Annotated in this window: 45 protein-coding genes and 3 pseudogenes (1 of these 48 running past the window's edge); 25 read left to right on the plus strand and 23 right to left on the minus strand. The window is 63.4% G+C overall.

Annotated elements, in window-relative coordinates; translation table 11 throughout:
* The 3 genes from HW466_RS25235 to uvrA form a co-directional block, all read left to right on the plus strand.
* Positions 1–446, plus strand: a 446-nt coding sequence (locus HW466_RS25235) for a YadA-like family protein (RefSeq protein WP_176316108.1), incomplete at its 5' end; no start/stop codon positions are given.
* A gap of 109 nt (positions 447–555) precedes the next feature.
* Entirely contained in the window at positions 556–1,218 is a 663-nt protein-coding gene (locus HW466_RS25240; RefSeq protein WP_059848993.1) for an OmpA family protein, read from the plus strand.
* A 419-nt stretch (positions 1,219–1,637) separates the two neighbouring features.
* Positions 1,638–7,532 carry an excinuclease ABC subunit UvrA gene (gene uvrA / locus HW466_RS25245; RefSeq protein ID WP_174905595.1) on the plus strand — a complete coding sequence of 1,965 codons (5,895 nt, stop codon included), beginning with the start codon at positions 1,638–1,640 and terminating at the stop codon, positions 7,530–7,532.
* 86 nt (positions 7,533–7,618) lie between these two features.
* Here the strand turns inward: uvrA and HW466_RS25250 are convergent, their stop codons facing one another.
* From HW466_RS25250 to HW466_RS25265, 4 genes are all read right to left on the minus strand, one after another.
* Complete coding sequence (locus tag HW466_RS25250; RefSeq protein WP_151003401.1) at positions 7,619–8,560, minus strand: amino acid ABC transporter substrate-binding protein; 942 nt, start codon at positions 8,558–8,560, stop codon at positions 7,619–7,621.
* A gap of 13 nt (positions 8,561–8,573) precedes the next feature.
* On the minus strand, positions 8,574–9,881 hold the full coding sequence (locus HW466_RS25255) for a dicarboxylate/amino acid:cation symporter (protein ID WP_059502498.1): 1,308 nt from the start codon (positions 9,879–9,881) through the stop codon (positions 8,574–8,576).
* Between the two features lie 96 nt (positions 9,882–9,977).
* Positions 9,978–10,148, minus strand: coding sequence for a hypothetical protein (locus HW466_RS25260; RefSeq protein WP_170296617.1), 171 nt, complete (start codon positions 10,146–10,148; stop codon positions 9,978–9,980).
* A 70-nt stretch (positions 10,149–10,218) separates the two neighbouring features.
* Positions 10,219–11,124 (minus strand): LysR family transcriptional regulator, encoded by a 906-nt coding sequence (locus HW466_RS25265; RefSeq protein ID WP_151003403.1) that lies wholly within the window; start codon positions 11,122–11,124, stop codon positions 10,219–10,221.
* 117 nt (positions 11,125–11,241) lie between these two features.
* Here HW466_RS25265 and HW466_RS25270 point away from each other — a divergent pair, with 117 nt between their 5' ends.
* From HW466_RS25270 to HW466_RS25280, 3 genes are all read left to right on the plus strand, one after another.
* The gene (locus HW466_RS25270) at positions 11,242–11,835 is read left to right on the plus strand and encodes a flavodoxin family protein (protein ID WP_151003405.1); all 594 of its coding nucleotides are present in this window, start codon (positions 11,242–11,244) and stop codon (positions 11,833–11,835) included.
* Between the two features lie 71 nt (positions 11,836–11,906).
* Entirely contained in the window at positions 11,907–12,962 is a 1,056-nt protein-coding gene (locus HW466_RS25275; RefSeq protein ID WP_151003407.1) for an aldo/keto reductase, read from the plus strand.
* Positions 12,963–13,091: 129 nt separating this feature from the next.
* On the plus strand, positions 13,092–14,531 hold the full coding sequence (locus tag HW466_RS25280; RefSeq protein ID WP_060118955.1) for a DEAD/DEAH box helicase: 1,440 nt from the start codon (positions 13,092–13,094) through the stop codon (positions 14,529–14,531).
* A 234-nt stretch (positions 14,532–14,765) separates the two neighbouring features.
* Here HW466_RS25280 and HW466_RS25285 read toward each other — a convergent pair whose 3' ends face one another.
* The 4 genes and pseudogenes from HW466_RS25285 to HW466_RS25305 all read right to left on the minus strand — a co-directional run bounded on the left by HW466_RS25285 (position 14,766) and on the right by HW466_RS25305 (position 17,011).
* Positions 14,766–14,936: a hypothetical protein gene (locus tag HW466_RS25285; RefSeq protein ID WP_174905596.1), complete on the minus strand. Its 171-nt coding sequence runs from the start codon at positions 14,934–14,936 to the stop codon at positions 14,766–14,768.
* A gap of 50 nt (positions 14,937–14,986) precedes the next feature.
* On the minus strand, positions 14,987–15,907 hold the full coding sequence (locus HW466_RS25290) for a LysR family transcriptional regulator (RefSeq protein WP_060346848.1): 921 nt from the start codon (positions 15,905–15,907) through the stop codon (positions 14,987–14,989).
* Between the two features lie 347 nt (positions 15,908–16,254).
* Positions 16,255–16,644, minus strand: a pseudogene (locus tag HW466_RS25300) (MFS transporter); the annotation flags it as partial.
* A 49-nt stretch (positions 16,645–16,693) separates the two neighbouring features.
* Positions 16,694–17,011 carry a TetR family transcriptional regulator C-terminal domain-containing protein gene (locus HW466_RS25305; protein ID WP_437340613.1) on the minus strand — a complete coding sequence of 106 codons (318 nt, stop codon included), beginning with the start codon at positions 17,009–17,011 and terminating at the stop codon, positions 16,694–16,696.
* Between HW466_RS25305 and HW466_RS25310 the strand changes: the two are divergent.
* Both HW466_RS25310 and tcuB read left to right on the plus strand, forming a co-directional pair.
* Positions 17,008–17,342: pseudogene (locus tag HW466_RS25310) on the plus strand (FAD-binding protein); the annotation flags it as partial. The gene HW466_RS25305 and the pseudogene HW466_RS25310 sit on opposite strands and share 4 nt — an antisense overlap.
* Positions 17,329–17,589, plus strand: a pseudogene (gene tcuB / locus HW466_RS25315) (tricarballylate utilization protein TcuB); the annotation flags it as partial. The pseudogenes HW466_RS25310 and tcuB, both read left to right, overlap by 14 nt.
* Positions 17,590–18,016: 427 nt before the next feature.
* Here the strand turns inward: tcuB and HW466_RS25325 are convergent.
* The 9 genes from HW466_RS25325 to HW466_RS25365 form a co-directional block, all read right to left on the minus strand.
* Positions 18,017–18,358 (minus strand): cytochrome C oxidase subunit IV family protein, encoded by a 342-nt coding sequence (locus HW466_RS25325; protein ID WP_151003409.1) that lies wholly within the window; start codon positions 18,356–18,358, stop codon positions 18,017–18,019.
* Between the two features lie 8 nt (positions 18,359–18,366).
* Positions 18,367–19,074, minus strand: a complete 708-nt coding sequence (locus tag HW466_RS25330; RefSeq protein WP_151003411.1) for a heme-copper oxidase subunit III family protein — start codon at positions 19,072–19,074, stop codon at positions 18,367–18,369.
* Positions 19,071–19,685: a cytochrome c oxidase subunit 3 gene (locus HW466_RS25335; protein WP_151003413.1), complete on the minus strand. Its 615-nt coding sequence runs from the start codon at positions 19,683–19,685 to the stop codon at positions 19,071–19,073. Before HW466_RS25335 ends, HW466_RS25330 begins: the two co-directional genes overlap by 4 nt.
* The gene (gene ctaD, locus HW466_RS25340) at positions 19,682–21,442 is read right to left on the minus strand and encodes a cytochrome c oxidase subunit I (RefSeq protein ID WP_151003415.1); all 1,761 of its coding nucleotides are present in this window, start codon (positions 21,440–21,442) and stop codon (positions 19,682–19,684) included. The genes HW466_RS25335 and ctaD overlap by 4 nt, the downstream gene beginning before the upstream one ends.
* 13 nt (positions 21,443–21,455) lie before the next feature.
* Complete coding sequence (locus HW466_RS25345; RefSeq protein ID WP_151003417.1) at positions 21,456–22,610, minus strand: c-type cytochrome; 1,155 nt, start codon at positions 22,608–22,610, stop codon at positions 21,456–21,458.
* Positions 22,611–22,922: 312 nt separating this feature from the next.
* On the minus strand, positions 22,923–23,435 hold the full coding sequence (locus tag HW466_RS25350) for a hypothetical protein (RefSeq protein WP_060346856.1): 513 nt from the start codon (positions 23,433–23,435) through the stop codon (positions 22,923–22,925).
* 56 nt (positions 23,436–23,491) lie between these two features.
* Entirely contained in the window at positions 23,492–24,001 is a 510-nt protein-coding gene (locus tag HW466_RS25355; RefSeq protein WP_060346857.1) for a hypothetical protein, read from the minus strand.
* A 203-nt stretch (positions 24,002–24,204) separates the two neighbouring features.
* Positions 24,205–25,410 carry a M20 aminoacylase family protein gene (locus HW466_RS25360; RefSeq protein WP_151003419.1) on the minus strand — a complete coding sequence of 402 codons (1,206 nt, stop codon included), beginning with the start codon at positions 25,408–25,410 and terminating at the stop codon, positions 24,205–24,207.
* A 24-nt stretch (positions 25,411–25,434) separates the two neighbouring features.
* Positions 25,435–26,865: a YfcC family protein gene (locus tag HW466_RS25365; protein WP_151003421.1), complete on the minus strand. Its 1,431-nt coding sequence runs from the start codon at positions 26,863–26,865 to the stop codon at positions 25,435–25,437.
* A gap of 170 nt (positions 26,866–27,035) precedes the next feature.
* Between HW466_RS25365 and HW466_RS25370 the strand changes: the two genes are divergently transcribed.
* Complete coding sequence (locus tag HW466_RS25370; protein WP_059945236.1) at positions 27,036–27,950, plus strand: LysR family transcriptional regulator; 915 nt, start codon at positions 27,036–27,038, stop codon at positions 27,948–27,950.
* 301 nt (positions 27,951–28,251) lie between these two features.
* Here the strand turns inward: HW466_RS25370 and tssE are convergent, their stop codons facing one another.
* The 6 genes from tssE to tssK all read right to left on the minus strand — a co-directional run bounded on the left by tssE (position 28,252) and on the right by tssK (position 35,969).
* A complete protein-coding gene (gene tssE / locus HW466_RS25375) occupies positions 28,252–28,683 on the minus strand; it encodes a type VI secretion system baseplate subunit TssE (RefSeq protein ID WP_059543287.1) in 432 nt (143 codons plus the stop codon).
* 16 nt (positions 28,684–28,699) lie between these two features.
* Positions 28,700–31,429, minus strand: a complete 2,730-nt coding sequence (gene tssH / locus HW466_RS25380; protein WP_151003425.1) for a type VI secretion system ATPase TssH — start codon at positions 31,427–31,429, stop codon at positions 28,700–28,702.
* Positions 31,430–31,567: 138 nt separating this feature from the next.
* A complete protein-coding gene (locus tag HW466_RS25385; protein WP_059543208.1) occupies positions 31,568–32,053 on the minus strand; it encodes an Hcp family type VI secretion system effector in 486 nt (161 codons plus the stop codon).
* Between the two features lie 99 nt (positions 32,054–32,152).
* Positions 32,153–33,892 (minus strand): OmpA family protein, encoded by a 1,740-nt coding sequence (locus HW466_RS25390; RefSeq protein ID WP_151003426.1) that lies wholly within the window; start codon positions 33,890–33,892, stop codon positions 32,153–32,155.
* Positions 33,889–34,620 (minus strand): DotU family type IV/VI secretion system protein, encoded by a 732-nt coding sequence (locus tag HW466_RS25395; RefSeq protein ID WP_151003428.1) that lies wholly within the window; start codon positions 34,618–34,620, stop codon positions 33,889–33,891. Before HW466_RS25395 ends, HW466_RS25390 begins: the two co-directional genes overlap by 4 nt.
* Entirely contained in the window at positions 34,617–35,969 is a 1,353-nt protein-coding gene (gene tssK, locus HW466_RS25400; RefSeq protein ID WP_151003430.1) for a type VI secretion system baseplate subunit TssK, read from the minus strand. Before tssK ends, HW466_RS25395 begins: the two co-directional genes overlap by 4 nt.
* 602 nt (positions 35,970–36,571) lie before the next feature.
* Between tssK and tssB the strand changes: the two genes are divergently transcribed.
* From tssB to HW466_RS25480, 16 genes are all read left to right on the plus strand, one after another.
* The gene (gene tssB, locus HW466_RS25405; RefSeq protein WP_059543218.1) at positions 36,572–37,084 is read left to right on the plus strand and encodes a type VI secretion system contractile sheath small subunit; all 513 of its coding nucleotides are present in this window, start codon (positions 36,572–36,574) and stop codon (positions 37,082–37,084) included.
* A gap of 73 nt (positions 37,085–37,157) precedes the next feature.
* Positions 37,158–38,690, plus strand: a complete 1,533-nt coding sequence (tssC, locus tag HW466_RS25410; RefSeq protein WP_151003432.1) for a type VI secretion system contractile sheath large subunit — start codon at positions 37,158–37,160, stop codon at positions 38,688–38,690.
* Between the two features lie 98 nt (positions 38,691–38,788).
* Complete coding sequence (locus tag HW466_RS25415) at positions 38,789–41,263, plus strand: type VI secretion system Vgr family protein (RefSeq protein ID WP_174905597.1); 2,475 nt, start codon at positions 38,789–38,791, stop codon at positions 41,261–41,263.
* The gene (locus HW466_RS25420) at positions 41,256–43,661 is read left to right on the plus strand and encodes a hypothetical protein (RefSeq protein WP_174905598.1); all 2,406 of its coding nucleotides are present in this window, start codon (positions 41,256–41,258) and stop codon (positions 43,659–43,661) included. Before HW466_RS25415 ends, HW466_RS25420 begins: the two co-directional genes overlap by 8 nt.
* A gap of 210 nt (positions 43,662–43,871) precedes the next feature.
* Positions 43,872–45,194, plus strand: coding sequence for a WD40/YVTN/BNR-like repeat-containing protein (locus tag HW466_RS25425; RefSeq protein ID WP_170296640.1), 1,323 nt, complete (start codon positions 43,872–43,874; stop codon positions 45,192–45,194).
* 47 nt (positions 45,195–45,241) lie between these two features.
* The gene (locus HW466_RS25430; RefSeq protein ID WP_081060452.1) at positions 45,242–45,505 is read left to right on the plus strand and encodes a PAAR domain-containing protein; all 264 of its coding nucleotides are present in this window, start codon (positions 45,242–45,244) and stop codon (positions 45,503–45,505) included.
* A 153-nt stretch (positions 45,506–45,658) separates the two neighbouring features.
* Entirely contained in the window at positions 45,659–46,693 is a 1,035-nt protein-coding gene (locus HW466_RS25435) for a hypothetical protein (RefSeq protein ID WP_151003901.1), read from the plus strand.
* Positions 46,690–50,220, plus strand: a complete 3,531-nt coding sequence (locus HW466_RS25440; protein WP_244138237.1) for an ImcF-related family protein — start codon at positions 46,690–46,692, stop codon at positions 50,218–50,220. The genes HW466_RS25435 and HW466_RS25440 overlap by 4 nt, the downstream gene beginning before the upstream one ends.
* Complete coding sequence (gene tssA / locus HW466_RS25445) at positions 50,217–51,812, plus strand: type VI secretion system protein TssA (protein WP_151003899.1); 1,596 nt, start codon at positions 50,217–50,219, stop codon at positions 51,810–51,812. The genes HW466_RS25440 and tssA overlap by 4 nt, the downstream gene beginning before the upstream one ends.
* Positions 51,809–53,623 (plus strand): type VI secretion system baseplate subunit TssF, encoded by a 1,815-nt coding sequence (gene tssF / locus HW466_RS25450; RefSeq protein WP_060346870.1) that lies wholly within the window; start codon positions 51,809–51,811, stop codon positions 53,621–53,623. The genes tssA and tssF overlap by 4 nt, the downstream gene beginning before the upstream one ends.
* The gene (gene tssG, locus HW466_RS25455; RefSeq protein WP_151003897.1) at positions 53,620–54,753 is read left to right on the plus strand and encodes a type VI secretion system baseplate subunit TssG; all 1,134 of its coding nucleotides are present in this window, start codon (positions 53,620–53,622) and stop codon (positions 54,751–54,753) included. The genes tssF and tssG overlap by 4 nt, the downstream gene beginning before the upstream one ends.
* A 13-nt stretch (positions 54,754–54,766) precedes the next feature.
* Positions 54,767–55,237: a lysozyme inhibitor LprI family protein gene (locus tag HW466_RS25460; RefSeq protein WP_170296639.1), complete on the plus strand. Its 471-nt coding sequence runs from the start codon at positions 54,767–54,769 to the stop codon at positions 55,235–55,237.
* A 422-nt stretch (positions 55,238–55,659) separates the two neighbouring features.
* Positions 55,660–56,367 carry a hypothetical protein gene (locus tag HW466_RS25465; protein ID WP_196489314.1) on the plus strand — a complete coding sequence of 236 codons (708 nt, stop codon included), beginning with the start codon at positions 55,660–55,662 and terminating at the stop codon, positions 56,365–56,367.
* 91 nt (positions 56,368–56,458) lie between these two features.
* Positions 56,459–56,989: a type VI secretion system lipoprotein TssJ gene (tssJ, locus tag HW466_RS25470; protein ID WP_151003905.1), complete on the plus strand. Its 531-nt coding sequence runs from the start codon at positions 56,459–56,461 to the stop codon at positions 56,987–56,989.
* Between the two features lie 164 nt (positions 56,990–57,153).
* Complete coding sequence (locus tag HW466_RS25475) at positions 57,154–57,447, plus strand: hypothetical protein (RefSeq protein WP_151003893.1); 294 nt, start codon at positions 57,154–57,156, stop codon at positions 57,445–57,447.
* On the plus strand, positions 57,431–57,671 hold the 5' portion of the coding sequence (locus tag HW466_RS25480; RefSeq protein ID WP_151003891.1) for a hypothetical protein. Its footprint extends 155 nt past the window's final position; 241 of the gene's 396 nt are visible here — the first part of the coding sequence; its start codon is at positions 57,431–57,433; its stop codon lies off the right edge, out of view. Before HW466_RS25475 ends, HW466_RS25480 begins: the two co-directional genes overlap by 17 nt.

Here is a 57,671-nt window from a genome sequence, read left to right on the forward strand (position 1 = left end):
TCGGCGCGGGCAGCAACGACGGCGGCCGCTCGAACGTGGTCGCGGTCGGCTCGGCGGAATCGGCGCGGCAGGTCGTGAACGTCGCGGCGGGCACGCAGGGCACCGACGCGGTGAACGTGAACCAGCTGAACGCGGTATCGAACCAGTTCACGCAGTCGCTGAACACGGTCAACAACCAGCTCACGCAGATGCAGCAGCAGATCCAGCAGACCGATTCGATGGCACGTGAAGGGATTGCCGCGACGGCCGCGATGGCGTCGATCCCGCACATGGACCGCGATTCGAACTTCGCGATGGGTGTCGGCACGGCGTCGTTCCAGGGCCAGAAGGCGATGGCGGTCGGCATGCAGGCGCGCATCACGGAGAACCTGAAGGCGACGCTGAACGGCGGTTTCGCCGGCAGCCAGCGCGTCGTCGGCGCGGGCGTGCTGTATCAGTGGAAGTAATCGTGCACGGCGGTCCGTTCCGGCACGCGCTGCCGGAGCGGGCCGCGTCGAACGCAACGCATGCGGCCGCGCCATCGCGCCGTGCTCAACGCATTTTCGGAGTCCTCAAGTGAAAAACATCCATCTTGTCCTGCTGGCGTCCGTGGTGTCCCTCGCTGCCTGTTCGAGCGCGTCGGGCCCGACGTACAACGCATACGAACTGCAGTCGCGAAACGGTATCCGGACGTTCCAGGTCGACTGCCACGGCATTCTGTCGACCGCGAAGACCTGCATGAAGGTCGCGACGCGCATGTGCGGCAACGAGCCCGTGCGCCTGGTCGATACCACCACGCCGTACCGCGACGGCGCCGATCCGCATTCGATCGTGTTCCAGTGCGGTGCGGCGCCGGGGCCGGCCGCCGCGGCCGTTGCGCCGGCGCCCGTGCCGGTCGAGAAAGTGAGCCTGACCGGCGACGCGTACTTTGCGACGGATTCCGCGGTGCTCTCGCCCGTCGCGCGTGCCGAGCTCGACAAGTTGCTGAACCGGCAAGGCGACCGGCATTTCTCGCGAGTCGAAGTGCATGGCTACACCGATGCGACCGGCTCGGAAGCGCACAACCAGGCGCTGTCGAAGCACCGCGCCGATGCGGTCGCGGCGTATTTGCAAGAACGCGGGCTGAAGGCGGACACGTTCGAAGCGACCGGGCACGGCGAAGCCGATCCGGCCGCCCCGAACGATACCGCCGAGGGGCGTGCGCGCAATCGCCGGGTCGAAATTTCGCTGCAGAGGTAACGCGCAGCGTGCCGGTTGCCGCCAGCGTGGCCGTCGACGCCTGGCGGCGCGGCGCGCTCGCGGCAGCGGCACCAGCTTTCGTCGGGCCTGCCCAATCGACAGTCTTGCCGCGCGCGCGACGATCCGATCGACTCGCGCGGCCTTGCCTTGCCCGTGTCGCCGTTGCCCGCTCGGGCCGCGCGTATGAGAAACGGGTGTCCTGAGCCGGGCGCCGCCGCATAATCCTCGTACGAGGAAACGGCGGCACTTTCCCGCGTTCGCGCGGTTCGTGGAAAACTGTATGAATATACAGTATAGTATCCGGCGAACCCGAGCGGCGCGGGCATGACCCGTGCGGCCCGTGCGCCGCGCCTGCGGGCATCCGCCGCAGCGTTCCGGCACCGTGAATTCCGGCTAACTCATTCAGACGGGCAGGCAAATTGTCATCCAGCAATCTGATCCGCATTCGCGGAGCACGTCAGCACAACCTCAAGAACCTCGATCTCGACCTGCGCACCGGCGAAATGACGGTCGTCACCGGCCCGTCGGGCTCCGGCAAGTCGAGCCTCGTGTTCGACACGCTGTACGCGGAAGGCCAGCGGCGCTACGTCGAAACCTTCAGCGCGTATGCGCGGCAGTTCCTCGACCGGATGGACCGCCCGCAGGTCGAGCGCGTCGACGGCGTGCCGCCCGCGATCGCGATCGACCAGACCAACCCGGTCCGCAGTTCGCGCTCGACCGTCGGCACGATGACCGAGCTCAACGATCACCTGAAGCTGCTGTACGCGCGCGCGGCCGAGCTGTTCGATCGCCGGACCGCGCGGCAGGTGCGGCACGACACGCCCGAGACGATCTACGCGGAACTCGTCGAGCGCACGCGCGCCGACGATCCGCGCGTCGTCGTCACGTTTCCGGTCGAGCTGCCGGAAAGCGCGTCCGAAGACGAAGTCGCGCAATGGCTGTCCGCGAGCGGCTACACGCGCGTGCAGGCGCAGCGCGAAGTCGCGTCGCCCACCGGCCCGCGCAAGCTGCTCGACGTGGTGGCCGACCGCTTCCGCGTGCAGCAGGCTGACAAGGTACGGGTGGTCGAGGCGATCGAGGCGTCGCTCAAGCGCGGCGGCGGCCGCGTGAACGTCTACGTGCTCGGCGCCGAAGCCGAGAACGCGCTCGCCGAGCCGCAGATCTGGCGTTTCTCCACCGGGCTGCACGACCCCGACAGCGACCTGCGCTACGCGGAGCCGCAGGCGGCGCTGTTCTCGTTCAACTCGGCGTACGGCGCATGCGAAACCTGTCGCGGCTTCGGCCGCGTGATCGGCGTCGATCTCGGCCTCGTGATTCCCGACGCGCGCAAGACGCTGCGCGGCGGCGCGATCAAGCCGATGCAGACGCCCGCGTGGAAGGAATGCCAGGACGACCTGATGCGCTACGCGGCGAAGGCGGACATCCGCCGCGACACGCCGTGGTCCGACCTGACGGACGCCGAGCGCGACTGGGTGATCAACGGCTCGCCGGACTGGAACGGCAAGTGGCAGAGCCAGTGGTACGGCGTCAAACGCTTCTTCGGCTATCTCGAGTCGAAGGCGTACAAGATGCACATCCGCGTGCTGCTGTCGAAGTACCGCAGCTACACGCCGTGCGAAGTGTGCGGCGGCGCGCGCCTGAAGACGGAATCGCTGCAGTGGCGGCTCGGCTCGAAGGCGAACGCCGATGCGGTGCTCGCGCCCGCGGATCGCTTCATGCCGCGCGGCGTCGAATGGACGCGCGCGCAGCTCGAGGCGCTGCCGGGCCTGACGGTACACGACCTGATGCTGCTGCCGATCGAGCGCATTCGCCGCTTCTTCGACGAAATCACGCTGCCGAGCGCGCTGCTCGACGATGCGCTGAAGCTGCTGCTCGCCGAGGTGCGCACGCGCCTGAAATACCTGTGCGACGTCGGGCTAGGCTATCTGACGCTCGATCGCCAGAGCCGCACGCTGTCGGGCGGCGAGGTGCAGCGGATCAACCTGACCACCGCGCTCGGCACGTCGCTGACCAAAACGCTGTTCGTGCTCGACGAGCCGAGCATCGGCCTGCATCCGCGCGACCTCACGCGGATCGTCGAGGCGATGCAGCGGCTGCGCGACGCGGGCAATACGCTGGTGGTCGTCGAGCACGATCCGTCGGTGATGCTGGCGGCCGACCGGCTGATCGACATGGGCCCGGGCCCCGGCGAGCGCGGCGGCACGATCGTCTACGACGGCACGCCGGGCGACATCCGCTCCGCGCATACGCTGACGGGCGAATATCTCGGCGGCCGCAAGCACGTCGCGCATGCGTCGAACTGGGCGCGCCGCCCGGTGGACGCGAACACGCCGCGCATCGTGCTCGAAGGCGCGACCGAGCACAACCTGCGCGACGTGACGGTCGAGATCCCGCTGCAGCGGCTCGTGTGCGTGACGGGCGTGTCGGGTTCCGGCAAGTCGACGCTGCTGCAGGACGTGCTCTATCCGGCGATGGCGCGGCACCACGGCAAGGCGACCGAGTCGCCGGGCGCGTATCGCAGCCTCACGGGCGCCGACCAGGTGGGCGACGTCGTGTTCGTCGACCAGTCGCCGATCGGCAAGACCACGCGGTCGAACCCGGCCAGCTACGTCGGCGCGTTCGACGAGATCCGCAAATTGTTCGCGAAGGCGCCGCTCGCGCTGCAGCGCGGCTACGGCGCCGGCACGTTCAGCTTCAACTCGGGCGACGGCCGCTGCCCGACCTGCGGCGGCTCCGGCTTCGAGCACATCGAGATGCAGTTCCTGAGCGACGTCTACCTGCGTTGCCCGGATTGCGACGGCAGCCGCTACCGCGCCGAGATTCTCGAAGTGCGCATCGAGCGCGCGGGCCGCGCGCTGAACATCGCCGACGTGCTCGACCTGACCGTCAGCGAAGCGGCCGCGTTCTTCGCGACCGATGCCGAGGTGCTGCGCGTGCTGCAGCCGATCGTCGACGTCGGCCTCGAATACGTGAAGCTGGGCCAGCCTGTGCCGACGCTGTCGGGCGGCGAAGCGCAGCGGCTGAAGCTGGCCGGGTTCCTCGCCGAATCGGCCGCCGCCGCGGGCGGGCGCCGGATCGCGAGCGAGGAGGCGCGCATCGCGCGCGCGAAGCTGTTCATGTTCGACGAACCGACGACCGGGCTGCACTTCGACGACATCGCGAAGCTGATGCGCGCGTTCGGCAAGCTGCTCGCGGCCGGTCATTCGCTGATCGTGATCGAGCACAACCTCGACGTGATCCGCGCGGCCGACTGGCTGATCGATCTCGGCCCGGAGGGCGGCGACGGCGGCGGCCTCGTGCTGTGCGCGGGCACGCCCGACGACGTGAAGGCATGCGCGCAATCGCATACCGGCGTCGCGCTGCTGCAGTACGACCGTGCGATGGACGGCGAAACCGCGCTCGCCGATGAAGGCGTGCCGCTGCAGGCCGTGCTGAACGCCGCTCGCGAGCGGCGCGCGATCGAGGGCGAGGATGTCGTGCGCATCGTCAACGCGCGCGAGCACAACCTGAAGGCGCTCGACGTCGATATCCCGCATGGCAAGTTCAACGTGATCACCGGCGTGTCCGGTTCCGGCAAGTCGACGCTCGCGTTCGACATCCTGTTCCACGAAGGCCAGCGCCGCTATCTCGAATCGCTGAACGCATACGCGCGCTCGATCGTGCAGCCGGCCGGGCGGCCTGAAGTCGATGCGGTGTACGGCATTCCGCCGACGGTGGCGATCGAGCAGCGGCTGTCGCGCGGCGGCCGCAAGAGCACGGTGGCGACCACGTCCGAAGTCTGGCACTTCCTGCGGCTGCTGTACGTGAAGCTCGGCCTGCAGCATTGCATCCACGACGGCACGCCCGTCACGTCGCAAACCGTCGAATCGATCGCCGCGCAGCTGCTGCGCGACCATCGCGGCGAACACGTCGGGCTGCTCGCGCCGCTCGTCGTCAACCGCAAGGGCGTGTATACCGATCTCGCGAAGTGGGCGAAGGCGCGCGGCAGCACGCATCTGCGCGTCGATGGTGAGTTCGTGACGGTCGATCCGTGGCCGAAGCTCGACCGTTTCCGCGAGCACACGATCGAATTGCCGGTGGCCGACATCGTCGTGTCGCCGGACAACGAAGCCGAGTTGCGCCGCGTGCTCGACGAAACGCTCGAGCTCGGCAAGGGTGTGATGCATCTGCTCGCGCCGCTCGACGGGCTGCACCACGCGATGCAGAACGAGCGCTCGACCGCGCGCGTCGGCGAAATCAAGGTGCTGTCGGTCAAGCGCGCGTGCCCGGTGTGCGGCACGAGCTACCCGGAACTCGATCCGCGGATGTTCTCGTACAACAGCAAGCACGGCTGGTGCACCACCTGCGTCGGCACGGGCGTCACGCTCACGCGCGAACAGCGCGCCGCGTACGACGACACGATCCTCTCCGGCGACGAGCGCGGCCGCGAGCAGACCTTGCCGTCGGACGAGCAGGAGCCGGAAGGCGTCGGCAACGAGCCGTGCCCGGATTGCGGCGGCACGCGCCTGAACCCGGCCGCGCGCGCGGTCACGTTCGATGCGCATCCGATCGTCGAGGTCGCGCAGTGGACGGTGTCCGATACGCGCCGCTGGATCGATACGCTGAAACTGACGGGGCGCGACGCGCAGATCGCGCGCGACATCGTCAGCGAGATCGGCAGCCGCCTCGCGTTTCTCGAAGAGGTCGGGCTCGGCTATCTGAGCCTCGATCGTGCGGCGCCGAGCCTGTCGGGCGGCGAAGCGCAGCGGATCCGGCTTGCCGCGCAACTCGGCAGCAACCTGCAGGGCGTGTGCTACGTGCTCGACGAGCCGACCATCGGCCTGCATCCGCGCGACAACCAGATCCTGCTCGATGCGCTGCGCAAGCTCGGCGACAAGGGCAACACGCTCGTCGTCGTCGAGCATGACGAGGACACGATCCGCCGCGCGGATCACATCATCGATGTCGGCCCGGGCGCCGGCAAGCGCGGCGGCACGCTGGTGGCCGAGGGTGCGGTCGCCGATCTGGCCGCGCAGCCGGATTCGGTCACCGGGCGTTTGCTCGCGCACCCGATGACGCACCCGCTGCAACCGCGTCGCGCGGTGAGCCTGCCGGGCAAGAACGGTGCACCCGCGGTGCCGGAAGGCTGGCTCACCGTCCACGGCGCGACGCTGCATAACCTGCGCGACGTCACGGTCGGCATCCCGCTGGCACGCCTCGTTGCGGTGACGGGCGTCAGCGGCTCGGGCAAGTCGACGCTCGCGCGCGACGTGCTGATGACGAACCTGCTCGACGCGGTCGGTCGTTCGGTGCTGTCGTCGCCGGCCACGCGGCGCGCGCGCAAGGCCGCGCAGCAGGACACGCCGGCCACGAACCGGCGCTCGAGCGTGCTCGCGCGCAGCGCGCCGCGGCCGTCGCTGAACGTCACGCACGCGTGGCAAGGCTGTGAGTCGCTGAGCGGCTGGGAACGGATCGACCGCGTGCTCGAAGTCGACCAGACGCCGATCGGCAAGACGCCGCGCTCGTGCCCGGCCACCTACATCGGCGTGTGGGACACGATCCGCAAGCTGTTCGCCGATACGCTGGAAGCGCGTGCGCGCGGCTACACGGCATCGCGTTTCTCGTTCAATACCGGCGACGGGCGATGCCCGGCCTGCGAAGGACAAGGCGTGCGCACGATCGGGATGAGCTTCCTGCCCGACGTGAAGGTGCCGTGCGACGTGTGCCACGGTCAGCGCTTCAATCCGGAGACGCTCGCGGTCACGTGGCGCGGCCGGAACATCGGCGATGTGCTGACGATGGAAATCGACGAAGCGGTGGAATTCTTCGCGCCGATTTCGAACATCGCGCATCCGCTGCAGCTGATGAAGGACGTCGGCCTCGGCTATCTGACGCTCGGCCAGCCGTCGCCGACGCTGTCCGGCGGCGAGGCGCAGCGCATCAAGCTCGTCACCGAGCTCACGAAGGTGCGCGACGACGTCACGCGGCGCGGGCAGAAGGCGCCGCACACGCTGTACGTGCTCGACGAGCCGACGGTCGGCCTGCACATGGCGGACGTCGCGAAGCTGATTCGCGTGCTGCACCGGCTGGTCGACGGCGGGCACAGCGTGGTCGTGATCGAGCACGACCTCGACGTGATCGCCGAAGCCGACTGGATCATCGATCTCGGTCCGGAAGGCGGCGTGGGCGGTGGCACGATCGTCGCGGCCGCGCCGCCCGAAGGGCTTGCGCAGGTGAAGGCGAGCCATACCGGGCAGGCGCTCAAGCCCGTGCTGGCGCGAACGGCGGCGCAGGAGGGTGAAGCGGTGCGGCAGGGAGAAGCGCGGGTCGGTTGAGCGCGGTGCTTCATGCGAGCGGCCCCGGTGTGCGGTGAGGCACCGGGGCCGCTTTTGCATTCGTCCATGCGATCAGCCGCGCAAACTCATTCGCCCTTGACGCCGATCGTCTCGATGATGGTCTCGAGTTGCGGGCTCATCGGCAGGTTGAGACTCATGCCGGACGGAAGCGGGCGCAGGAACCAGCGCTTGTACTGACGCGTGATCTCGCCATCGGCGGCCAGCTCCTCGAACGTGCTCTTCACGACGCGCGCGAGTTGCGGATCGTCCTTGCGGAACATGATGCCGTACGGGTCGTATGACAGGAAATCGCCAACCACGTCGTACTGGCCGCCCTTGCCCGCATTCTCGGCAATCAGGCCGTACAGCAGCACGTCGTCCGTCGCGAACGCATCGGCCTGCCCGTTCGCGACGAGCGCGAAGCCCTGCGCATGGTCGGGCACCACCTGCAGCTGGATCCCGAGCCTGAACCGCGCGTCCAGGTCGCGCAGCGCCTTCTCGTTGGTCGTGCCCGCCGTCACCGCGACCTTCTTGCCCGCGAGATCGCGGAACGAGCGGATCGGCGAGCCTCGCTTCACCATCACCTTCGTGCCGGCCACGAAAATGATCGGCGAGAATGCCACGCGCTTCTGGCGTTCCAGGTTGCTCGTCGTGGAGCCGCATTCCAGATCGACCGTGCCGTTGACCACCGCGTCGATGCGGTTGTCGGAAGTGACCGGCACCCAGCGGATCGTCAGGCTCTTGTTGACCGCATCCTCGATCGACGACACGAGTGCCTTGCACAGCTCGATCGAATAACCGATCGGCTGGTTGCGCGCATTCAGGTACGAGAACGGGATCGACGCGTCGCGGTATCCGATCGCGATCGTGCCGCTGCTGCGCACCTTCGCGAGCGTGCCGGTCAGTTGGGCCGGCACGGACGGCTCGACGCGCGTCGTCGTGGACGGTGCATCTTCCGCGTATGCGGCCCCGCCCGCGGCAACCAGGCCCGCAAGCGCGAGCGCACGCCAGAATCGCAGCATCTTCATCGCCGGGCCTCCGTCAGACATCCGCCGGATGGGCGATCGTCCCTTCCTGCTCGGCGTCGATGCGGGCGACGTTGGCCTCGGCTTCCGCCTCCGACATGAGCTGGCCTTCCCACTTCGCGACCACGGCGCTCGCGATCGAATTGCCCACCGCATTGGTGGCCGAGCGGCCCATGTCGAGGAACGTGTCGACGCCGAGGATCAACAGCAGCCCGGCTTCCGGCAGCCCGAACTGATGCAGCGTGGCGGCGATCACGACGAGCGACGCGCGCGGCACGCCGGCCATTCCCTTCGACGTCAGCATCAGCACCAGCAGCATCGTGATCTGCGTGCCGAGCGACAGGTGGATGTTGTACGCCTGCGCGATGAACAGCGCCGCGAACGTGCAGTACATCATCGAGCCGTCGAGATTGAACGAATAGCCCATCGGCATCACGAAGCTCGAGATCTTGCGGCGGACGCCGAACCGGTCGAGCGCGTCGAGGATCTTCGGGTATGCGGCTTCCGAGCTGGCTGTCGCGAACGACAGCATGAACGCTTCCTTGATCAGCAGCAGCAGCTTGAATACGCGCCGGCCGAGGAACAGCAGCCCCGCACAGACGAGCAAGGTCCAGAGCAGGAACAGGCTCACGTAGAAGTCGCCCATGAACACCGCGAACTTCAGCAGCACCGACAGCCCGTTGACCGCGACGGTCGCGGCCATCGCCGCCAGCACCGCGAGCGGCGCGAGCTTCATCACGTAGCCGGTGATCTTCAGCATCACGTGCGACAGTTGATCGATCGCGGCCACGAGGATCTTGCCGCGCTCACCGAGCGCGGCGAGCGCCACGCCGAAGAACATCGAGAACACGACGATCTGCAGGATCTCGTTGTTGCTCATCGCCTCGGCGAACGACCTCGGCACCATGTGGCCGACGAAATCCTTGAGCGTGAACTTGGAGGTCGCGAGGTTCGCCGATGCGCCGATGTCCGGCAGCGGCAGGCCGAGGTTGTCGCCGGGCCGCAGCAGGTTCGCCATGAAGAGCCCGAGCAGCAGCGAGATCAGCGATGCGGTGACGAACCAGCCGAACGCCTTCACGAACACGCGCCCGACCGACGCCGCGTCGCCCATGTGCGCGATGCCCACCACCAGCGTGGAGAATACGAGCGGCCCGATCACCATCTTGATCAGGCGCAGGAACACGTCGGAGATGAGGGAGATGTACCCGGCGATCTCGGTGGTGGCCTTTTTGTCCGGAAAGCTCGAGAAGATCATGTAGCCGATCACGATGCCTGCCACCATCGCGATCAGGATCCAGACGGCTGCAGCATTCTTTTTCTGCATCGTGAGCCTCCCATGCACCGGTTCCGCTACCGGGGATGGAAAGGACAATACAGGACGCAAAAGGCGATGAACAGTGCAACCGGGGGCGGGTTTGCGCTAGGGCCGCGTCGCGACCGATTGCCCGCCGACGATTGTACCGGCGGCGCGCCGGTGCCGGCGCGCGGCGCAACCCGGTATCCGGATTGTGCGGAGCAGCAGATAGCCGGTCATGGCGCCGCGATGCGCGCGATGATCGTGGCACCGTACCCGCGCATTGCCGGTCTTCATGGGCAGGTTCGTTCACCAGTCCGACAGCCTGGTCGACCGCAATGCCGTCGTCTACCCGCCAACGTGCCTCTCAGTCGAAATAAGGCGCCAGCACGCCCTCGATCCAGTCCATGAACGCCCGAACGCGCGGCGACAGATTGCGCCGATGCGCGACGACGAGCGACGCCGCGAGCGGTTCGGGGCGCAGGTCGGGCAGCACCTCGACCAGCGCGCCGCTTTCGACATGATTCGCGAGCGCGGAATACCCGGCCTGGATCAATCCGATGCCCGCCAGCCCGGCTGCGTGATAGGTCTGCACGTTGTTGACCTGCATCGCGCTCGGCAATGCAAGCGTCGCGTAGCCGTCGCCAGTCGGATATTCCCAGCCGGGATGCCGGGCGCCCAGTGTCAGCGCGTAATGAATCATCCGATGCCCCTGGCCGAGCAGATCGTCGAGCGTTCGCGGTACGCCATGGCGCGCCAGATAGCCGGGACTCGCCGCATTGATCATGCGAAGGCGGCCCAACGGTCGGGCAATCAGCGTCTCGTCGACGATCGGCCCGAGGCGGATCACGCAATCGAACCCCTCCTGAACCAGATCGACGCGCCGATCGGTGCTCGACAGTTCCAGCTCCAGCTCCGGATGCGCCGCCATCAGTTGCGGCAGCGCGGGAACCACGACGCTGCGCGCGAGCTCGGTCGGCATGTCGACGCGCAACCGTCCGCGCAGCCGCGTGCCATTGCCGGAGAACATCGACTGCAGCTCCTGCACTTCAGCCAGCAGGTCCCGCGCTCGCGCGTAAAAGGCGCGTCCGTCTTCGGTCAGTTGCACGCTGCGCGTCGTCCGATGCAGGAGCGCGACACCCACGTCGCGCTCCAGCGTGCGGATCACCATCGACACACGCCCTTTCTGGATGCCGAGGCTTTCGGCCGCGCGCGTGAAGCTCGACATTTCGGCGACACGGGCGAAGATCAAAAGCGCATCGAGGTTTTGCATTGTTCACCCTGGGAGTAACAGAACGTTCAATCTGACGTCATTTATAACTCAATTCCGACTCAGTAAAGTGCCCTCCGATGTCGTCCCCAACGACCCACCGAACGAAAGGGCACAACCATGAAACAGCAGCAGACCTCAGACGTTGCAACGATCGTCGTCTATCACTCCGGGTATGGGCATACCGAGCGGATGGCGGCGGCTGTCGCCGAAGGCGCCGGCGGCGCGCTCGTCGCGATCGACGCCGACGGCAACATCGCGCCGCACGCGTGGCAAGCCCTTGCGGGCGCGGATGCCATCCTGTTCGGCTCGCCGACGTACATGGGCGGCCCCAGCTGGCAGTTCAAGAAGTTCGCCGATGCATCGTCGAAGGCGTGGTTCGAAGGCGCATGGCGCAACAAGATCTTCGGCGGCTTCACCAACAGCGCAAGCATCAACGGCGACAAGCTCAACACGCTCGAATACTTCGTACTGCTTGCCGCGCAGCACGGCGGCCTCTGGGTGAGCATGGACATCAAGCCGGCGAATCTCAAGGCGTCGATGCGCGATGACCTGAACCGCATGGGCGCCTATATCGCGCCGATGGCGCAGACGCCGGCCGATGCGTCGCCCGACGAAATGTCGTCGGGAGACCTCGAGACGGCCCGCCGCTACGGCGCCCGCGTCGCGACGATCGCCGGACAATTTCGCGCCGGACACGCTCTGGTCAGCTGATACCTGGTGTGCGGATGCGCGCCGGAACGGCGCCGCCGCAATTTCTCTAGCCGACTTCGAAGGGAACGGTCATGAAGTACAAACAACTGGGCCGCACCGGCCTGTACGTCTCCGAGCTGTGTCTCGGGACGATGACGCTGGGTGGCAATGCCGATGCCGGGATGTGGGCAGCGATCGGCGCGGTCGGCCAGGACGACGCGACCCGACTGATCGCCCGCGCGCTGGAAGAGGGGATCAACTTCGTCGATACCGCCGACATCTACTCGTTCGGCCACTCCGAACGACTCGTCGGACAGGCGCTGCGCGACCTCGGCGTTGCACGCGGCGAGATCGTGCTCGCGACGAAGACAGCGGGCGTGATGGGCACGAAACCCAACGATCAAGGCGCGTCGCGCGGCCACATCATGGATTCCGTGCAGCGAAGCCTCGAGCGGTTGCAGGTCGACCATATCGACCTCTACCAGATCCATGCGTACGATCCCGTGACGCCGATCGAAGAGACGTTGCGGGCGCTCGACGATCTGACGCGTCAGGGGCTGGTTCGCTATGTCGGCGTCTCGAACTGGCGCGCCGGAAAAATCGGCAAGGCGCTCGGGATCAGCGAAGCGCTTCATGCGACGCGTTTCGAGACACTGCAGGCGTACTATTCGATCGCCGGACGCGACGTGGAGCGTGAGCTGGTGCCACTCGCGACCGATGAGAAGATGGCGTTGCTCGTCTGGTCGCCGCTCGCCGGCGGGCTGCTTTCGGGGAAGTTCGGCCCCGGTGCGCCGACCGCGGACGGTTCGCGACGCAGCCATTTCGATTTCCCGCCGGTCGATCTCGAGCGCGCGTGGCCGTGCGTTGCCGCGATGCGCGCCATCGCGAACGCGCGAGGCGTGTCCGTCGCGCGGATCGCGCTCGCCTGGCTGCTCGCCAAGCCGCATGTCACGAGTGTCATCATCGGCGCCAAACGCGTCGAACAGCTCGAGGACAATCTCGGAGCCGTCGATGTCGCGCTGACCGCGGACGAGCTTGCGCATCTCGACGCCGTGAGCGCGTTGCCTGCCGACTATCCAGGCTGGATGATCGACCGTCAGGCGGCGGGCAGGCTGCCGCGGCCTTTCACGCGGGACGTGCCGAAATAGCGCGACGGGCGGCGATCCTCGTCGTGCTCGACGAGATCGCCCGACGCCCAATGTTGCCCGGCACCGGATATCCGGGCGGCGACCATCGCGGCAACCGCTAGAATTGCGGTTTTAGCCCGGAACACGCCCATGTCTTTTGCCTCGCTAGGCCTGATCGATCCCTTGCTGCGTAATCTGCAGGGCCTCAATTACCAGACACCCACGCCGGTGCAGGCCAAGGCGATTCCCGCTGTGCTCGGCGGCAAGGACGTCATGGCCGCGGCACAGACCGGCACCGGCAAGACGGCGGGTTTCGCGCTGCCGCTGCTGCAGAGACTGGTGCAGCACGGGCCGGCGGTATCCAGCAACCGCGCGCGTGTGCTGGTGCTGGTGCCCACGCGCGAACTGGCTGAACAGGTGCTGCAGAGTTTCGTCGAGTACGGCAAGGGCCTCGACTTGAGATTCCTGGCCGCCTATGGCGGCGTGAGCATCAACCCGCAGATGATGAAGTTGCGCAAGGGCGTGGACGTGCTGGTCGCCACGCCGGGCCGGCTGCTGGACCTCAATCGTCAGAACGCCGTGCAGTTCGATCAAGTGCAGACGCTGGTGCTCGATGAAGCAGACCGCATGCTCGATCTGGGCTTCGCCCGCGAGCTCAACGCCGTGTTTGCCGCGTTGCCCGTGCAGCGCCAGACGCTGCTGTTCTCCGCGACCTTTACCGACGATATCCGCACGATGGCGGCGAGCATTCTGCGCAGTCCGGTCAACATCAGCGTCAGTCCGCCGAATGCAACGGCCAGCAAGATCAAGCAGTGGGTCGTGCCGGTGGACAAGCGGAACAAGCCCGATCTGTTCATGCATCTGGTGGCCGAGAACAACTGGGATCACGCCCTGGTGTTCGTCAAGACCCGCAACGGCGTGGATTATCTGGCGGCCATGTTGAACGATGCGGGCTATGCGGTCGACACCATTCACGGCGACAAGCCGCAACCCGCGCGTCTGCGTGCGCTGGAGCGCTTCAAGGCGCGCGAAGTGCAGATGCTGGTGGCGACCGATGTGGCTGCGCGCGGGCTCGATATCGACGACTTGCCGCTGGTGATCAACGTCGATCTGCCGATCGTGGCGCAAGACTACGTGCACCGCATCGGTCGTACCGGCCGCGCGGGCGCAAGTGGTGTGGCGGTATCCCTCGTGTGCGCGGACGAAGCGCCGCAACTGGCCGCGATCGAGGCGTTGATCCGGCAAACGCTGCGTCGTGAGGAAGAGCCGGGTTTTGAGGCCGAACATCGCGTGCCGGAAACCAGTGCGACGGGGCAGATCATCAAGAAACCCAAAAAGCCGAAGAAGCCGAAAGTGCCGCAGGCCGGGGTGGGCGCCATGCCGGTGGCGGGCAAGAAGCCACGGCCGCAGGGTGGGGAGGGCAAGCGGAAGCCGGCGGGGCAGCGTGCCGGGGCCGTGGGCAAGGGGGCGAGCTTGTCCAGCGGAAGCCCGTTCAGCGTGCAGAAGCCGCGCGGCAAACCCGCGGGCAAGGCGGCCGCGGGATCACGGAAACCGGCTGGCAAGCCGGCGGGCGGGCGCGGTACGCGTTGATGCTGATCGGGGCGTTAGCGGAGCGATTTGTGGTGGAGCGGCGGTTAGTTTCTTCTGGCCGCCGTCGGCCATCCGCAGTCACGAGCGCTTGCGTTTCACCGTCATGCGAGCGCCGCCTCTGCACCGACTTGCGTACATCGCCCGTCGCGCATGCTTGATACCCCGATGCGCTTCTGCAATGGCATCGGCACTACGTCAACGGCGTGGTTCCGGCGCTCGGCCGAGAGACGCAGGTCAGTCCGGCGCCGCTCGCGTTTCACGAAGAATTTCTTGCGACAGTTCAGGGTCGTCGACCGCGCGAGCCAGAACGAGGGCGCCGGCGATGCTCGAAAGTATATGAATCGCATCGCGACGCGCATGCCTTTTCCGTGCCTTCGCATCAGACTCGACGAAGCGTGCGAGCATACCCTCCCCATCCAGCGACCCGGCGCCGAGGCGCGCGACGCGCATGTGCCTCAGGCAGCGCCGCCGCGCGTGCTGAAAAGCCTGGATATCAGATCGATCTGATCCAGTTGTTCAATCCACCATCTCGACGCGCGTCCTGTCTTGTCCTCGCGCCAGCCGAGGTAGCAGTTCGTGTGCGCCCGCACGCCCGTTACCCGGCGCTCGACGAGCTTGCCCTGCCGTATCAACTCGTCGGCGACGGGCGCGGGCAGCATGCCGACGGCAATGCCTTCGCAAAGGAGGTCGATCTTGGCGGCCAGGTTCGGTACGACGATGACCGGTTGTCCGTCATGAATCGCCACCGATCTCGGCTCGAGGTCACGCGACGTATCGCTGATGACGACGCCGCGATGACTTGAAATTGTGCCGCTGTCGAGCGGCGTTTCGTTCGCGGCAAGCGGATGATGAGGCGCCGCGACAAAAACGTGACGCAGCATGCCGATCGGCCTTGCTGCAATGTTCGGCGCGTGTGGCGGCTCTCCCGCGGCGCCGATCGCGATATCCGCACGTCCCGTCACAAGCGCGTCCCATACGCCACCGAGCACTTCGGTCGACAAGCGAAGCCGTGTCGTCATCTTCAGTTCGTAGAAATCACGCACGTGCGGCCACAACGAAGACAACGGAAGAATCTCGTCGACGCACAGCCTGAGCTCAGCTTCCCAACCCGCATGGACGCTTCGAACCTTGCTCTCCAGCTCCTGTCCGGCTCTCAGCAAACGACGACCGTCCTCGACGAGCAGTCGCCCCGCGTCGGTCAGTTGCGCACGCCGGCCGCTGCGATCAAACAGGGCGACGCCAAGATCAGCCTCCGTCTTCTGCACCAGGTAAGTCAATGCAGACGGTACGCGATGAAGCAGCACGGCCGCTTCCGCGAACGTGCCTGCCCGGTCTATGGCATCGAGCACTTCGAGAACTTCAAACGACAACTTCAAAGCGATTACCTGTTGGATACGCGTCTGATGATCGACACAGCGGCTCGCGGCGCCGGTTGGTCGAGGCTTCCGTCGCGGCTGAAGCCACGGGGCATGCCCGACGCCCCGGCTCACGGCGCTGCGGGGGCGCCATTGTGGCAGCCGCCACGACGCTTTGCCACTGATTCCTCGGATCATGCGCGTCAGCGTGGCTGGGCTTTGGGGCACTGATGCGAGGTGTTCAGGGACGAAAGCGTACGGCACGAGTCTATCAATGCCGGAAGTCAATCCGCGCGCGGGATGACATCCGTGACGTGCCGATCGGGCTCGATATCGGTGAACGCATCGATGTCGGCCATGACGTCGGCCGCCTCCGCGGACGCGAACGCCGCGTCCAGCGCCGCCCGGTCCGCGAAGCCCTGCAACGCGCGACCGGTGATCAGCATCCACGGCGAGCTCGCGAGGCCGCATAGTGTTGAGGCCGTCGCAAATCCGATCAACCCGAGAAAGAACATGCGACCGCGGCCGAACAGGTCGCCCAGGCGCCCGCCGGTGATCAGCGTCACGGCGTACAGGCCGGCATACGACGAAATGACCAGTTGCTCGGCCGACGCCGAGGCGCCCAGTTTCGCGCGGATCGACGGCAGGGCGACGTTGATGATGAATAAGTCCAGCGGTGGCAGGAACGCGCCGACGAGCAGGACCGAAAACATGGCCCAGCGACGCGGATCGGGCGAGACGGGATCATTTCGTGACATGGACGATTCCCCATAAGGAACCAATCAGTTTCAAAATTGGTAAAAAAACTCAGTCGAGCAGGCGCATCGTGCGGTCGACCAGGGCGAGCATGTCGCGCTCGGGCACGCCGGTTTTGCCCAGCACGCGCATGCCCTCGACCTGGCAGACGAGCAATCGCGCCAGCACCTGTTCGTCTTGCTCGGCGATCTCGCCGCTCGCCTGGCCGCGGACGATCACGTCCGCATAGAGCTGCTGCAGGCGCCGCAACATGCGCCCCGTGCGCTCCGCGACGTCTGCATCGCGTGCGGCCAGTTCGGTGGTCATCGCGACCGCGAAGCATCCGCGCCGGCCGGCCTCGCCGACGGACAGGCGCGCATAGCGCAGCAGAAGACGACTGCCACACCGAAGGTCTCAGCCGCCCAAGACGCATTGGGCGCGTCGCATCGAGACGCCGCCGTTCTACGGTTATGCATTGCGGCCAGGCATCACGTTCACGTATCTCGGACTGAAGACCAACGACCGCGCGCAGGTTCACTTCGGCGGCATCGCCAGTGAGAACCTGTTCGTGGCCGGCGAAATGATGGCCGGCAACGTGCTCGGCAAGGGCTATACAGCGGGCGTCGGCATGTCGATCGGCACGGCCTTCGGGCGCATTGCCGGGACGCAGGCCGTGCGCGCCGCACTCAAGACAACGGAAACAACGCGTGCAGCAGTCTGACCCGCTCGCGCCCGAACATACGCGCACCGCCATTTCGGTCGATACGAAAAAAATGCCGCGCGACAGCATGGCACGCGTGATTCCCATTGTGCCGATGAGCGCCAGCGAAACCGAAGTCGCCCGGCAAATGCAGATCTGCAACGCGTGCCGCTACTGCGAGGGCTTCTGCGCCGTGTTCCCTGCGATGACGCGCCGCCTGGAATTCGGCAAGGCGGACGTCAACCATCTGGCGAATCTCTGCCACAACTCAACGTATCTGATTCAGGCCTTGCACGACAAGGCCGCACCCGGCTACTGGCTGAGCTTCGCCGCGCTCTGCGGCTTGTGCGCGACGCTCGGGCTGTACCGTCGCCGCGCGGACAGCAACGCGTCGGCGGCATCGTCGGCCTGATAGAGATTGCATCGGCGCGCAGACGGTGGGCTGAAGGCCTGTTCGACTGACCGACGAATGGGCTTGCCCTGAATTTTTCATCTGCATGTCGGCAAACGATCGTCGGAACGTGCGGCCGGCATTGGCCGCATTTATCGATCGTCCGTGGTGGGCGATCGTATCGGGTCACATGCCAATGGCCGAGCGACGACAGCTCGGCAAAGCCAGCCATCCGCACCTAACGCGCACCGGATAATACGTAACCCGAATCATCCGCCTCAGGAGGCGCGGAAGTGAACAGCGCTCAATGGAAGAAGAGCACCCGCGTCCCGAACGTATGATTCGCCTCCGCGGCCATCAGAACCATGAGCACCAGCAGACACAGCGGCGGTATGAGAATCGCATACACCAGCGCCAGTCGTTCCCACATCATGTGCATGAAGATCGACACGATCAGCCCGGCCTTGGCGATCATCAGCACGACGATCAGCACCCAGCGCAACAAGCCATGCACGTGGAAGTAATCCACCAGATACGACAACGTGCTCAGGACGAACAGCAGGCCCCAGATTTTCAGGTAGATGCCGATCGGATGCTGCTGGCCGTGCGCGGCGTCGGATCGATCGACGGGATCGGTGTGGTCCATGGCCTGCCTCACCACAAATAGAACAGCGCGAAGATGAACACCCACACGAGGTCGACGAAGTGCCAGTACAGGCCGGCGATCTCGACGATCTGGAAATTGCCGTGCCCGGTGAACCCGGGCTGCAGGATCTTGCGTGCGATCAGCAACAGGTAGATCACGCCACACGTCACGTGAAAGCCGTGGAACCCGGTGATCATGAAGAAGCATGCGCCGAACTGCGTGGCGCCGAGCGGGTTGCCCCACGGGCGAATTCCTTCATGGACGATCAGCTTGGTCCACTCGAAGGCCTGCATCGACACGAACGTCACGCCGAGCAGCGCGGTCGCCAGCAACAGTGCGGCGGCGCGCGTCGCGTTGCGCCGATAGCCGAAATTGACGGCCATCGCCATGGTGCCGCTACTGGTGATCAGCGTGAACGTCATGATGGCGATCAGCAGCAACGGCACGTCGATGCCCGCCACGGTGAGGCCGAACACCTTGGACGTGTCGGGCCACGGCGCCGTGGTCGACATGCGCACCGTCATGTAGCCGATCAGGAAGCTGCTGAAGACGAAGGTGTCCGACAGCAGGAAGATCCACATCATCGCCTTGCCCCACGGCACCTTGAAGGCTTCGCGATCGGCCGACCAGTCCGTGACGATGCCGTGCCAGCCGTCGGGGCGGGCGTCGGCAGGCGGCATGGCAGCGGGTTCGGGCGGGAGCGTGGGCGAGGTCATGGCGCGGCTCCATACAGCGGCCCGCAGATGGCGGCGACAACCGCAGGGGTGAGCCACCACATCGCCGCCAGCAGCACGAGCCAGACCGCCAGCAGGAAATGCCAATAGAGGGCACACAGCGAAATGGCGCGTTGAGCCCTGAACGGGTCGCCATGGCGCCGCTGTGCGATCGTCACGGCCCAGGCGATCAACCCGCCGAGCACGTGCAATCCGTGCAGGCCGGTGAGCAGGTAAAGGAAGCTGTCGGAAGGATTGGCGATGACGGTTTGCCCGGCCGCCGACAGCATGCGCCACGCGGTGAGTTGCCCGATCACGAACACGGCGGCCAGCACGCCGCCGCATACGAGCCACGCCACGCGATGCACGGTCAACCGCCGGGCACGCTGCATGGCAACGCTTGCCAGCGCGAGCGCACTGGTGTTCCACCATAGCAGCGCCGGATGCGGGATCGGCTGCCAGTCCGGCTCGCGCATGCGCATGCCGTACGCGAGCAGCAGCAGTGAAAACAATGCCGTCGCGACGGCCATGAACACGATCAGGCCGGTGCGGCTCGCATTCGGCAAGACGGGCGGCGGCGTGTCGGGAACGAAGGTGCGCGGCAGCGTGGTCATTTGCGTGCCTCGCCGGGTTGAAGCGCCGGGTGGGCCGGCTTCGGTTCGGGTGCGGTCGCGGGCGGCCGGTTTTGCGGGACGAAATCTTCCGCTTGCCCCGGCGGGCTGTATTCGTACGCCCAACGATAGACGACGGGTTGAGCGGCGCCCCAGTTGCCGTGCGCGGGCGGCGTTTGCGGCGTCTGCCATTCCAGTGTGGTGGCCCGCCATGGATTGCCGTCGGCACGCTTGCCGCGCACGAGGCTCGATGCCAGGTTGTACAGGAACAGCAGCTGCGCCACGGCCACGATCAGCGCGACGACGGTGATGAAGGCGTTGAGCATCTGCGCCGAGTGCGGGATGAAGCTGTAGCCCTCGTACGCGTAATACCGGCGAGGCATGCCGAGGATGCCGAGATAGTGCATCGGGAAGTAGATCGCGTAGGTGCCGACGAAGGTGGTCCAGAAGTGTGCGCGCCCGAGCGTGTCGTCTAGCATGCGGCCCGTTACCTTCGGATACCAGTGATAGATGCCGCCGAACACCACCAGGATCGGCGACACAGCCATCACCATGTGGAAGTGCGCCACGACGAAGTACGTGTTCGACAGTGGAATGTCCACGCTCACGTTGCCGAGATAGAGACCGGTCAGCCCGCCGAGCACGAAGGTGCTGATGAAGCCGATGGCGAACAGCATTGGCACGGTCAGGTGGATGTCGCCACGCCACAGCGTCAGCACCCAGTTGTAGACCTTGAGGGCGGTCGGAACGGCAATGATCAGCGTGGTGGTCGCGAAGAAGAAGCCGAAGTACGGGTCCATGCCGGCGATGAACATGTGGTGCGCCCAAACCACGAAGCTCAGTGCGCCGATGATGACGATGGCCCACACCATCATCCGGTAACCGAAGATGCTCTTGCGCGCGTGGGTGCTGATGAGGTCCGACGCGATGCCGAAGGCCGGCAGCGCGACGATGTAGACCTCCGGATGCCCGAAGAACCAGAACAGGTGCTGGAACAGCAACGGGCTGCCGCCGGCATGCTTGAGCGACTGCCCCATCGACACCACGGCCGGTATGAAGAAACTGGTGCCGAGTGTGCGGTCGAGCAGCATCATCACCGCCGATACGAACAGCGCTGGAAATGCGAGCAGCGCCATGATGGTCGCGATGAAGATGCCCCACACCGTGAGCGGCATGCGCATGAGTGTCATGCCGCGGGTGCGCGCCTGCAGCGTGGTGGTGACGTAGTTCAGGCCGCCCATGGTCGCCGCGACGATGAAGATCGCCAGCGATACGAGCATCAGCACGATGCCCCATTCGACGCCCGGCGTGCCGGGCAGGATGGCCTGGGGCGGATACAGCGTCCAGCCCGCACCGGTCGGCCCGCCCGGCACGAAGAAGCTCGCCACCAGCACCAGCACGGCCAGCAGGTAGACCCAGTAGCTCAGCATGTTGAGAAACGGGAATACCATGTCGCGCGCGCCCAGCATCAGCGGGATCAGATAGTTGCCGAAGCCGCCCAGGAACAGCGCGGTCAGCAGGTAGATGACCATGATCATCCCGTGCATGGTGACGAACTGGTAGTAGTGGTTGGCGTCGATGAAGCTGAACTTGCCCGGAAAGCCGAGCTGCAACCGCATCAGGTCCGACAGGACGAGGCCGACCAGGCCGATGGCAATGGCCGTCAGCGAATACTGCACGGCGATGACCTTGTGGTCCTGGCTCCAGACATAGCGTGTCCAGAAGTTTTTCGGGACGTGGTCGATGTGCGCGTAGGGCATGGCGTCGGCTCCGCTAGGGCTGGCGGTTGGCCGCGGTGCTGGCAGCCGGGCCGCCTTGCGATTCGATGTAGGTCACGAGCGCGGTCAGCTCCTGCTCGCTCAGGTCGAAATGCGGCATGATCGGTGCGTACCCCTTCACGACGCGGGCCGTCGGGTTGCGAATGAACGCGCGCAGATACGCGTCGTCCACCTTCGCGGTGCTGCCGTCTGCCATCGTTTCGGTCTTGCCGAACAGGCCCTTCCAGGTCGGGCCGACGCGCGGGCTGCCGTCAACGGTATGGCATGCCAAACATCCCCTGGATGCCGCGAGCGCCTTGCCCTGGTCGGCAAGTGCCTGTGCGCTGCTGCCTGCCGTGGCCGCAGCGGCTTGCACGCCGGCCTGCTGCCGCTGCGCGAAAGTGGTCTGCCGCGCCAGCCAGCGCGAGAACGATGCTTCGTCTTCAACGACCACCACGCCGCGCATGCTGGCGTGCCCGAGACCGCAAAGCTGCGCGCACAGGATGTCGTAACGTCCCGCCCGGGTCGGCGTGAACCAGAAGGTCGTCACCATGCCGGGCACCATGTTCATGCGCGCACGGAACGGCGGCACATAAAAGTCGTGCAGCACGTCGAGCGATCGTGTCAGAACCTGGATCGGCCGGTTCAGCGGCAGGTGGACTTCGGGCGTCTCGATCAGATAGTTGTCGCGGCCGTTCGGGTCGGCGGGGTTCAGCCCGAACGGGTTGTCGTTGCCGACGTAGCGCACGTCCGTCGTGCCCAGCTTGCCGCCGGGGCCGGCGAAGCGGAAGCGCCATTGCCATTGCCGGCCGAGCACTTCCATCTGCAGCACATTGCGCGGCGGCCGGATGTAGTCCGCGTAGACGAACAGGCCGGGCGCCAGCAGCGCCGCCACGCCGACGGCCGTCAGGCCGATCAGCCACCATTCCAGCCGCCGGTTGTGCGGTTCGTAGGCCGCGCGATGCCCGCCGCGGTGGCGGTAGCGCATCAGGGCGATCGCGATGAACAGGTTGATCGCGATGAAGAATGCGCCGGTGATGACGAGCGTGATCGTCAGCATGTCGTCCATGCGCACCCAGTTCGACGCGATCGGCGTGATCCACCACGGGCTGGCAAAGTGAAACCCCACCGCCAATGCGATGATCACGATCAGGGCAATCGCAAGCGCCATGGGCCGCCTCGCCGCGCATCACTCGCCGGAACCGCCAACCCGCGCTCCCGGCGTCGTCGTGCCGCCTTGCCGTGTTTCTTATGACATTTCGACGGCAGTCGACCAAGGCCGATTCGCCAAGCTCGTGGGCGGCTTCAAGAAAAAGGTCGTTCGCTCCTTCGCATCGTGCAAGGCAGCTCAACGGGGCACGCACGCTCCCATACCCGCATCGCACGACCGACGGCGCCATTGACTCGCGACGACCCGCAAAACGGCCGCCTTCGACGTGAGTCGTCGAGGCAGCCATATCGCGCGGCGCGAAGAAACGGCGTGTCAGTGCATCGCGTTCTGCTTGCGCCGTTCAAGCATGCCGTAGACGATGGCGGTTACCACACCGAACAGCAGGTTGGCCAGCAACGGACCTGATCCTCGCTCCGAGATGAACCACGGGAACACGGCGGTCATCACGTAGAAGTTCCAAATGTACGCGGCGATCCCGAAAGCCAACCCGATGACGGCCTCCATGCCGACGCTCGAATCGAAGCGGAACGGGGCCATGATCGCGGCAAGAATCATCCCCATGATGGCGCCGAGCACATAGTGCAGCAGCAGTGCCGTTCCCACGATGCCGAAGCTGAACACCGACATCTGTTCGAGCGCACCGCGACCCATCACCATCGCCGCGATCTTGTGGGTCGGTTGCCACGGGCTTTCATCGAGCACCATGGTCGACCAGAAGAACTCGAGCACGATCACCAGGGCGCCGCCCGCAAGACCGGCTACGGCAGCGGCGAGCCAATCCGGCACGCGACGCTGCCAATGGTGGGATTGAATGTGCAGTTCCATGGAACCTCCTCGCCGAAGGATCAACCTCGGCATTCAGGCACGCCGGTTTTCGGATGTCAGGGGAAAACCGGTGACGTAGGCTCGCCGCCCACCAGATCCGCCTTCGGAAAATGCCGGGCGATCATCTGCTCGATTTCCTGCTCTCGCAATGCCGGCACGTCGGCCATGATCAGAATCTGGCCTTCCTTGATCGCTTCGCGGAATCGCTGGAGTCGCGCGTTCGGTTCGGCGATGCCGATCATCCCGGCCGTCCATGCGCCGAAACCCGCGCCCACCACCGTCAAGGCGACGACGGCGCCGCCCGCGATCACGAGCTCCGCAGGAGGGTAAACAAGCGCGACGAGACCGATGAGCGCGCCCGTTGCGCCGCCGAGTGCGACACCCCGCTCGAGCGCGTGCACCACATCGCTGCTTTGCAGCAGAGATGCTTCGGGTAACTCATCAAGTGTGACACTGTGGTCGGCGAGAACGTGGATATGGCGCCAGATGATGCGCGCGCGGAGCAGGTCGTCCACGATCGCCTTCGCCATCTGCGTGTCGGGTGCGAGGAAATAGAGGCGCCTCATGTCGGCCCCCTTTTTCAGTCTGGAGTACGTTCTATTTTATGTCAGCATCGCGAACGTGGTGCCGGCGCGCGAGTTTCCTCGGGTATGTACGGGCAGGCGGCAGAACAACTTCGAGCTTGAATCTCCCGATAAATCAGCGGGCGCCGCCGGGTGCCAGGATGTTGACGCAAACACCGTCCAGGCACCCGGCGACGCTCGTTGCGTCATCGCCCGTTGCCGGCGTCCGAACGCAGGAAACGCTCCACCAGTCGGGCCCAGAACGCGGACCCGACGACCAGGTTCTCGTCGTTGAAGTCATATGTCGCGCTGTGCAGCGTGTTCCCGCCTTCGGCCGGGCCGTTGCCGATCCTCAGGAACGCACCGGGGCGCGCCTGCAACATGTATGCGAAGTCCTCGCTTCCCATCAACGGCGGCATCTGTTCCGTGACGCGATCCGCACCGACCAGTTCCTTCGCGACCTGGATCGCCAGTTCCGTTTCGGCATCGGCGTTCGTCACGACCGGATAACCCTCAACGTAATCGACGACGGCCGCGAGGCCATAACTCTCGGCCTGCGCGTGCACGAGCGCGGTGATGCGCTCCTTCAGCATTCGACGGATGTCCGTGTCGAACGACCGGACGCTTATGCTCAACTCGACCTCGCCCGGAATGACGTTGGGCGCCGTTCCGCCAGCTATTTTTCCGATGGTCACGACGGCGGATCGGGTCGGATCGACATTGCGCGATACGACGGTCTGCAAGGCCATCACGATGCTGCCTGCCGCCACGATCGGGTCGTTCGCCAGATGCGGGCGCGCAGCGTGTCCGCCCTTGCCGACGATCTTCACGAAGACCCGGTCGCCCGCGGCCATGAAGTTGCCTTTGCGGAACATGAACGTGCCGGCCGGCGCACCCGGGTGGTTGTGCATCGCGAAGACCGCATCGCACGGAAACCGCTCGAAGAGGCCTTCCTCGACCATCCGCTTGGCGCCGCTGTCGAAGCCGCGCTCCTCCGCGGGCTGGAAGATCAGATGGACGGTGCCGTCGAATCGCCCGCGCTGCGCCAGGTATCGGGCCGCGCCGAGCAACATGGCGGTATGCCCGTCGTGACCGCATGCATGCATCCGTCCCGGAATCACGCTCTTGTGGCCGAACGTGTTGAGTTCATCGATCGGCAGCGCGTCCATGTCGGCGCGGATCCCGATGCTGCGTGCGCTCGCGCCCAGCCGCAGCGTGCCGACGACACCCGTGCCGGCGATTCCGGTCTCGACCGAATAGCCGTATTCCTTCAGACGTTGCGCGACGAGTTCCGCGGTCTTCACTTCCTCGAACGCGAGCTCCGGGCAGCAATGCAGCGTATAGCGAAGCTTGCGCATGTCGTCGGCAAGCGGCTCGAGGTCGGAGACGGAGCTGAGGTCGGGTAATAGCATGTTCGATCCAGAAGAAGCGGCGGACTAGAAGGGTCCCAAGTGAATGGCGACGCCGGCTGCGATGGCGGCGATGCAGATGCCGAACCACGCGACCAGCAGGGGCACGACGAAACGCAGCCACTTGACATACGAAATACCGGAGGTCGCAAGGACCGCCATCAGGACGCCGGACGTCGGGTTGAAGCAGTTGATGAAGCCTTCGCCGAGCAGCACGGCCTGTACCGTCATCTGGCGAGTCAGGTGCAGCGTGTCGCCCAGCGGTGCGAAGATCGGAATGAGCACCGCGGATTCGCCCGATCCGGACGAGATTCCGACGTGAATCAACGCGGCGCTCAGGAACATGCTGATCGCGGCCGCCGTGGAATCGAGCGGGGCAAGCCATCCGGCGAGCATGTCGACGATCGGGTCGAGGATCTTCCCGTCGGTGAGGACGATCGAGATGGCCCGTGCCATGCCCACCACGAGCGCACCTTTGACGAGCCCGCCGCATCCATGAAGGAATGTGTCGGCGATCGTGCCGGGTCGAATGCCGCTTGCGATTCCGCTGGCAATTGCCATGACGACGAACATCGCGATCATCTCGGTCTCCGCCCAGTGCCGCGTCGATGAACCGTAGACGAATACCGCCAGGCAGGCGAGCACAATGCAGACGACGATCCATTGCCGGGTGTCGAGACGTCGTGGAGACGAGCGCGGCATCGTCTCGTCCATTCGCGGCGTCGAGGCGCAAGCCGTTGCGCCGCTCACGCGGCATGTGCGAATCCGGAACAGGAGAAAAACGATGGTGGCCACGACGAATGCAATGTAGATGCATACGCGGAACGTCATGCCGGAAAACATCGGCAGGCCGGCGAGGCGCTGGGTCAGTCCGGTCGTCACCGGGTTGAGGATGCCCGTGTTGAAGCCCGCATAGGTGCTCAGATAAATCAGCCCGGCTCCCATTTCCGTCGACAGCCCCATCGACTCGGCCAGCAGCAGTCCAAGCGGGACGAACGCCACGACCGAATTCGTCACCACGCCCAGTGTGCCGAGCAGCGAAAAGACGGCGCACAGGACAACGACGGTAACGTGCATCCGCGTGCCCCCGCTGTCCGCGGCCGATGCAAGCGCGTTGCGAACGGCACCCGTCGCTTCGAGCACTGCCAGTGCACCGCCGGTAAACAGGATGAGAAAGATGATCGGCGCGGACGCTATCATCCCCTTGGCCAGCGCGACGAACATGTCGCCCGGCATCACGCCGTGCCCGGCCACCGGTTTGAGGCTGCCGGGGACGACGAGGCTGACGCCATTGCCGACCGTTCGCGAGAACTCGCCCGAGGGCACGACCCATGTCGCGATCACTGCCGCCATCAGCATGACGAACAGCAGCACATAAGGGCTGATCGGCTCGCTGCCGCCGCGCGCGCGGGCTGGTCGCTGCTCCACGCCTTCGATCTGCCGGCTGGCGTCGTTCATGTTGCTCCTCCGTCGATGCATTCGAGCGGTCATCCGCTCTGTCTCCGTTTCGGCCGAGGAGTGTGCGCCCCCCTGACCGGCTATGCGGCGGAGTATCGGCGAAAATCCGGGTGGAAAGTTGCCTGACACGCTGCAAAAATGTTGCATTGAATGCAACACAGGAGCCCGGGTTGAATCCCCTCGAACGAAGTCTCTCGGAACGCACGCTGCAATACCTGGTCGCGATCGCGACATTCGGCGGAATGCGTCAGGCGGCACTTGGCCTGGATGTGAACGTTTCGACGATCAGCCGGCAAGTGGCCCAGGCCGAGCGCGAGCTTCGGCTGTCGCTCGTCACGCGTCGCGGGCGAAAAATGGAGTTGACCGAAGCGGGGCAGATGGCGGTCGATTACTTCCGCGACTGCGAGCGCAATGCCCGCCGGTTTCGCGCGCAGCTCGACGAATACCGTGGCTTGCGGCGCGGGCAGGTCACCATTGCCGCCGGCGAGGGAATCATGACGAGCCTGGTGTCGGTCGCGCTGAAGCCGTTCGTCGACAGATACCCCGGCATCGTCGTGGAGTTGCGCACCGGCTCGCTTCCGCAACTCATCTCCATGATTCGGGAAGACGTGGTCGATATCTGCGTGTCCATCGGCGCTTCGACCGACCCGACACTGAATGCGCGCATGTTTCAGAGCGAGCCCTTGTGCGCGATCTTTCCGGTCGATCATCCGATGGCGTCGCGCAAATCGGTGAAGATGGAAGATCTCGCTAACGAGCGGCTGATCTTCATGCCTGCGGAGTTCGGGCTGCAGGCCCATGTCGACGCAATACTCGCCGATATCGGGCGCACGTACGCGCCGGCATTCCGCTGTGACCGGTTTTCGACGGCCGCCGCAATTGCCGCACAGGACCTGGCCGTTGCATTCATGACGCGCGGCGCGGCGCAGGAGCGAATCGACTCGGGCGAGGTGAAGGCCGTGCCGATCGACCATCCGATCGCACGTACATTCGACCGCTACGTGATCACACGGGCCGGACGGCGACTCGGCCCGGCCGCGAACTATCTCCTTCGGGAAATCGTCAGGCTCATGTCGACCGTGTAGCAACGGAGGGGACGCCCACACGCGTATCGCGCCCGGGCGTCCGTGAACCGACGCGACGACGCTTCGACAGGTCACGAGGGGCGCGCTTCGATCGGGTGGGCAACATCGAAATCGACTGAAAGCGATGGCGCTTGATAACCGGCAAACAACCCACGAGCACGATCAGCGCACCGGAGAAGTACGACGCCTCCCGCGCAAAATCGTCGATCCCGCTCCAGTGCTTCGGCGCATGCCTGACGCCAATTGCGGCCAGCATGCCGGCCACAGCGCGATCCCGACCGCGCATGTCCCCGAGGGCTTGCTAGCGACCGGATCTGGCCTGTTGCCTGCGTTCCACCCGCATGCGCCCGGGTGGCTCGAAGTACGTCCCGAATCGGACGAGCCCGGCCTTCCTGAGGTGACAGATCATCTCGAAGCTCACCAGCACGCCGGGGTCGTTATTCTCCAGGATCTCGACATCGATCGCGCGGATGCGCGGTTCGTATTTCAGCAGCGTTGCCTCCATCTGGTTTTTGAGCAGGTGGGCAGACGCCGGCAAGGCCTTGTAGATGTTGGTCAGGTCCGGCAGCCCGTAGTCGGGCAAATGCTTGAGTGCCCCGGCGCGCGTGTTCAGGATGCGGCGCACGTTCTGCTGCACGCTTAGACATTCCAGCGTCCGATCATCGTAGGCGTCAAGCGGTTCGCCACCGATCTGGCCGAGCAGCATGTCGTAGAGGGAGGGTCCCGCCGGCATGGTCGTCCTCCGCCCGTTACACGGCGACGGAGGCGGGCTCTGCCGTCCCGGTTGCCACGTCGTCCCGATCGATGAAATCGATCGTCAGGTTCCCCTCGACCGAGCTCGACAACACGATCTTCGCGGGCACGAGGCCGGCCGCCATGCGCGCGAGCAGTTCACGGGAGACGGTGGGCAGGATGCGCTGGTTCAGGAACGCGTCGACGTTGCGCGCGCCGGACTCGCGCGCAAGGCAAAGCTCGGCCATCGCCACGATCAGCGACTCGTCGCACGCGAGCTCGACGTCGTGCTGCCGGCGCAGGCGCTCGGCAACTTTCGCCAGCTTCAGCCGCACGATGGACCCGAGCGCGACGGCGTCGAGCGGCCGATAGACGAGTGTCTGGAAGCGGGCCAGCAGCGCGGGCTGGAAATGTGCGACAAGCTGCGGGAGAATTGCCTCGAGCAGCTCGGTCTGCGCGATTTCCGGATTGTCGGCGGTGACTTCGTCGATTCGGGCGCTGCCGAGATTGGAGGTCATCAGGATCACGCAATTGCGGAAATCGATTTCTCGTCCCTCGCCGTCGCGCATCGTGCCGCGGTCGAACACTTGGTAAAAGATGTCCAGTACGTCGCGATGGGCCTTTTCGATCTCGTCGAGCAGCACGACGCCATAGGGGCGCTGGCGCACGGCTTCGGTCAGGATACCCCCGCGGCCATATCCGACGTAACCGGGGGGCGAGCCCTTCAACTGGGACACCGTATGCGACTCCTGGTACTCCGACATGTTGATCGTCGTGAGCGCCGCTTCGCCGCCAAAGAGCAGGTCGGCCAGCGCGAGGGCGGTCTCGGTCTTCCCCACGCCGGACGGTCCTGCGAGCAGGAACACACCGAGCGGCGCCTGCTCGTTCTTGAGCCCCGCTTTCGCAGTGCGCAGGCTCTCCGCGAGCGCAGCGAGCGCGTCGTCCTGGGCGACCACACGCTTGGCCAATTGCTGTTCAAGGGTCAGCAGGCTCTGCAGTTCGTCTTCCATCAGGTTGCCGACCGGCACGCCCGTCCATTCCGCAACGACGCGCGCAATTGCCGATGCGTCGACGTCCACGAAGACCAACGGCGTCTTGCCTTGCCGTTCGGCGAGCCGGCGTTTGGCGTCGTCGAGCGGGTCGCGGTCGGGTGTTACGCTGCTTTCACTGATCTCGGCCCGATGCTGGTGGACGAGATTGACCAATTCGAGTTCGCTGATATAGCGGGCCTGCAAACTTGTCAGCACGTTGCGCGCCTCGGTCAATCCGCTTTCCAGCGCCGCGCGTCGGACCGCGACATCATCGATGCCGGCTCGCGCATCCGCGTCGAGCGCTGCGAGTTCCAGTTCGAGCGCGGAGACCGCGGCGCGTGCACGCTGCAGCTCCGCCGGCGGTGACTCCAGACCGATGCGCACGCGCGCGGCGGCCGTATCGATCAGGTCGACTGCCTTGTCCGGGAGTTGCCGTGCCGGGATGTAGCGGCGCGATAGCCTGACGGCCGCGACGAGCGCCTCGTCGCGGATGTGTACGTGGTGGTACTTCGCATAGCGGCTCTTCAAGCCGCGCAGCATCAGGCATGCCGCATCGTCGTCCGGTTCGTCGACCTTGATGATCTGGAAGCGGCGCTCAAGGGCGGCGTCGCGCTCGAAGAACTCCTTGTACTCCGACCACGTGGTCGCCGCGATCGTGCGCAGCTCGCCGCGCGCGAGCGCGGGCTTGAGCAGGTTGGCGGCGTCGGCGCCGCCGGCGGCATTGCCCGCGCCGATCAGCGTGTGGGCTTCGTCGATGAAGAGCAGGATCGGCGTGGGCGAGGCCTGCACCTCGTCGATCACGTTCTTCAGGCGCTGCTCGAATTCGCCTTTCACGCCGGCACCGGCCTGCAGCAGACCGAGATCGAGCGTGAGAATGCGCACGTCACGAATGACGTCGGGCACGCTCCCCTCGGCGACGCGCAATGCGAGGCCTTCGACGAGTGCGGTTTTGCCGACGCCCGGCTCGCCAACGAGGATCGGATTGTTCTTTCGCCGGCGCGCGAGGACATCGACCATTTGCTGGATCTCGCGATCGCGGCCGAATACGGGGTCGATGTCGCCGCGGCGGGCCTTGTCGGTCAGATCGATCGCAAAGCGGGCGAGCGCATCGCTTTCCGTGGTTCGCTGGGGCGCCGGTGTCGAAGTTGGTGTCGCGACGCGCGCGCGCTCCTCTTGGGTGTCGGCTCCGGCCGGGACCGTCGCGTTGTCGTCCGTTCCGGCTTCGGCGCCTTCACCCATCGGGCTCTCGCAGGACCGATGGGCCAGGCGGGGCAGGAGCCGCTGGACCTGCGCGCTACTGACGGAGAGCAACGGCCAGGCGTTCTGCGCGCGCAGTACATGGGGCGTATCGACAATCGCCTGCAGCAGATTGCCGGACCGGATCGTTGCCTCATCGGTCTCCGACGACGCGTACATCCACGCGTCCTGCAGCATGGTCGCCAATTGCGGGGAGAGGGCGGGCTTGCCGCGCAGATTACGGGGAAGGTGTTCGATCGCGGCGATCAGCGCATCCCAGACGGTATCAATGTTGATTCCGTAGTGCAGCAGGATCGCCGGAATGTCGCCGTCCCCCGCCTGGATCAATTTGAGCAGCCAGTGCTCGACCGTGATTTCGTCCGCGAGCCGTGTCTGGCAGAGGCTCACGGCCGCTTCGAGCGCCTTTGCGCAGTGCGGATTCAGCCGGCGGAGCAAGTGGGTAGTATCTCGCGGAGTCATGTCGATGCCAGGGTACGGAAAGGAGCGAGCAACGGTCGTCGGCGCCGCGCGCTCCCGGGTAGAAAAAAGGCCAGCCTGAACAGGTCAGGCTGGCAAAGGAACCACCCGAGGACGGTGGTTCCACACCAAAGGTCAGAATCAGGAACGCTCGTTCCAGGTGTCCTTGTGGATGATGTTGCCGTCCTTGTACGACCACGTGATCGTCTCGTAGCGCAGTTCGATGTCTTCGAGGTGATTGTGCTTCTCGTAGTCCGGGTTCTTGATGTCGAGCATCTTCGGCTTTACCGCGACGATCTTCACGTTGTCGAGCTTGGTGTTGAAGTACTCCTTCTCCTTGCCCGCGTCGTCGATCTTGTACCACTTGATCTCGACCGACTTCAGCGTCTGGCCGCTCGTCACCGCCTTGTACAGGTACGGCGTCGACGCGTCCGTTTCCTTCGTCAGCATGATCGGCTTGTGGACACGCGTGCCGGTCAGCTTGCCGGTGTTGCCGTCGGTCGGAATGTGGACGCCGTGGTCGAACGCGACGAGTTCGACGCTGCCTTCACGGCCCTGAACCGTCACCGAACCCTTGATGTCGGCGCCGCCATCGTCCTTGAGCCACATATAGGCGGGAATTGCCATTGCTTCACTCCTTTATACGTACTACTAATGTCGCCCGGAGCCAGCCCCCGAGCTTCAGAATCCCAAAGCGGAATGCTTCAGGGGCTAAAGACTGCTTTTTTACTTGCCCTGGCCCTCACGGGCAGGGAGGTCCGGCACCAGCGTGATTTCCACGCGACGATTCCTCGCACGCCCGTCCGGCGTATCGTTGCTCGCAATCGGCCGCGTCATGCCGTAGCCCTGAATCGCAAACTGCGTCGCCGGAATACCGGACGCGTCGACCAGCCAGTCCCGCACAGCCTCCGCGCGTGCCGTGGACAGCTTCAGATTGCTGTCCGGCTTGCCCACGTTGTCGGTGTAGCCGGCGACGAGAATCCGCTTGTCGGGATGCGACTTGATCATATCGAGCGCGCTGACCATGGCGCGATTCGATCCAGGCTTCAGCTGCGCGCGGCCGCTGTCGAACAGCGACATGCTGTCAAGCGTTACCACGGCTGGCGGTGGGGGCGGTGGCAGGTACGATGCAATCGCGTCGTTCAGCGCCGGTATCAGTTGTGTGCCCCGATACATGCCGAACGACAAGCGCAGCGGAACACCGATGCGTGCATAGCGGTCGAGCTGATCGCGATCGGCGACCAATACCTGCAGGGCGTCGCGTTTCGCGGCGTCGTCATCGGTCGGGATCATCCAATAACGGCCGAGGTCGGTGCCGATTCGGGTCAGCAAGGCTTCGTTGTTCCTGGCCGCGCCCCAGAAGGCGGCCGTGGCCGCGCAGGCGAGCAGGGTGAGCACGTGCGCCACGGCAGCCAGGCGAGGTGACAGCCAGTATCGTCTGGGCATCGCTTCAATCAGCGGCTGCGGGAGTGGCCACGGGGTCGGCGAGGCGGCGGAGCTTGCACGCAACACGCGAGTCTGCAATTCGACGTCGCGCTCCCATGGGCCATTCGGTCCGGTCACCGGGCCGCAGTCGATCCAGCCGGCGCCGAACAATGCCCACGGCGTTGCCGGCTGCTGTTGATCCGCGAGCGCGCCAAGCAGGATGCGCTGCGTCCAACCCACGATCGACGCAAGGGCGGCTGCACGGGTCGCGGCCACGCGATCGCCCATCGTGCGCTGGACCGCGTCCTCGGCGGCCCGGATCACCGGTTCGAAGCGATCGGCATCCGTCAGGCGGGTGGCGGAAGAAACGCCGTACCACTCCGGCGTCGCAGAGCCGCCCGGGCCGGTGGTAAGTCGTTGGTAGACCGCCACGTACCCGGGCAGGTGCGTGCCCAGCATTCGGGCGGCATCAGCGACTGCCTGCCGAATGATCCGCAGTTTTTGCACCAGTACGTCCGTGCCCGTGTGCAGCGCCGGTGCGACCGACAGCACAACGCCATCCGGGGCCCGGCCGTCGCGCCATTGCCTGACCGCGACCGCCAGTCGCGGCAGATCCTGCGGGCGATCGACGCGCAGCCAGACGGCGCCGTCGCCGACATGCGCGTGCCGGGTTTCGCCAATCCTGTCGAACAGCGCGGGCAGACCGTCGCCGGTCACGAGTACAAGCGGCATGCGCGTGCGCAGGTTCGCCGGAATGTCTGCCGTCGCGGCGCCCAGTGCGGTCAGTACGTGCGCGCTCTGCTCACGCGCGCGGGACAGCCGGTATGTGCGCCACCCGATCAGCGCGAGCGCAACGAGGCCGACGATGACGGTGAGCATCCAGGCGACGCCGGGACCGAGCGGCGACACCAGCCAGATCACCGCGAGCGCGAGCGCGGCCGCGAATGCGGCCATGAGCCGGGACGGATAGCCGAGCCCTTCGTGGCCGCGATCGGGGGCCCGCGCCGATGCCGCGGAGAGAACAGGCAGGTCGGATTTCACGGGCGAGCAGCCTTTGCCGTCACCAGATGCGCGAGCTGCACGTCGAGCGCCGTGGACCAGACGCCCCAGACAACCGCGGCGACAACGCAGGCGAGCGCGGCGATCGCCCAGGGGGAAAGCCGGTAAAACCAGTCGGAAAGTCGCCGTCCGGCACGATCCGCGATGAACGGTCGATCCGAGGTCGAGCGCAGTGCCTCCAGTTTGGCGTCGAGTGACGCAATCAGCGCGGTGCGCTTTGCTTCGCCCTCACGGGCGTATCGGCCGCGAAATCCCATTCCGAGGATCGCGGCGTAGCATTCGAGCAGGGCGACCGGAGGCGATGGCTCGCGCATGCGCGCGTCGAGTCGCTCGAACACGCGCTCGCCAGCTTCGTGCAGATTGAACTGCTCCACCTGCAGAGGCTTGTTCTCCCATCCGGACCGGGAATCGATCGGTAGATGCCGCAGCGCGGCCTCGTCGAGCAGCCCGCATTGCGCGACCAGTGCCTCGTTGCGGACGTCGTCCGGAAAGCCGCGTCGCTCCAGGGCGCTCGCGAATTGGTCGACGAGCTGCTTGCATCGTCCGCGCAACGCGGCCGAGTCCTGCGCTTGCCCGCCCGAGGCGAGTGTTGTCACGAGCAGCGCCGTGTCGCGCAGCAGGTCGCGAATCCCGTCACGGTGCGGGCCCCCCGCGCTTGCCGTACTCTGCATCAAGGCGCTCTCGTTTCGATTGGAAGTCAACGCATTCATGAGCGGAGTACCGCGTAGAGTTCGAGCGAGGCGTCCGGCACCGACGCAGGCAGGTAGATCTGGCAGGCTCGCGCGGCGAGCATCTTCGCGTGCACTGTGCTGGATGCGTCCAGCGCGAAGTAATGGTTGTCCAGACGCACCGGGATTGCAGCTGGCACCCGCTGCACTGCCTTGAGCGGAATGCCGAGCAGTGCGGAGTTGATGATGTGCTCGACGTCGTCGGGCGCTCCGATCTTGCACAGCCGCGGAAACTGTTCGACGAGCTCGAACGCCGGCATCGGCGCGTTGACCGACAGGTACCAGTCCGCCGCGTCAGCAACGATTCGCTCGTCGAGGAACTGGCCGGTCCAGGTGGTCGGCCCTTTGCGGGTGAGGCCGATCGATATGACCCGCGACGGAATGATGGCGTCGAGCAACGCTCGGATCGTCGACTCGAGCTTCGCGAACACCTCGTCGGCCCGACCGTGGTCGTACGGCGGAATGTCGGTCAGTTGCGCGCCTGTCGAGAAGGTCATCAATGCGCTCGCCAGTTGTGCCAGCGTGACATACAGGTGCTCCGGCGACCGGCGCGGGTGCGTGGAGAACAGCCGCAGCTGCGGCCACGCCGCATGGATGCAGTGAAGCAGCCAGAAGAGCTGCACGTCCGCCACGCCGTATTCGGCAACCTGCTCAATGCGTTCGCTACGGCGCGCACCAAGCGCACTGCTCTTGGCCTGAAGGATGTCGGCAAGACGATTGACTCGCTCGAGATGCAGCGGATGACTGCCGAGTGTGAGGCAGGGCGGCACAAACCGGTGATCCACCTGGAACTGGCCGTTCGATCCGCGGGTCAGTCGCGCGATCGCGCAAACCGTGTCATCGGCGTGCGACTCGAAGTCGAACAGCAGGCGGACGGCATGACGATCGGCCGCGATCTCGGTCTCGCCGGTTCCGTTCAGATCCGTGACCTTCACGAATTCGCGATATGAGCGCCGTGGACGCGCGAGCGAGGTCTCGTCGAAGCGGCAGTTGCTGCCGTTCGCGTCCGGCAGCGCCAGTGCCGCGAGTACGACGACACTCTGAACGTCCGCCGACACACCTAGCGTCAGATCACGCGCAGGAGGTAGTGCATCGGCGATGGTCGTATCGATCGGCGTGCCGTCCGGAAAGCACAGCCTCAGACGTGTGAGTTTCAAGCGGCCCGTCGCCAGCGCTTCTTCGTCGACTTCGACGGCGAGCATTCCCCACGGCTCCGCGATCGCAGCAGAAGCGTACTGACGTAGCGCAAATTCAGTCCATCTGTCCTGTTGCTGAAAATGCTGCTGGGTCAGGATGAGGCCCTCGTGCCAAAGTGGCTTCTCAATTCGCATGGTCTCTCGTGTAGTGCGACTGTTCGTTATTCGGTGCAACGGCGTAACCTATACACGATATTCCGCGAAATGCGCAACCGATGGCGTCAAATCCAAGTGTTTTGGTTTACTAATGAGGTGCGCAAAAAGTGTATTAAAACGTCAAATCTCAAATTACTTCGCATCTCAAAAATATTATTTCGAGATGGTTTTCGTGGACGCCATGGGAATCGTGGGTCAACTATCTAGACGTCTCGGAGGGGCATGCCCAGCAAGGGTTTTGCGATACGTTGGCATCGGATGAAAACGACATGTTGAGTACTGAAAACGTGTTTTTGGGATATTGAGGCATTGTGCTTAATGTATAAATTCACGTTTTTCCAGATGGATTTCTTGAATTCAATAGCTCCGATGGTGCGCGACACGCTTTGACGAGTCGCGGGTTTACCGTGTATAAGTGCCGTGCGATATCGCCGTACGAAACGGAGACCACACAATGCCGCACCGATCAGAGCACGCTGTGCGTGATGTGCGTTACGCGCGCCGCGTCGACACTGTCGGCATCGTGTCCAACACGTCGTGCACCTGCCCGGCGTTTGACCGCTATTAACTAAGGATTGCCAATGGACAGCTTCCAGAGAGAAATTCCGAAGAGTCGCGTCTCAATTACATTGGATTTACACACGGGCGGGGCCCAGAAGAAGGTCGAGCTGCCGTTGAAGCTGCTCGTCGCGGGCGACTTCAGCGCGGGCCGTGAGCAAGCGCCGCTGGCCGAGCGCAAGAAGGTCAATATCGACAAGAACAACTTCGATGCCGTCCTAGCCGACTTCGCGCCGGATCTCAAGATCGCGGCAGAAAACACGCTCGCCGGCGACGGTTCGGAACTGCCGGTGAATCTCTCGTTCCGCTCGATGAAGGATTTTGAGCCGGAACAGGTTGCTCGCCAGATCCCGGAGCTGCAAGCGATGCTGGCCATGCGCAATCTGTTGCGCGACCTCAAATCGAACTTGCTCGACAACGGTACGTTCCGTCGCGAGTTCGAGAAGATTTTGAAAGACAAGCGCCTCACTGACAAGCTTCGCGGCGAACTGTCACAGATCGTGACAGCCGCTACGCAACAGGAAGGTCATGCCTGAGCGCGGTCGGCCGAAGAAGGCCTCAACCGCCTCGCGCAACCATGCAGCCATACGAATCGGGACTGAGAGAACCATGAAGCAGAACGAAGCGGGTCAGCGCGCAACGGAAACCGTCGTGCTCGAAAACGACAGCGTCTACGCTGCGCTGTGCAACAAGATCAACCTGAAGCCGGTCGCCGAGGCGCGGCCGCTCGAGGCGTTTCGCGATAACGACACGCTTTCGGAAGCGTCGGCCGACGAGCGCGTTGCGCGCGGCATGGATGCGCTGCTCAATCTGATCGCGAAGGAAAGCAAGCCGGTCGATCGCCTGGACAAGTCGTTGCTGGATTTTTACATCGGCCAGCTCGACCGGCAGATCAGCCGTCAACTGGACGCAGTCATGCATACGCCGGACTTCCAGGCGATCGAAGGGCGTTGGCGCGGCCTGAAGATGCTCGTCTCGCGCACGGACTTCCGAAAGAACGCGCGCATCGAAGTGCTTGACGTGTCGAAGGATGCGCTGCAGCGCGACTTCGAGGACACGCCGGAGCTGATTCAGAGCGGCCTGTATCGCCTGACCTACGTCGAGGAATACGACACGCCGGGTGGCCAGCCGATCAGTGCGATGATCAGTGACTTCGAGTTCACGCATTCGCCGCAGGACGTGGCATTGCTGCGCAATATCTCGAAGGTCGCCGCCGCCGCGCACATGCCGTTCATCGGCGCGGTCGGCGCGGCATTCTTCGGCAAGAAATCGATGGAGGAAGTCGCTGCGATCCAGGACATCGGCAACTACTTCGACCGTGCGGAGTACATCAAGTGGAAGAGCTTCCGCGACACGGACGATGCGCGCTACGTCGGCCTGACGATGCCGCGCGTGCTGGGTCGCTTGCCGTACGGCAAGGATACGACGCCGGTTCGTGCGTTCAACTATGAAGAGGCGGTGAAGGGCCCGGACCACGACAAGTATCTGTGGGTCAACGCGTCGTTCGCATTCGCGGCCAACATGGTTCGCAGCTTCGTGAACAACGGCTGGTGCGTGCAGATTCGCGGCCCGCAGGCGGGCGGCAAGGTCGAAGACTTGCCGGTTCATCTGTACGACCTCGGCACTGGCGTGCAGCCGAAGATCCCGACCGAAGTGCTGATCCCGGAGACGCGCGAGTTCGAATTCGCGAATCTGGGTTTCATTCCGCTGTCGTTCTACAAGAACCACGACTTCGCATGTTTCTTCTCAGCCAGCTCGACGCAGAGGCCGGCGCTGTACGAGACGAAGGAGGCGACCGCCAATAGCCGCATCAACGCGCGCTTGCCGTACATCTTCCTGCTCTCGCGCATTGCGCATTACCTGAAGCTGATCCAGCGCGAGAACATCGGCACGACCAAGGATCGACGGCTGCTCGAGCTGGAGCTGAACAACTGGATCAAGGGGCTCGTGACCGAGATGAAGGACCCGGGCGACGAGCTGCAGGCGTCGCACCCGCTGCGCGAGGCAAAGGTGACCGTCGAGGACATCGAGGACAACCCCGGCTTCTTCCGCATCAAGCTCTTCATCATCCCGCACTTCCAGGTCGAGGGCATGGATATTGGCCTGTCGCTGGTGTCGCAGATGCCCAAGGCCAAGAGTTAAGCCAGGCTGATCCGGTCAGTTCCGTGTGTTGACCGCCGGAGCCGTGATTGCTCCGGCGGTGTCGTTCGTATTTCCTGCCCGCTCAACGGAGTTTCAGCATGTTGTCGATCCTGCCTACCCAGGCCTATGAGTTGAAGCTCGCGCCGCACCCGGCGCCGTTCTCCGTGCTCGAGTTCAGTGGGCGGGACGCCGTAAGCGAGCTGTATCACTACGACATCGAGTTCACCAGTCCGGCGACCGGTATCCCGATGGATCAGGTGGTGGGTCGACCCGCGAAATTCAGCATTGCTCCGGTCGATCCGAATATGGACTATCTGCGCAAGATGTTCGGGGAGAACGCGGAGCAGTTCAGCAAGATGCCGCCCGCGCGCACCATCCACGGCATCATCACGGAATTCGACGAACTTGCTACGACGGCCGACCAGACGCACTACCGGGTGCGGCTCGAGCCGGTGCTCGCCGACCTGAACCGGGGTGTCACCAGCCGGCTTTTCCAGAAGCAGTCGGTCGAGGAAATCGTGACCGAAACGCTGCGCCATTACGGCTACCGCGCCGGCGTCGACTTTCAGTTCCAGCTGCGCGGCAAGTACAAGCGGCACGAATACGTTACGCAGTACCACGAGACAACGTTTGCCTTTATCCGGCGCCTCTGTGCGCAGGAGGGCATCTGGTTCCGCTGGGAGCAGAAGAAGGATCACGCGGTGATCGTGTTCGGTGACGATCTCGATGCCTATGCGCGCAAGCAGCGCACGGTCCCATACCGGCGTGACGCGGGGCTCGAGAGTTCCGGGGCGGATGCGATCAAGACGCTCGAGAAGCGCACGCGCCGCGTGCCTGAAGCAGTGCGCCTGCACGACTATAACCACCGCGAGGCAGGCGTATCGCTCCTCGTCGAGGAAAACGCCGCGCGTGCCGACAAGTCGACGAACGGGATCGACTACCGCTGGGGTGAGCATTACGAGACGCCGGAGGAGGGCAAGCAGATCGCGCGTCGGCGTCACGAGGAGTATCTGGCGAACCAGATCACTTTCAAGGGCACCGGCAACCCGTTCTGGCTCGAGGCGGGCGAAGTCATGCGCGTCGAGCCGGCCCAGGCCGACGCGAAACACGGGATCTTTGTTACCGCGGTGGAATCGAGCGGCGGCCGTAGCCAATCGTACTGGGTAACCTTCGAAGGGATTCCGTCCGATCGCGTGTATCGGACGCCGCTCGCTTCCGTCAAACGACCCGCCATTGATGGCATCCTGCCGGCGCGCATTACGTCACCGGGAAACTACAAATACGCGTACCTGACCGAGCAGGGCTGGTACGTGATCAAGCTGCCGTTCGATCTCGACGAGTGGAGTCCGGGCGGCACGAGCCGGCCGGTGCGGTTCGCGAAACCGTACAGCGGGGACAACTATGGTCATCATTTTCCGCTGATCGACGGGGCGGAAGTGGCCATCGTCTTTACCGATGGTCATCCGGACAGGCCCGTGATCATCGGGGCCATGCACGACAGTCTGCATCCGGATCTCGTCAATAACCTGAATCACACCCGGAACATTGTTCGCACGGCGGCGCAGAACGAACTGCGAATGGAGGATAAGGAAGGGGGCGAGCATATTCACCTCACGACGCCGTTTCAGACCAGTGAGCTGAATCTCGGCCACATGGTCGACGCCGATCGCAAGGAACGAGGAAGCGGCGCAGAACTTCGAACGGACGGTCCAGTTGCTGTTCGAGGAAAGGGTATCTTTGTCACGGCCACCGTACAACAGACGGGAATTGGAAAACAGCTTGACATGGACGATGCCGTCTCGCAACTCGAGAGCGCGCTACAAATCGCGAAGTCACTGCGCTCGTCGGTCGAGTCCGCTAGAGCTGAAGCCGCTGACATAACAGCGCAGCAGCAAGTGAACAGCGAATTGGAAGGGTTGGCACAGCCGGGTCTGCTTTTAAGCGCACCGGCATCTGTCGGCATTGTGTCAAACAGCAGTGTCCAACTTGCTGCAAGAAACAATATTTCCGCAGTCGCCGGGAAGAGTCTTGATATCAGTGTCATCAAGAAGTTGAGCGTGGCCGCTGGCGAGGTCATCTCCCTTTTTTCGCAGAAGCTGGGGATCAAACTGTTCGCTGGCAGAGGTCCCGTCGATATTCAAGCCCAAAGTGACGCCATGTCGCTTATGGCTGAAAAGGATCTCGTTGCTTCGAGCGTCAACGGAAAGGTGCGAATCCAAGGACAGCGGGAGATTGTCCTTGAGTCTGGTGGCGCCTACATCAGGATTGCGAATGGCAACGTCACCATCGGTGGCCCCGGGGACCTCATTCTCAAAGTCATCACGATGCAAAAGCAGGGCGCGGGTTCGTTGAATGATGCTCTCAATGGGATGCCGAAACCCGGAGGTCTCTATGACGAACAGTTCACGCTTCGCGACGAACACACAGGCGAAGTTCTCGCGCACATGCCGTATCGAATCGAAACGCCTTCCGGGTTGGTCGAAGGCGTCACGGATGCCGTCGGCCGGACATCACGAATTTATTCGGATAAGGCTCAGGTTCTGAAAGTTTTCAAGGGTGACAATAATGCCTGAGGTCAAGCCGCTTCACGAAGCCGCCACAAACAGCACGAACGTCGGCTCTAGTAACGTCGACGTCAAGGTTCCGCCTGAGCCGCTTGCCGTCATTCACACCGGTACTGGAGAAATTTTCTTCATTCCGGAGAAGGACAGCACAGAGTTCACGAACCACCATAAGTCGCTGAGCGATGCGGTAGCGGAGTACCACTCAGCAAACCATGTCGTTCAATTGCTCGACGAGCATCGAGCCGAACTATTGTGCCAGAGCGGGCCAAGCTGCCCGAGCCTCCAACCAACCATCGACGCACTTAAGATGGCGTTGCAGTGGCAAGACGATGCGCATACTAAGTATCACCAGATATTCGCCGATCTCGATCCGCTTCCTGTGGAGCCGAAGCCGAATGCCAGGGACTCAAAACCCGCGACCCCGACGGCCGAAAAAGAGAAAGAGGACAGCAATAAGCTCGATGGTACTGGCAAAAAACTCATCGAACTGATCGCCCTGAAGAAGCTTTCCCCGGAAGAGCAAGCGAAGAAAACAGCCGAGGAAAAGAAAGTGAAGTTCGAAAAGGGCACACTGAAGAAGCAGCTTGCGTCTGCAAAGTCCTTGCCACAGCTGAAAGAACTCGGTAAATGGCCCAAGGTTCCTTCTGAAACGCTCTTTTATGTCCGCTCAGACAAGATCAAGACGCACTGGCCGAAGGCAAAAAATCTTGACAAGACGAAGTGGAGCGATGTTGTTCGTGATGAACAGGGGAATCGACGCTTCGATGGAAAGAAGATGCGTCGGTACGTTCTTGAGCAGGCGGACAAGAAGGGCATTGACTGGGTAAAGAAGAAGTTTCACCTGGACGACCTCGAATTCAGTCGCAGCACCACGCTAGGACAGTGGTGTGAGCAGTGGAACAAGAAGGCCGTTTGGGAGCCGAAAGGTGGCACCTGGACGGTTAAGGATGCCGCGATCGCGGATTGGGACGCCAGCGCGAAGGCGCAGCTCATGCGGTTCTCCTACGGTGCCAGCCTCAAGCCGGACTTTTCCATCGTGGGTAAACAGGCAAGCGTGCGCGCAGAAGGCCATGCAGAGATCGACCTTGCCAAAGCCGAGGCGGGGCTGAAGCTCTATTTCCCGCGCAAAGAAGGCTGGTTGTGGTACCACACAGGATCGGATGGCAAGGAATATGATCTTGTTGCTATGGTGTTCGAGGCCGATCTGCAGGCGTCTGGCGTAGTCGGGGCCAGCATTGCAGCCGAACTGGCATTGGAAGTAAAGCCGGCGCTAGTTACAGAACGCGCTGCTCCTTGGGTGAAGGGAAAGCCGGGGCCGAAGGGCCGCGAGGCTCGCAGACAAAACCGTGCGGAGCTCAAGAAGGGGCAGGAAATCAGCGAGGGATCGCTGGAAGCAGGAGCGAATATCTTTGCTGGCGCGAAGGCTGATGCTTCGCTTCAAGGTTCCCTCAACTGGCGCGATCCCGCAAACAAAAACAAGGAGTTCGCCCCGATCGCGACGATCCAGCCTCTAATCGGTGGAGAAGCTGGGCTAGGAGCAGTCGCTAGGTTCTCGATCGAATATACCCATGGCATGTTCCGATGTGTCACACACGCGGGTTTGTGCATCGGTGTGGGTGCCGAAGGGGAAGTGACGTTTACGGTCGGCGTCAACGAAATCGAATCATTTTTCCGGTGTATCGGGACCAAGATCGCTTATGGGAGATTCCAAAATCTCCAGATATTTGCGGACGACACTTTTCAAATTTTCGCAAAGATCAAGGTGATGTCGGCTCTCGGCCGAAAACGTCTCTCGGAATTTGTCAACAAAACACTAAGTGATCTCGAGCAGATGTGGCGTGATATTTATGCTGCCTCCACGCCCGCGGATTTCCGGCGAGTCGTGGCCGTTGATCCGACCATGCTTGATTCAGTGCCGGAAGTCCGTGCAATGGTTGCAAGCCGCATTGTAGAACTGTCGACGCAACCCCAAATTCAGGCGGCTATACCGGACGCCGTGCCGCAGGCAAAGGCAACGGTACTTTCCCTGCTTGAGAACGTCACTGCCAGGCCGGAACTGGACAACGTGATTCAGCACATGACGTCGAATGGTACAAAGGCCAGTTTTGACGCGGTCATGACCGAACTCGAGACGTTCTTCAAGCTCGGTGCCACTGGATCTTCTCAGTCGGTTGAGAATGTAGCCGATGCCGATGGTAGTGCGGCGACGTCTCTTTGTTCCATCGCGTTGGCGGGTGATTTCCGCGGCTGGTACGACGCGTTTTCCGGCACCCTAATGGACGAAGTGCCACACGGTTATTTGCTGCAGCCCGCCACATCGGTTGCGTACGAGGTTCAGCGTGGCATGACGGACCACCCGCTTTATGCTTCATCTGGCTGGGGTGCATACTACACGGATGAAGCCTGATAAAACGATATTTGATACTGAACTTCGAGTACCTGCGCGGCGGCTCTGCGTCGTGTAGTTCAGTACGAGCAAGGCGGCGAAGGTCGAGTTTCGATTAAATGAGAATCGATGTGTGATCGGAAGGATTGTCGGCGGCATAAATCGAGTTGCTGGGGTTGGTTTGATAAAAAGGGATTAAGTGTGAAGAATTCTTGCCTTTGCAAATTAGCTATGTCATTGGCCTTGGCGGCATCGGGGCTCAGTGTATGCTTTGCCGTCCGCGGCGTAGAACTATCCGGCGCGAAACCAGCGTATCCGTGGTGTTCGGCGATTTCATCTAATACGACGAATCCGGAAGAACTTCATGCTTCCATAGTTAAAAACCTCCGTTGCGTTGATCTGACGCGTCGATTTAGTCCCGCTGACATATCTTCTAAAAATTATGCCGCGAGTGAATTGCAGCTAAAGTGGCACGAGCATTCGGCGACGGCATATACTGGCATTGGTGGCGATACGATTCTCAATGACATTGCTGTGACTCCGTCCGGCCGCCTTGTCGCCGTTGGCGGGCCCGGATTGCAAGTGGTGTCGAACGATGGACAAGGAAAAACTTGGCACGTGGTTCGACACACTCCTTTCGGCGGTGCATTGTTTGGGGTTACTGTCCTGGACGATAAACGTGCATTCTCGGTCGGCGGTAATCGGGAAATTCTGCGGACTCAGGATGGCCAGGATTGGGAGCAGTTCAACCAAGTCTTTACGTCATATACTGATCCGGGACGCCTCGCTCTGTCATTTGGTAATGGTGGGGGTGGGAAAGCATTCGATGTGGCGTTTTCTGATCCAGATCACGGAATCGTCGTTGGCCAATCGGACGTCTGTCGCAGTGGCGACGAATGCAAGTTCGTTGGGGAAGTGCTTCGTACGATTGACGGTGGTCAGAGATGGGTGCCAGTGACGTCTCGTCCTCTTGGAAACACGTTCGCGTTCACACGAGTAATCTTCGTGAACGCGAGTGAAGGTTGGGTGGCGGGAAGTCAAGGAGCTTTGCTACACACGATAGATGGCGGAGAACATTGGAACCGTGTGTTGTCGTTGGAAGATCCCGACGCTAAAAGCGTTAACTTCGGAGGGTTGAGTTTTAACAGTACGAAACATGGCTGCGTTGGAGGATCTTACAAGGTTTGGTGTACGTGGGATGGGGGCATCAAATGGAAACGTGCAAAATTGGAACTTCCTCAAGGTCTCGAAGGGTCCAGCGAAATTGGTATCACTAGACTGCTATTGCCCGACGACTTCAACGGGTGGCTTATCACGAAACAAGGATTGATTCTCCGTACAGACAACGGTGGTAGCCAGTGGAAACTCTGGATGAACGTTGCCGAAACCGCGCCTGCTATGCTCACTGGAGTGCAACTGACCGGATTGGCTTTGGGGCGCGAAAGAGTATGGGTGGTGGGTGGGGCGGATTTTGAGAAAAATGAAAATGCGGACGCCTCACAGGGAAAGTCGTCAATGAATAGCTCGTCATTGATTCTTTCCTGGCCACTGTAATTAAGTGCGAAAAATGTTTCGGCGATTGATAAATCTATCTACCCACTATGAAAGGCCTTGTATTTGAAGGTGATCCCACTGATCACGACGGTTATGTCATGACTGCAACCTCGACGATCATCGAAAGGGGCAAGCGCGCGGCGCTCGTTGGCGATCTGGTCAACTGCCCGCGCGACGGACACGGAGTCAACCCGATTGTTGAAGGCGATCCGACCATGACGGATAACGGTAAATATCTCGTGACTCACCTGAGTCGGGCCGCTTGTGGATGCCGGATCTTTGCCCGCCACACAACGTTGCTCGCAGGCTAACCGATGCCATGGCCAATACCCGAACTGTCACCGTCTGAGCTGCCCAAACCCATCGATTGGCGGATATGGTCACTGGTTTTCGTGGCTGTCTTCGGCCTTAGTTTCGCAGCAGTCGTATTTTTCTGGCCTCAAGGCCGGACCACGCACACGGCGATGTTCTGGACGCTGGTGGCCGGTGCGCCCCTAAGCCTGTTCGCCATCCTGTTCGGCGTGAAGCTGAATGACTGGGAGCAACGTCAACTTGAACACGAAGAGCGTGTACGTGAGAACGAGCGACTGATGTCGCTGTGGCACACATGGGCAAATCGAGGCATTTTCGTTGCTAATGCAACCTGCTTGCCTGGTGGCGTGGAGAACACTGACGGATGGGAAAGGCTGGACTATTCATTCCCGGTCAATCTGGGCAGAGGCCGCGCACTTGATTGTCTGGAGCCGATCGCGGCTGAAAAGCGGCACGAGACGGTTATCGCTCTGATCGCAGATCGCTTTTCGAAGCAGCTCTTGGCTGTTCGAAGTCTGAATGTCTTGGTGTTGCTTGATGAAAAGTCGGCGGAAGACATGGCTCAATGGGACGTCGCAGTCCGCGCCGTGCTTTCCACCCATCCGATCCGGCTTTCCGTGGACTGCATCCCAGCATCGGGAGATCTGTCATCACTATCGATCTATGTCGACCAGAACAACATGCCGCCGACGCTGATCATTGCCGGCCAGTTCTGGACGGCTGGCGTCAATCCTGGTTATAGCGAGGGCGTCGCGGGGATTCTGATGTGCTCAATGCAATCTGCCGTTCGGACGCGCGACGAGAACGCGCTCGCGGGCTGTCGCCTTCTGCGACCGATGCTGTCAGCGACCAGCGAGATCGGTGCAGATCTTCACCAAGCCACAAAGTTCCAGGTTGGACGCAATTCTATCCAATGTGCGTGGCTCGGCGCGCTCGATATGGAGGCAGTGTCCGCACTGCGTTTGGAAATGGGTAGATGTCTGTCAACGAAAGAGGCCGCGATACGCGATATGGACGAGGTACTTGGCATACCCGGGCCGGTGAGTCCCTGGCTCACTCTTGCGATCGCTGTCGAAATGGGTTTGCGAAGCGGGAAACCACAGCTCGCTGCAATTTGTGACAGCGCCAGCAAGCGTTCGGTGCTTTGTACGCTTCTGCCGGAAAAGGCAAAGGATCAATCGACGTGAACAATAAGTATGCGTGGGGCCGGTGGCTCGTCATACTGGGAATTGCGGTTGCGGCGACGCTGTTTGTCTATCTAACGGTAGACGAGGTTCAGCTCCTGCGATGGTTCAATAGCTATGGTCGCATCCTTGTCGGCGCTGTGCTCGTTTCTCTGATTCTGCTTGCCATTGTGCTTCCACGGAGGCAACAGATTCGCCTTGACCTCCAACGCCAGTCAAAAGAACAAGGTCTGGAACCCCCACAGCCAGAAGGGAAACCTGAACTCCACAAGTCTCAGGACGCGTCTGCCCGAGCCGTCGCCCTGCGAGACAATCTTGCCTACCGCCACGGCTGGCGCTGGCGCTACCGGGATCGCTGGGTATTGATCGCCGGCGATTTGCCGCTGGTGAAACGCGTGGCACCGGGACTCGTCGACGCGGGGTATCTGATCACCGGCAACACGGTCCTGCTGTACGCCAGGCAAACCCGCGACACGCTCGAGACCGAGTGGCTCGACCAGATTCGCCGATTGCGCCGTCGGCGCCCGATCGACGCGATCGTGGTCGTGACGCGTAACCGCAGCTCGGCCAATGCTCCGTTCGATGCCGATAGCCTCTCGCAACGACTCGCGCGCCATGCCCGCGCGCTGCGCTGGGCCGCACCCGCGTATCTCCTCAACGTTACCGATTTCGGCAGCGAAACGACGAGTCCCGACGAGGCGATCGGTTTCACCTGGTCGAACGCGCGCGTCAACGCGGACGAGATCGACACGTCCCTGCAGGCGCTCGCCTATAACCTGGCGGATGCCGGTGTCGTACGGCTGACGAAGGATGCCCACGATCGCTATCCGGCCGAGTTGTCCCGGCATATTTCGAACCTTCGTAGCGCACTGTCGGGTCTGGTGCTGCAAACCGGCCAGTCCCGCATCTGGCGGCACGCGGTGCACGGGCTGCTTTTCGCACCGCTGTTCAAGGAACGGGAGTTGGCGCCGCCAGCGCCCACCGACGCAAACGACGACGAGCCGATAGTCGGCCCTCAACATCGCACGATCTGGCAGACCGTCGCTGAACACAGTCACCGAATCCACGGCCGCCGCGTCGGCTTCTCGCTGTCGACGGCAGCCGCATGGATCACGACCGGCCTGGTCGGCTGCTGGATCGCCGGCACGATGCTGTCGGGATTCGTCAACCGTGCAGCGATCCAGAGCGCGGCCGATACCGTTGCGCAGCTGTCGACCGTTCAGGACGGCACGCAGGCTTTGCAAACTCTCCATGGTCTTGACCGGCAGATCGATACGCTCGAAGGCCATCAGCGCGACGGCGTGCCATGGAACACGCGCTTCGGCCTGAATCGTGACAGCGCACTACTCGACGCGCTGTGGCCCAGCTATGCCAACGCGGCGAACCGCATCCTCGTCGCCCCGATCCGTCAGAAGCTCGAAGAACGGCTGCGTCAGCTCGGGTCTCTTTCCGATGCGCAGATCGCCAGCGGCGGTAACGCGCAGGTGCAGGCCGCGTACGACACGCTCAAGGCCTACCTGATGCTGGCAAGGCCGCAGCATGCCGTTGCCGGCTTTCTGGCGCCGCAGCTGGTCGCGACAGCCGCGCCCGCCCGTCCAGTCAACTCAAGCCTGTCGCCCGGTACTTGGGAAGACCTCCGGCAGCACGCGATCGCGTTCTTCGCGAACCACCTCGGTCGCGATTCGACATCGAATGCCACCGCGTTGGCCATCGTGCCCGACGGCAACCTGATCGCGTCAGCCCGACAAACGGTCATTGGTGTACGCGGGATCCAGAACTCGAAGGACGCGCTCTACCAGCAGATCCTCGACGACGCGACGCCCAAGTATCCGCCGGTGTCTCTCGCCACACTGCTCGGCGACACGACAAGCCGCGGTCTGTTCAACACGACGGCGACGATTCCGGGCGTATTCACACGCGCAGCCTGGGACGAACGAATTTCGAAGGCGATCGACGATGCCAGCGCGCAGCGCGACGTGTCGGGCGATTGGGTATTGTCGGATACCAAGACCGGCAACCAGTCGCCCTCAACGCTCAAAGCAGAGTTGCGTCAACGCTACTTCGACGATTACACGCGCGCCTGGGCGCTGTTCCTTAATAGCCTGCGGTGGCAACCGGCACCGACGCTGTCGGCCACCGCCGACCAGCTGACGCTGCTAGGCGACCCGCAACGCTCGCCGCTCGTCGCGTTGATGAACGCCATCGTCTATCAGGCGGGCGCGGGGGCGAACGCGCAGTCGCTTGCCGACAACCTGATCACCAAGGCGCAGCAGCTCGTCGGCACAGGCGAGAAGGACCCGTCGAAACAGGTCCAGCCGCAGCTTGCGCCACTCGTCGCAGCCTTCAGCCCGATCCTGCGCCTGACCGGCAGCGATCTGGTGTCTGGCCCGCCGGCCAACGGCAAGGCTGCCGCGCAGTTGGCGGCGACGGGTGACCTGAGTCTCGCGCGCTATCTCGAGCGGGTCACCGCGATGCGTCTGAAGGCGTCCCAGATTGTCTCCGGTGCCGATCCGGACGCCATTGCGCGGTTAGCCGCGCAGTCGGTCCTGCAAGGCAAGACCTCCGAGATTTCAGACAGCCGCGACTACGCGAGTCGCGTGGCCGCGAGCCTCGGCGAGCAATGGGCGGGGTTCGGTGAACTTTTCCGGGCACCGTTCGACCAGGCGTGGCAGGTGGTCGTGCAGCCGGCTGCATCCAGCCTGAACGAAATCTGGCGCGCAGCGATCGTCGCGGACTGGAACAAGGCATTCGGCGGACGCTATCCGTTCGCGGACTCCGACAACGACGCGTCGCTGCCCGAGATGGCCCGCTTCATGCGGCCGGACAACGGAGTGATCGCCCAGTTCGTCACGACCCAGCTCGCCGGCGTCGTTGAGCGGCAGGGAGACCGGTGGGTGGCCGCGCAAGGTGCCGACCACGGTGCGTTGACCATTGATCCGGGTTTCCTGAACAGCCTGAACAAGCTCGCGCGTGTCTCGACGGTGATGTTTCCGTCCGGGGATGCACATGTGCGATACGAGCTGCAGCCTGTGCCGACACCGGGCGTCACGGACATGAAATTCGTGCTGTCCGGGCGCGAGCTGCATTACTTCAACCAGAAGCAGGAGTGGACACCGTTCGAGTGGCCCGGACAGTCGCTGGAGAATCTGTCCCACATCGAATGGCAAACCGAGAAGGGAGGCTTGCGCACGGCGCTCGATTCGCAGGGGCGGTTTGGCCTGATCCGGCTGCTGGAGCGTGCACAGGTGGCGCAGCAGGACAGTGCGCGCTATCTGATGACCTGGACGCCCGATACGAGTCAGGGTATCCCGCTGAGAGTCCAACTGCGCAGCGAGGCAGGTGCCGGGCCGCTGGAGGTGCTGCAATTGCGCCACTTCACGCTGCCCACCCGGGTCTTCGTCACGGGCGCGGCGAAGGCGGCCCCGAAGTTGTCGGAGACCAGTCCGCCACCGTTGCCGCCTTCCGCGATCGCTGCGGCCAAACATGCCGCCATGCCGTTGCCGCGCGGTGCATTGCCGGAGGTCGAATGATGCTGGGCGGACTGTTCAAAAGCCTCTTTCCGGCGCGCGACGACGCCGAGCAGCTCGCGCGCGCGCGACTCGACGCGTGGAACGCGTGGCTGCTGCCGCTCGTGGGCGACACCGGCGTGGGGCGCGATCCAGGCTACGAGGACGCGTTCTTCGAGCTGCGGGAGGAGACACAAAAGCTCTCCGGCATCGATGACGGCCTGATCGTTCGGTCCTGCGAGCAGTTGCTCAAGGAGACCGGCAAGGATCTGCGTCTGGCCGGTTACTACGCGTTCGCCCGTCTGCGGCAGGATGGTCCGGCGGGCTTTGCCGACGGGCTTGAACTCGCCGCGGCGCTCGTCGACCGGTTCGGGGAAGCGGTGCTGCCCGCTCGCGCCGAGGCGAGGAAGGGCGCACTCGAGATGCTGGCGACCGCCCGCATGATCGAGCTGCTGGAAAGCCGCGGCGCGTTCGCGCCGACGGATCTCGAACGCGCACTTGCCGCGCTCGACGTACTCGTCGCACGCACGGGGGCGTGGCCCGATGCCGCGCGCCCGAACCTGCAACCGCTCGTCTCTCGGTTCGAGCGGAACAACGAATCCACTCGCAGCGCCGAGCAGGACACGGCAACGTCCCCAGCGCCGTCTGCGGCGACTACGGTTTCCAGCGCGCCCACTTCAACGCGAGACCTGCTGGACCAGGCGCGCACGATGGCAGTCTGGCTTCGTGACCAGGAGGAAAACGGCTATCTGCCGTCGGTACGGCTTGTGCGCAGCGTCCGCTGGGATACGCTGCACGAAGTGCCGCCGGCAGACGCTGCTTTGCGCACGCGCCTCGTGCCGCCCCGCGGCGAACTTCGCCAGCAGATGAAACGGCTCGTGCTGCAGAAGCAATGGCACGAACTGCTCGAACGTGTCGAAGGCGCGTTCATGGAGGGCGTCAACCACCTGTGGTTCGACCTGCAGTACTTCCAGCACGTCGCGCTCGATCATGTTGGCGCGCCCTATCACAGCTGGCGCGAACTGCTACGCGCGGACTTCGCGCTGTTCCTTGAACGGTTGCCCGGCATCGAACGGCTGGCGTTCAACGACGGCACGCCATTCGCCGACGACGCAACGCTCGAGTGGATCGCGCGGCACGCAGTCGTGCGCGATCTGGAAGCGGGCGAGTCCGTCACGCCGCTGGCGGTGTCGGCGGGCAACGACGACGGCACGGCAGGCGACTGGCCGGAGATCGAGGCGCAGGCGCGCGAACTGACCGCGCGCGAAGGCATCGAGGCGGCCTTCGGGTGGCTCGAAGCGCTGCCGGGCATGAAGACCGAGCGCCACCGCTACCTGCAGCGGCTCGTGATGGCGCGCCTGGCCGACCATGCCAGCCGCCCGGATACGGCGCTGGCGCTGCTCACCGAGCTCGACGCGTCGTCCCGGTCGCTGCCGCTGGTGTGTTGGGAGCCGGCGCTCGTCTTCGAGGTCAAGCAGCAACTCGTGCGGGCGTTGAAAGCGATGAGTACCCGCAAGGATGCCGACAAGCCGGCGCTCGCCCGTCGCATCGGCGAACTGCACGCGGAACTTACCGTGCTCGATCCGGCCCGGACACTGACACTTTCACAAAAATGAAAAACGACGATCCGATCCTGCGCTATTACGAAGCGGAAATGCGCTATCTGCGCGAATCCGGCAAGGAATTCGCGAAAGCACACCCCGATCGCGCGCGCCTGCTGAACCTCGATCGCGTGGGCGATCGCGATCCGTATGTCGAGCGGCTGTTCGAAGGTTTTGCGTTTCTGACCGGCCGGCTTCGGCAGAAGCTCGACGACGAGCTGCCGGAGCTCACCGAGGGCCTCGTGAGCCTCTTGTGGCCTCACTACCTGCGGATGATTCCGTCGCTGTCGGTGGTCGAGCTGATCCCGCTCGCGGAAAGGCTCCAGAAAACCGAAATCGTGCCAGCCGGCGTACCGGTCCGCTCCGCGCCGATCGCGGTACCGCCGCCGGCCGGCGCCGAAGGCTCGACGCCGAAGACTGTCCAGTGTCTGTACCGAACCACGCAGCCCGTGACGCTGCAGCCGCTCTCGATCACGCATGCCGGCCCGAGTGTCCGGCACGATGGCCGCTCGGTGCTCCGGCTCGGGTTCGCACTCCACGGCTCGGCGCGCCGCAAGGAAACGGACCTGTCGCGACTGCGCCTGCACCTGAATGCGGATCTGCCGACCGCGTTCGCGATGCATCTCGCGCTGACTCGGCAAGTCGATGCAATCTCCTGGCGCATTCCGGAAATCCGTGATGGCGAATCGCTGCCGCTCGCCGGCGTCACGATCGAGCCGGCCGGCTTTTCGACCGAAGAGCGGCTCTGGCCGAAGGCCGATGCCGCGTTCTCCGGCTACCAGTTGCTGCTGGAGTACTTCACGTTCCGCGAGAAATTTCTGTTCGTCGACCTGTGCGGACTGGACATCACGAAGCTACCCGAAAGCTCGACGCGCTTCGAGCTGGAAATCGTGCTGAAGCACGCGTATCCGTCGGACCAGCGCTTCAACGCCGAGAACGTGCGTCTCTTCTGCAGCCCGGTGATCAACCTGTTCGAACTGGATGCCGAACCGATCGGGATCGATCATCACGAAACCGAATATCGCGTGGTCCCGGCAGGTCATCAGGGCGAGCACGTCGAAACCTATTCAGTCGACGCCATTGCGACATTCGACCACGACACGGCCGAGCGATATGAATACGTGCCGTTCGCCACCTTCCGGCACCGCGGCGGCATGCTGCGGCACGAGGCGCCGGAGCGCTACTTCCATACGCGCGTGCGGCCGGGCGTGTCGGGCATGCATGAGACGTGGGTAATTCTTGGCGGCCATGCCTGGGAGACGATGGACACGCTGCCGGAGGAGAGCCTGTCGCTGCGCGTGACGGGTACGAACGGGTTGTTGCCACGCAAGGGGCTGCGGGAAGCGAGTCTGAACGAGCTCGCTGCCAGCACGCCGAATGTCACCGGCGTACGCAATCTCGTCTCGCCGACCTTGCCGCTGTATCCGCCGACTGAAGACCGCTTTCAGTGGCGCGTGCTGTCGCATCTGGCGCCGAACTTCCTGTCGATGATGAATGCGGAAGTGCTGCGCGGTGCCCTCGCACTGTACGACTGGACCGACGATGAGCTGAACCGCCGGCGGCTCGCAGGCATCCTGTGGGTCTCGCAGGAGTTGCTCGAGGAGGTGACAGGCGGCTCGGTCGAGCGCGGCGTGCTGATCGAGGTGACGCTCGATTCGCATGCGTTTGCGGGCGAGGGTGACGTGATGCTGTTCGGCGAACTGCTGCACCGGTTCTTCGCGCAGTATGCGGAAATCAACCTGTTCACCAGGCTGTCGATCGTGAGCCTGCCGTCGCAGACCCGCACGAGCTGGCCGCGTAGCAAAGCCCAGCGGGCCCCGCTATGAGTCCGCGTACCCCGAAGGAAGTCCCCTTGGGGGACGAGTTCCCGCATCTCGACCCGCTGGTCGCGTTGCTGCTGGCGCGCGCACCGCGCATGAACTTCATGCAGCTGTGCAGGCTGCTTGAGGCTCGTGTTCCCGATCGGCCGGGGCTGGGAGCACGGGATATCCTCGAGCATGAACCGGTACGATTCCGGCCGCGGCCGCGCATGGGCTTTCCGGCAGGCGAAGTCGCGTCGGTCGAGTTCGACGACAGGGTGGAGACGTTCGGGCCGGATGCGCTCCCGACCGTGCGCACGACGTTCATGGGTCTGTACGGCGTCGATGCGGCGGTGCCGTCGCACATGATCGACGAGATCGCGCTGCGCGAAGAGGGGCATGAGGCGGTTGAAGCGTTTCTCGACCAGTTCAATCACCGGTACGTCACGCTGCTGTACCGTGCGTGGAAGAAGTACCGCTATCCGGAAAGTTTCCGAGCTGGCGGCGCCGATGCGCATTCGCGCAATCTGCTGTGCCTGGCTGGGTTCGGGTGGGGCGACAAGCCGCAGCGCGCCGGCCTGCCGGATTCGCGGATGCTCGCGCTGCTGGGGCTCCTGATCCAGCATACGCGCACGCCCGAGGGCCTCGCTGGCGTCATCGCGCTGGCCGTGCCTGGTGTCGGAGTGCGCGTCGACGAATTCTTTCCGGCGGTTACGCGCGCCGGAGAGCCGCGACCGCTGACGTCCGCGAGCCATGCTGCTGATTCGGAACACGACGCACGCCGGGGGCTGGGGGGCGGCTACGTGCTGGGCCGGCGACTCGCGTATCGCAGCCGCGCGGTGCGGGTCACGCTGCGTCCGGCCGATGGCGGCCAGACCCACGATCTCCTGCCTGGCGCATGGCTGCATCGCGAACTGATGGCGTTTGTGCAGTTGTATGTGGGCGTGAAGGCCGACGTATACCTGCGCATGGAGGTCTCCTCGCGGCTTGCGCCGGAACCTTCCATCGGCGCCGCGTCAACGGGCCCGGCACCGCGCCTTGGCTGGACAACCGTACTACCCGCCGACGAGGAGCGCATCATCAACATCGCACTCGGCGTTTATGAGGCGTTTCCCACGCCCGGGACCAATCCACACCTGAATCCATGCCATGCATGACCGGAGAATGCCGATGTCCATCCGTTTCACTCCTGCAATCCTGGCGTCCGCCTTGTGCTCGGTCATCTCTGTAGCTGCTATTGCTGGCACTACCACGGGGGACGCTCGTGACGATTATCAAAGATTGATAGCCCCACGGGAAAGGGCCGATGATCTTGTACCAAATTGCCCATCAGACGGGTCATCCAGCTGCTTGAAGGTGTTTGTCGACAAGGCCGATGCGAGACTCAACCTTCTCTATCAGGGTCTTATGAAGCAGTTGAATATGCAACCGGATGTCAAGCAGGCGCTCATTGAGTCCGAACGCAAGTGGATCGCTTTTCGAGACGCCAATTGTAGTGTTCGTTCTGCTTACTATCGTGGGGCATTGCACGACTACATGATTCAGAGCTGCCTGCTCGATCTAACCAAACAGCGCGCCGAAGAGTTGCGGAAATTCGCCCGGACAGATCAAATGCTGACGGATCTCGGTATTGGCGAGTGAGTCTTAATCATAGGTCATCGGTCGCTGTTCGCTGACGCAGCGACGCTCGAATGGAGCGCGTCGTGTGCGATAGCGAGGTGACGAGAGCATTGCGCTGCGGCGGAGTCACGGGAATGCGCAGCAAGCAGCCGACCTATTGGCAGACCCACGGCTGCACCACGAATTGACGGCATTCTCGCCGCTATATATCAGTGCCGATGCTGATGTGCACCGGTGCATGGAAGTGCCGCCGCGATACACGCCACAAGCGGCAATCGGTCAGGCTAACACCCGTCTGTTGCTGCATCTCGGTTTACCCGCGCGCTGCCAGACGGTTTGGTTATCAGATTAATTTTAGTGACTGAAATATCGGAAATCGAATGAGACTCTTAATTTGCAAACAGTTGTGCTGGCTCCCGCGGACGTTATCGACGATTTGGCTCGTGGTCGCGTCGACTTGCGTACTGGCTTGGGATGTTCCGGCAGTCGTGTATCCACAGTTGGTCAAACGAGCAAACGGGCCGGAGGGTTTCGTACCGCCCGGATGGAAACTTGAACTGCTGCGGAAGGGCGATCTGACAGGAGCCAAACGTGAGGATCTTGTGATGGTCCTACGTCAGAATGATCCGCGTAACATCGTTACTCACGATGACATGTGTGAGAATCCGCTCGACACGAATCCCAGAATTTTGGCGGTGGCGTTCTCGCGCCCTGATGGAAGCTATGCGCTGGCGTTGGAAAACCATACGCTAATACCGAGGAGAGAATCCCCGTGTCTCGATGACGTTTTGCATGAGGGTAATGTCTCGATTGATCGAGGATCCCTGAATTTGACACTTCATCGCTTTGCCAGCGCGGGTACATGGGAAATGGGGGACAGCACCTACAAATTTCGTTGGAAAAATCAGAGGTTCGAATTGATCGGGTATGACGAGATGTCGGTTATGCGTAACTCCGGTGAAGTTTCGGAGGTCAGCGTCAACTTTATGACCCACAAAGCAAAGCTGTCTTCGGGTAACGTTTCTGAGGACCACCCCAAGAATGTCAGATGGGTGAAGTTCGACTCACCCCGTCGATGGACGCCAGACGAAGTCGGAGAAGATCCCAGTTTCTTCGAGTCGCTGTCCGCAATCTGGCGAGACAAGCACTAACCGTATGTTTTTCGATATAGCTGATCGGGGTACATACATGCTCTTCGACTCTGCTGATTCGACTACCTACATGCACGATTCAGGATCATCAATGCCTATCCGTTTTGCTGTCTCAACAATGTTGTCCGTTCTGCTGCTGTCGGCCTGCGGCGCGTGGCAGGCGGTCTCGGACGCCTCCTCGAGCACATATCACGCAGTGTTCTTCAAGCAGGTGAAGGTGCTCAACATCGATCTTTCGGCGCGCGAAGCATTGAATCCGGACGACGCCGGCCGTCCGACGTCGGTCGCCGTGCGCGTATACCAGCTCAAGGACCGGAAGATGTTTGACGGCGCATCGTACGAGGATCTGCTGAAGAACGACCGGACCGTGCTCGCGCAGGACCTGCAAACGAGCATGGCCTCCGTGATGAACCCGGGCGCATCCGCGAGTCTCACGCAGCCGATGCAGGCCGACACGAAGTACGTGGCGATCGTTGCGTTCTACCGAAACCCGGGCAACGGAGACGGCTGGAAATACGTGGTCGAGAAAAAGAAGCTCGACGCCGATAAGCCGTTGAAACTCGAACTGGTCGATCAGTTGCTCATCGCGTCCGGTAGCGCACCGCAGAGCACTTCCCGATGACGTCAAACCTGAACGGAGCAGCCACATGAATGCAGTCGGAACGACACCGACGGCCTCGAAAGGGTATTCACCGCTCGATTGCGTAGCCGGGGTCGGCCGCAAGTTCCCTGAGTGTTTGCGCAGCGGGATGGCCTACGTGCGATGGCGCTGGCTTACGCAAACCCATGGAGCTCGCCGCCCCACTGGTATGCGCGCAAGCAGCGTGCGGTCCCATATCCGTGTTCAATGAAGGTGACGAAGTCGAGGTGGTAGCGGATCAGCTAGGCGACGTATGGCAAGGCTACCTGCTTCGCGGGGCGATGTTGATGCGCGTCGGCATTAGCCACGCGGACGCGATCGAGCTTGTGAAAGCGGCGGTCAGAACCGAGTTGCCGATGTTCAACAAGCTGAAGGCGGATTTCCTCGCGCTGCGTCTGCGCGGTGTTCCTGCCCCTAGCGCGTATGCGCGCGCTGGATAATCTGGCGTCCGATGAACGAGGCCAGTTGCATCGTGCGAAGTGGAATGCCGTAAAGGTAACGTCGGAAGGAGCAGAAGCAGCCGGAGCGGTTTGGCTTGCGGGGACCCTCGCATTCATCGAGGTGGTGTCCTTCGGTGCCGCACTTTCGAAGACCGACAAGTCGGGCGAGGACTATGCATCGCTCGTAGCGAGCCGATTTTCTGCGACATCGGCATGTCTTCAGG

It is taken from the genome of Burkholderia territorii (genome assembly GCF_902833055.1).
GTDB classification, from domain to species: domain Bacteria; phylum Pseudomonadota; class Gammaproteobacteria; order Burkholderiales; family Burkholderiaceae; genus Burkholderia; species Burkholderia territorii.

Coding starts and splice junctions, on each gene's coding strand:
- HW466_RS25250 (WP_151003401.1), bottom strand. CDS start 8,560: ATGAAGATGCTGCGATTCTGGCGTGCGCTCGCGCTTGCGGGCCTGGTT.
- HW466_RS25255 (WP_059502498.1), bottom strand. CDS start 9,881: ATGCAGAAAAAGAATGCTGCAGCCGTCTGGATCCTGATCGCGATGGTG.
- HW466_RS25260 (WP_170296617.1), bottom strand. CDS start 10,148: ATGAAGACCGGCAATGCGCGGGTACGGTGCCACGATCATCGCGCGCAT.
- HW466_RS25265 (WP_151003403.1), bottom strand. CDS start 11,124: ATGCAAAACCTCGATGCGCTTTTGATCTTCGCCCGTGTCGCCGAAATG.
- HW466_RS25270 (WP_151003405.1), top strand. CDS start 11,242: ATGAAACAGCAGCAGACCTCAGACGTTGCAACGATCGTCGTCTATCAC.
- HW466_RS25275 (WP_151003407.1), top strand. CDS start 11,907: ATGAAGTACAAACAACTGGGCCGCACCGGCCTGTACGTCTCCGAGCTG.
- HW466_RS25280 (WP_060118955.1), top strand. CDS start 13,092: ATGTCTTTTGCCTCGCTAGGCCTGATCGATCCCTTGCTGCGTAATCTG.
- HW466_RS25285 (WP_174905596.1), bottom strand. CDS start 14,936: ATGCTCGCACGCTTCGTCGAGTCTGATGCGAAGGCACGGAAAAGGCAT.
- HW466_RS25325 (WP_151003409.1), bottom strand. CDS start 18,358: ATGGACCACACCGATCCCGTCGATCGATCCGACGCCGCGCACGGCCAG.
- HW466_RS25330 (WP_151003411.1), bottom strand. CDS start 19,074: ATGACCTCGCCCACGCTCCCGCCCGAACCCGCTGCCATGCCGCCTGCC.
- HW466_RS25335 (WP_151003413.1), bottom strand. CDS start 19,685: ATGACCACGCTGCCGCGCACCTTCGTTCCCGACACGCCGCCGCCCGTC.
- ctaD (WP_151003415.1), bottom strand. CDS start 21,442: ATGCCCTACGCGCACATCGACCACGTCCCGAAAAACTTCTGGACACGC.
- HW466_RS25345 (WP_151003417.1), bottom strand. CDS start 22,610: ATGGCGCTTGCGATTGCCCTGATCGTGATCATCGCATTGGCGGTGGGG.
- HW466_RS25350 (WP_060346856.1), bottom strand. CDS start 23,435: ATGGAACTGCACATTCAATCCCACCATTGGCAGCGTCGCGTGCCGGAT.
- HW466_RS25355 (WP_060346857.1), bottom strand. CDS start 24,001: ATGAGGCGCCTCTATTTCCTCGCACCCGACACGCAGATGGCGAAGGCG.
- HW466_RS25360 (WP_151003419.1), bottom strand. CDS start 25,410: ATGCTATTACCCGACCTCAGCTCCGTCTCCGACCTCGAGCCGCTTGCC.
- HW466_RS25365 (WP_151003421.1), bottom strand. CDS start 26,865: ATGAACGACGCCAGCCGGCAGATCGAAGGCGTGGAGCAGCGACCAGCC.
- tssE (WP_059543287.1), bottom strand. CDS start 28,683: ATGCCGGCGGGACCCTCCCTCTACGACATGCTGCTCGGCCAGATCGGT.
- tssH (WP_151003425.1), bottom strand. CDS start 31,429: ATGACTCCGCGAGATACTACCCACTTGCTCCGCCGGCTGAATCCGCAC.
- HW466_RS25385 (WP_059543208.1), bottom strand. CDS start 32,053: ATGGCAATTCCCGCCTATATGTGGCTCAAGGACGATGGCGGCGCCGAC.
- HW466_RS25395 (WP_151003428.1), bottom strand. CDS start 34,620: ATGAATGCGTTGACTTCCAATCGAAACGAGAGCGCCTTGATGCAGAGT.
- tssK (WP_151003430.1), bottom strand. CDS start 35,969: ATGCGAATTGAGAAGCCACTTTGGCACGAGGGCCTCATCCTGACCCAG.
- tssB (WP_059543218.1), top strand. CDS start 36,572: ATGGACAGCTTCCAGAGAGAAATTCCGAAGAGTCGCGTCTCAATTACA.
- tssC (WP_151003432.1), top strand. CDS start 37,158: ATGAAGCAGAACGAAGCGGGTCAGCGCGCAACGGAAACCGTCGTGCTC.
- HW466_RS25415 (WP_174905597.1), top strand. CDS start 38,789: ATGTTGTCGATCCTGCCTACCCAGGCCTATGAGTTGAAGCTCGCGCCG.
- HW466_RS25420 (WP_174905598.1), top strand. CDS start 41,256: ATGCCTGAGGTCAAGCCGCTTCACGAAGCCGCCACAAACAGCACGAAC.
- HW466_RS25425 (WP_170296640.1), top strand. CDS start 43,872: ATGTCATTGGCCTTGGCGGCATCGGGGCTCAGTGTATGCTTTGCCGTC.
- HW466_RS25430 (WP_081060452.1), top strand. CDS start 45,242: ATGAAAGGCCTTGTATTTGAAGGTGATCCCACTGATCACGACGGTTAT.
- HW466_RS25435 (WP_151003901.1), top strand. CDS start 45,659: ATGTTCTGGACGCTGGTGGCCGGTGCGCCCCTAAGCCTGTTCGCCATC.
- tssA (WP_151003899.1), top strand. CDS start 50,217: ATGATGCTGGGCGGACTGTTCAAAAGCCTCTTTCCGGCGCGCGACGAC.
- tssF (WP_060346870.1), top strand. CDS start 51,809: ATGAAAAACGACGATCCGATCCTGCGCTATTACGAAGCGGAAATGCGC.
- tssG (WP_151003897.1), top strand. CDS start 53,620: ATGAGTCCGCGTACCCCGAAGGAAGTCCCCTTGGGGGACGAGTTCCCG.
- HW466_RS25460 (WP_170296639.1), top strand. CDS start 54,767: ATGTCCATCCGTTTCACTCCTGCAATCCTGGCGTCCGCCTTGTGCTCG.
- tssJ (WP_151003905.1), top strand. CDS start 56,459: ATGCCTATCCGTTTTGCTGTCTCAACAATGTTGTCCGTTCTGCTGCTG.
- HW466_RS25475 (WP_151003893.1), top strand. CDS start 57,154: ATGGAGCTCGCCGCCCCACTGGTATGCGCGCAAGCAGCGTGCGGTCCC.